This is a genomic window from Burkholderia sp. BCC1640, assembly GCF_902833125.1.
Classification (GTDB): domain Bacteria; phylum Pseudomonadota; class Gammaproteobacteria; order Burkholderiales; family Burkholderiaceae; genus Burkholderia; species Burkholderia diffusa.
Map to the genome: position 1 here is coordinate 1 of NZ_CADFEF010000008.1, position 56,204 is coordinate 56,204.

The window sequence follows — 56,204 nt, forward strand, 5'->3', positions numbered from 1 at the left end:
CGTTGCGACGACTGGGGTTCAACTTCGTGTGCGCTGAGGTTCTACAACCTGCCCTCGTCCGCACCGCTTCCCTTCTCCTCCCGCGCCGCGTTTCCGTTAGCGCGAAAGAGGCGTGATTCTAAGCAGCTCCCGGCGATCGCGCAAGGGGTTTCTCGAAAAATATAAGGCCCCGCACGCTGCCGCGTGCGGGGCCTTATATAGAGGCAGCCGAAGCGTCAGACCACACGCGCCTGACGCGCCACTATCTCCATATAGTGATCGAGACCAGGCGTCACCTTGCCCTCTTCCTTCGCGGTATCGTCCCAGCGGCGCAGGCGCAGTGCGTCCTCCGCGAACGGGCGCCGCAGGAACGCCGCCGTTTCCTCTTCACTGAAGATGCCCCCCTGCAGCGCGAGGCTGCGCACCGAATCCGGCGACAGGCTCCCGAAGTAGCCGGCGTCCGTGCGGCACAGGCAACGCTTGGCGTCGACGTGCAACCGGATCGGCTCCAGCACCGCCTCGTTGAACAGCGGCCGCAGAAACGGCAGCACGTAATACTGATGCAGGTCGTCGATCCCCCGCGCGCTCGGCGTCTCGCCCTGCCGATTCAGCAGATGCCCCAGGTCGTGCAGGAAGGCGGCCGCAACCAATGCGTCGTCAGCGCCCGCCTCCTCCGCCAGCAACCCGCTCTGCAATGCATGCTCCAGCTGCGTGACCGGTTCGCCGCTATACGCGACGTGGCCGTGCTCGCGATACAGCCCGTGAATCTCTTCCACCGTCAGTGCCATCCGCTCACTCCCAAGGCAGCGAAAACGTCTTCAGGTTCGTGAAGCTCTTCATCGCTTCCTGAACGCCTTCCTTATAGCCGAGCCCCGAATCCTTGATCCCGCCGAACGGCGACAGCTCGATCCGGTATCCAGGCACTTCCCAGACATTCACCGTCCCGACGTTCAGCTCGTTCACGAACCGCACGACCGCAGCCGTACTGTCCGTACAGACACCCGACGACAGCCCGAATGCCGTGCCGTTGCTGATCCGGATCGCGTCGTCGATCGTGTCGAACGCGATGACGGGCGAGACGGGGCCGAAGGTCTCCTCGCGCACGATCGTCATCGACGGATCGACGTTGTCGAGCACGGTCGGCGAATAGAGCGCCCCGCGACGCACGTTGCCGGTCAGCAGGCGCGCCCCCTGTGCGACCGCCTCGCCGACCCGTGCCTCGAACAGTCGCGCCGCCGCGTCGTCGATCACCGTGCCCATTTCATTCGCGGCATCGAATGGATCGCCATATTTCCATGCGCGTGTCTTCTCGACGAGCAACTCGGTGAACGCCGGCGCGATCGAGCGCTGTACCAGGATCCGCTTGACGGCCGTGCAGCGCTGCCCCGAATTCCGATACGAGCCGAGCACCGCCAGCGACGCCGCACGCTCCAGATCGGCATCGTCGAGCACGATCAGCGGATCGTTGCCGCCGAGTTCCAGCACGATGCGCCGGTAGCCGGCGCGCGCGGCGATCGCCTTGCCGATCGACACACCACCCGTAAAGGTGATCAGCGATGCGTGCGGATGCGTGACGAGTTCATCCGCGATTTCGCGCGGGTCGCCGGTCAGTACCTGCAGCATCGGCTCGGGCAAGCCGGCCTCGTAGAGCAGGTCCGCCAGATAGAACGCCGACAACGGCACCTTCTCCGACGGCTTTACGATCACGCGGTTGTTGGTCGCGATCGCCGGCGCGATCTTGTGTGCGACCTGATTCATCGGATGATTGAACGGCGTGATCGCGACGATCACGCCGTCGAGCGGCTGCCGCTGCGAAAACACGCGGCGCGCCTTGCCGTGGGGCGTCAGGTCGCACGAGAAGCTCTGCGCGTCGTCGCGCAGCGACTCGACCGACGCGAACTTCAGCACGTCGGAAACGCGGCCGATCTCGTAGCGCGAATCCCGTTTCGACAATCCCGATTCGAGCGTGATCAGGTCGGAGGCTTCCTCGGTCCGCTCGCGCAGCAGCGCCGCCGCGCGTTCGAGAATCTGCGAACGCTCGTAACGCGTGAGCGCCGGCCGGTACGCCATCGCGTAGTCGAACGCGGCGCGCACGTCGTCGACGCTCGCCAGCGGCACCGTGCCGACACGCGTGCCGGTATACGGATCGGTGACGTCGAGAACACGGTCGCGCGTCGCACGCGTGCCGCACCAGCGCAGCGCCTCGGCGCGAAAGGCGGGGTGATCCTGTCGGGGATGAGCCATCATGACGCGACCCGGTTCAGCACGAAATCGAAGACGTCGAAATTGCGCGGACGACGCACAGGATCGTCCTGCTCGAACCGACGGTTGAACAGCAACGGCACTTCCTGCTCGGACACGCCGCCGTGCGAACGCAGCGGCACGGTCAGGCCGGACAGGTCGTGTTCGCGCTCGCGCGTGCCGAGCGTCATGTCGCGCCGTGCGATCACGACGAGGTCGCCGATCCGGTCGGCCGGCAGCTCGAAGCGCGCGGCGGCTTCCGCGTTGTCGAGCACGAGCTCGACGCCGTCGATCCCGCCGACGCGCCACATCGCTTCGGTCCGGTCGACGCCGGGTGCCAGGTAGACGGTCGCGAACGAGCCAAGCGCGCCGTGGTGCACGACGTACGGATCGGTGATCGGCAGGATCACGCGAGCGGCCCGCGCGCCGAACCAGCCGTCGAACGCGTCCTGCAGATAGATCACGTTCGGGCGGCCCGTTGCCGGATCGTGCTTCGCGTTCATCCCGTGGTCGGCCGTGAGCCCGATCGCCCAGCCGAGCGCGTCGAGCTGCGCGAGATAGCCGTCCATCATTGCGTAGAACGCGTTCGCGCCGGCACTGCCGGGCTCGCACTTGTGCTGCACGTAATCGGTGGTCGACAGGTACATCAGGTCGACCTGGCGCGTCTGCGCAAGCCGCACGCCGGCCGCGAACACGAATTCGGAAAGCGCCGCGCTGTACACGTCGGGCGACGGCAGGCCAACCCAGTCGAGCACGTCGACGATCCCGTTTTCCGCGAGATTCGCCTGCGCGGCCTTCTCGGCGGAAAAACAGATGCCCTTCATCTGCCAGCCGAGCAGCCTGCGCAGCTTGTCCTTCGCCGTGACGACGGCCACCCGCGCGCCGGCGTCGGACGCCGCCGCGAGCAGCGTGCCGGCGCGCAGGTAGGCCGGGTCGTTCATCATCACTTCGGCACCGCGTCCGCCGTCCGCGGCCGGATCCCAGAAATAGTTGCCGCAGATCCCGTGAATCGCCGGCGGCACGCCGCAGACGATCGACAGATTGTTCGGGTTGGTGAAGGTCGGCACGACGCAGTCGGCGCGCCAGGCCGTGCCTTCCGCGATCATCCTGCCGATGAACGGCGCGACGCCCGCCGCCACCGCGCACTCGAGATAATCGTACTCGCAGCCGTCGACGCAAACGACGACGGTCGGTTCGACCGGCAGACGGTAGCGCCGGCCGTTGACGTCGAAGGAACGCCCCGCGAGATCCGCCGATACCTTGCCGGCGGCCGGTTGCTCGCCGGGCTGCCGCAATGCGAACGCGGCGTTCATGATGCCGCCCGCTTGCCGCGCGGCACCCGCGCGGCGATCAGCAGCAGCGCCGCGAGCGACGCGCCGAGCATCAGCAGCGACAGCGCCGATGCCGGAAGGTAGTAGCCGCGCTCGACCTGACCGATCACGACGATCGGCACGGTCGCGAAACCCGGCGGGTAGACGGTCAGCGTCGCGCCGAGTTCGCCGAGCGACAGCGCAAAGCCGAGCGCGAGGCTCGCGCGCAGCGCCGGCACGAGCTGCGGCAGCAGCACGCGGCGCAGCACCATCGCGGGCGGCGCACCGAGGCTCGCCGCGGCTTCGCGCAGCACGGTCAGCTCCGGGCGCAGCGCGGCGGCCGCGCAGCGATAGCAGAACGGCAGAATCAGCGCGAGTTGCACTAGCACGACGATCGCGGCGGAACTCGACAGGTCGAGCGGCTTCTGGTGATACGCGATCAGCACCGCAAGCCCGAGCACGACGCTCGGCACGCCGTTCGGCACCATCACGAGCGCATCGACCAGCGCGCCGAGGCCGCGCCGGTCGCGCCCTTCGAGCGCGAGTGCGAGCCACAGGCCGAGGATCGTGCCGATCGCCGACACGCCGAAGCCGATCTCGAGGCTCGTCAGCAGCGCGTCGTATTCCGGCGAACCGAGCCGCTCGAACCAGCGCAGGCTGTAGCCGGCCGGCAGGATCGTGCCCGACCACTGCGTCGACACGCTCGACAGCGCGACGACGATGACCGGCAGCACGAACAGCCAGAAGCAGGCGAACGCGGCCAGCGCAAGCGCCGCGCGCGACGCATGCTTGAGCAGCGTGTCGCCCCAGCCGATCCGATGGCGCGGCACGGCTTGCCCGATACGGAATTCAGCGGACATCGTTCCCTCCCGTCGCACGCCGGTTTACCCGGCGATCAACCGCATAAAGCGCCAGCGACAGCGCGAGCATCACGACCGCGCCGGCCGACGCGGTCGGCAGGTCGAGGTCGACGGTCGCGCTGCTGTAGATCGCGACCGGCAGCGTCACGAGCCGCGCGCTGCCGAGCACGAGCAGGATGCCGAACTCGTTCAGCGTCAGCAGGAAGCACAGCACGGTGCCGGCGGCGATGCCCGGCCACGCGATCGGCAGCACGACGCGGCGCGCGAGCATCCAGCCGGACGCGCCGAGGCTGCGTGCCGCCTCGATCAGGCGCAGGTCGAGCGTCGCGAACGACGCGAGCGTCGGCCGCACGACGAACGGCGTATAGAACACGGTCTGCGCGAGAATCACGCCGCCGATGCCGAACAGGAAGTCGAGCGGCGGGGTCTCGAGATGGAACAGGTGCTGCAGCGCGATGCTGATCGAGCCTTGCGAGCCGTACAGGAAGATCAGCGTGAACGCGACGAGGAACGACGGGAAGGCGACGTACAGTTCCAGGAAGCGCGTGACGAGCGATGCGCCCGGAAACGGCTTGAAGAACAGCAGCGCGGCCAGCAGCACGCCGAGCACCGACGCGGTGCCGGCGCTCGCGAACAGCACGCCGACGGTTGTCAGCAGCACGTTGCGCGTATCGGGGTTGCTGAAGAACGTCCGGTACGCGGCAAAGCTCAGCCCGTGATCGCCGGACACGCTCAGCAGCACGAGCCGCACCAGCGGATAGACGACGAGCGGGCCGAGCACGACGATCGCGAGCGCGGCGAGGTGCAGATCGCCCATGCGCTTGCGGCGCCGCGCGGCGGCGGCATGCGCGGCGGCCGACGCGAGCACGTGCGGCGGCAGGCCGGCTTCAGGGCTCGATAAGGACGACATCGTCTGCCTCGCAATGCAGGGAAACGCGCGCCCCGCGCTCGGGAGCCGCGCCGCGACCGCGTTGCATCGTGACGCGCACGGGTTCGTCGGGCGCCGCGTCGATCACGACCGCGATCGACAGGTCGGCGCCCTGCCATTCGACCGACGACACCGTGCCGTGCAGGCCGCCCGCCGCGAGCGGCATCACGGTCAGGCGCTCGGGACGCACGCAGGCGACCTTGCCGCGCACGTCGTGACGCGGGTCGCCGAGCGGGAAGATCACGTGCGGCGGCAGCAGGTTGGCCGGGCCGAGATAGCGCGCGACGTAGCCGTCCTGCGGCGCGTCGTACAGCTGCTGCGGCGTGCCGAGCTGCGCGATGCGGCCGTCGCGCATCAGCAGCGCGCGGTCGGACAGCACGAGCGCGTCGTCGCGGTCGTGCGTCACGCACACGACGGTAAGGTTCGGCAGGCGCTCGTGCAGCGCCTTCAGCTCGCTGCGCACCGACGCGCGCAGGTTGGCGTCGAGCGCCGACAGCGGTTCGTCGAGCAGCAGCACGTCCGGCTCGATCACGAGCGCGCGGGCCAGCGCGACGCGCTGCTGCATCCCGCCCGACAGTTGCGCGGGCAGGTGGTGGCCGGCCTCGCCGAGCTGCACGAGCTTCAGCGCGTCGGCGACGCGGCGCGTCACTTCCGACGAGGCCATCCCGCGCGCGCGCAGCCCGAATGCGACGTTCTCGAACACCGACAGGTGCGGGAACAGCGCGTAATTCTGGAACAACAGACCGAGATTGCGCTTGTGCGGCGGCGCATGGGTCAGGTCGCGTCCGGCCACGGTCAGTGTGCCGGTCAGGCCATCGGCCTTCACGAACCCGGCGATGAAGCGCAGCAGCGTGGTCTTGCCGCAGCCGCTCTTGCCGAGCACGGTCAGAAATTCACCGGCGCCGATCGACAGCGACAGATCTTCCAGCACCGTGCGTGCGCCGTAGCGCACGCTCAGGTGTTCGATCTGCACGCCGCCCGGCGCGCCGGACCGCAGCGTGGCGCGCGGTTCGGCGGCGCCGAATGCGCCGGGATGGGTCAGGGTGGTTTCCACCGGGTTCATCCTCTTGCTCACTAATACAGGCGGCGTGTGCCGATCACTTCGGCTTGACGACGTCGATCTGCTTGCCCGAGCTGCCGATCACGTCCTTCTTCCAGCGCTCGATCCACACCGGCTTCTTCGCCATCACCTGCGTCCAGTCGACCGGGATCAGCTTCACGCCCGCGATCGCCTTCTTGACCGCTTCGCCATTCTTGCCGGCCAGCGGCACGTCCGTGCGGCCCGGGATGCCGTACATGTCCGGCACCTTCGACTGCACGTCCGTCGACATCAGGTAGTCGATCAGCTTCTTGCCGGCGTCCTGGTTCGGGCCGCTCTTGATCAGGCCGATGCCGTACGGCAGCTGGAAGGTGGTCGGCTGGTCGCCGTCCTTCGCGGCCAGGAAGATCGGCTTGACGGCCAGCGCGCCGTGCTCGGCGTCGTCGAGATCCATCTGCAGGTCGCCGTTCGCGACGCTGATCTCGTTACGCGACAGCAGCACGTTCAGATAGCCGGTGCCCTTCGTGTGGAACTTCACGCTCTGCGACAGCTTCGCGAGGTAGTCGAACGCCTTGTCCTCGCCCATCAGCGACGTCGTCAGGATCAGCACGGCCATCCCGTCGCCGGCCGTGGCCGGGTTCGAGTACGCGACCTTGCCCGCGTAGGCCGGCGACAGCAGGTCCGCGAACGTCTTCGGCTGGTTCTTCACGACGTCCGGGTTGATCGCGAACGAGAAGTAGTTGTTCACGAACGTCGCCCACGTGCCGTCTTCCGCCTTCGCGATCGCCGGCACGTTCTTGTAGTTGACGCTCTGGTACGGCTGCAGCAGGCCCATCTGGCCGGCTTGCTGGATGAACGGCGGCAGCGTGACGATCACGTCCGCCTTCGGCGAGTTCTTTTCGATGTTCGCGCGGTTGACGACCTCGCCGCTGCCCGCCGTCACGATGTTCACCTTGACGCCTTCCTTCTTCTCGAACGCCGGCAGCACATCGCGATAGAGATTCTCGAGACCGTCCGCCGTATACAGCACGACCGCGTTCGCCGCATGCGCGGGCATCGCCGCGCCTTGCAGCAGACCGGCGGCGCAGGCGGCCAGCGCGAGCTTGCGGAACGCGCCGGCAGCGGCGCGCGAGGAATTCTGCAGTGTCATCTCACTTCTCCGTAGGCGGAACACCAAACGGCCGGGGCACGATCCGGCTCCTTTCAGTCGGACAGACCGACGACCGGCCTGCCTCGCTGCCGCGCTGCAGGTGGTCTCGCGCGGCAACCGAAGGATCACAGCGTTCGATGACAACGCCGTGACGCGTGCCACAATTTCCCAAAAATGACACATTTTGCCAATATCATGCAAGTCACACAGAAATGCCAACCCGGCGTTTCGTCCGATCTCTGCTGGAGAAAAAGCCATGCCCGCCCCGATTCTGCTCACGCCCGGCCCGCTCACCACGTCCGCCACAACACGCCACGCAATGCAACATGACTGGGGCTCGTGGGACGCCGCTTTCAATCAATTGACGGCCAGCGTCTGCGCGGATCTCGTCACGATCGCGCGCGGCGGCGACGAATACGTGTGCGTGCCGATGCAAGGCAGCGGCACGTTTTCGGTCGAGGCCGCGCTGGGCACGCTGGTGCCGCGCGACGGCGTCGTGCTGGTGCCGGACAACGGCGCGTATTGCGCGCGCATCCTGAAGATCCTCGGCCGACTCGGCATCGAGGCGATCGCGCTGCCGTTCGGCGAGGACGCCGCGGTCGCCCCAGCGGCAATCGAAGCCGCGTTCGCGCGCGAGCCGCGCATCACGCACGTCGCGCTCGTGCATCTGGAAACGAGCGCCGGCATCCTGAATCCGCTCGACGCGATCGCGGCCGCGTGCCGGCGGCACGGCAAGCGGCTGATCGTCGACGCAATGAGTTCGTTCGGCGCGTTGCCGATCGCGCTGGCGGACAGCGGGATCGACGCGCTGATCTCGGCGAGCGGCAAATGCCTGGAAGGCGTGCCGGGGATGGGATTCGCGATCGTGCGGCGCGATACGCTCGACGCGAGCGAAGGCAACTCGCCGTCGCTCGCGCTCGATCTCCATGATCAGTACGCATACCTGCGCAAGACGGGCCAGTGGCGCTTCACGCCGCCGACCCACGTGATCGCCGCGCTGCGCGCCGCGCTCGACCAGTACCTGGCCGAAGGCGGCCAGCCCGCACGCGGCGCGCGCTATGCGGAGAACTGCCGGACCTTGATCGAATCGATGCGCGCGCTCGGTTTCACGCCGTTCCTCGACGCCAGCGTGCAGGCGCCGGTGATCGTCACGTTCCATGCGCCCGACCATCCGGCCTACGATTTCCGCCGCTTCTACGACGCGGTGCGCGACGCGGGCTTCATCCTGTATCCGGGCAAACTGACGCAACTCGAGACGTTCCGCGTCGGCTGCATCGGCGCGATCGATGCCGGCGACATCCGACGTGCGGTCGCGGCGATTGCGCTCGCGGTCGAATCGCTCGGGATTGCCGTGCAGCGCGCGTGAGCGCTGACGCATGCCACGGCCCGCAAGCAGGGAACGCAGAAACAAAAAAGCCCGGCGACCCACAGGTCGCCGGGCGAACGCACCGAGAGTGCGTGAAGCCGGTACTTACAGTTCGATCCGCTTGATGTCGCCGACGACGAAGATGTACGACAGCGCACCGATCAGCGCGATCACGCCGATAAACACGAGCGCGCCGACGAACGACCCGGTCGTTGCGACGATGAAGCCGACGACGAGCGGCGTGATGATGCCCGCGAGGTTCGCCGCGAAGTTGAAGATGCCGCCGGTCACGCCGAGCAGGCCGTCCGGCGCGATGTCGGACACGAGCGTCCAGCCGAGCGCGGCCATCCCCTGCGCGAAGAATGCGACCGACATGATCGCGATCACGGCTTCGTTGCTTTGCACGTAGTTCGCGAGAATGATCGTCGACGCGAGCAGCAGGCCGGCGATGATCGGCAGCTTGCGCGCGAGGTTCGCGGACTTGCCGCGGCGCAGCAGCCAGTCGGAGAAGATCCCGCCGAACATCACGCCGACCGACGCGGCGATGAACGGCATGATCGCGAAGAAGCCGATCTTCAGCCAGCCCATATGACGCTCGGTCGCGAGATAGGTCGGGAACCAGGTGAGGAAGAACACGAGCGTCGAGTTGCCGGCGAACTGGCCGAGGCAGATACCCGCGAGCTGGCGCTTCTTCAGCAGCCGGCCGGCCATCGACCAGCTGAATTTGGCCTGTGCGGGCTTGCCGCTCTTGTCGCCGTCCTTGCGCGCGCCGTGCACGAGACCGCCGCCCGCTTCGATGTACGCGAGTTCTTCCGAATTAGCGGCCGGATGGTTGCGCGGCTCGTGATAGAACTTCCACCAGACCAGACCGAACACGATGCCGACCGCGCCGACGACCCAGAACAGCGAGCGCCAGCCGAACGCACCCATCAGCGCGAACAGAACGGGGCTGAAGAACGCGAGGCCGATGTACTCGCCGACGGTGTAGGTGCCGGTCGCCATCGCGCGCTCGTTCTGCGGGAACCACGTCGCGACGACCCGGCTGTTGGTCGGGAAACACGGCGCTTCCGTCACGCCGAGGCCGAGCCGGCATGCGAGCAGCGTCCCGACACCGGGCACGAAACCCTGCAGCAGCGTGCACAGCGACCACAGCGTCATCGACCAGTAATAAGTGATCTTGCTGCCGAAACGGTCGAGGAACAGGCCGCCGGGCACCTGCATCGCGACGTACGTCCACGAGAATGCGGAGAACATGATGCCCATCACCGCCGCGTTGATGCCGAGCTCCTTGGTAAGCTGCGGCGCAGCCACCCCCAGCACGGTACGGTCGAGATAGTTGATCATCGTGCCGATCGCGAGCAGCGCGAGGATCTTGTAGCGCGCCGAGGTCCGCCGGACCGTACCGGCCGCCGCGGACGCGGCGTTCGTGTGGGTGGTGTGCTGCATGGTTGTCTCCTGGTCTATTTTTCAGCTAGTCGGTAGAAGGGTCAGCGTGCGACGAGCGACTGAAAGTGTTCGAACATCCGCTCGTCGTCCGGCGTTCGTCCGGTGAAGATCTCGAACGCATCGACGGCCTGGTACACGGCCATCCCGCCACCCGGCAGCGTCGCGCAGCCGGCCGCGCGCGCGGCGCGGATCAGTTCGGTTTCGAGCGGGAAATACACGATGTCGGCGACCCACATTCCCGCGCGGAGCAACTCGGCCGGCAGCGGCAGGCCCGGATGCTTGGCCATGCCGGTCGGCGTGCAATGAATCAGGCCGGTCGCGGCCTGCATCGCGGCCGCAAGATCGCTGCCCGGCGTGACCCGGGCGGCTGGGAAGCGCTGCTGCAGCTCACCCGCGAGCGCGACGGCACGCGTGCCGTCGACGTCGAAGATCGTCAGCTCGGCGGCGCCCATCTGCAGCGCAGCATGCGCGACGGCCGCACCCGCGCCGCCCGCGCCCAGCTGCACGACACGCTCGAGCGACGCGTCGGGCAACCCGCGGCGGAACGACTTCGCGAAACCCGACCAGTCGGTGTTGTGGCCGATCCGCTTGCCGTCCTTGAACAGCACGGTGTTCACCGCGCCGAGCGCGCGCGCGTCGTCCGACAGCGCGTCGAGGTGCTCGATCACGCGCTGCTTGCACGGATGCGTGATGTTGAGCCCGTTGTAGCCCATCCGCTGCGCGGCATCGAGCAGCTCCGGCAGCGCGTCGGCGGTCACGCCGAGCACATCGAGATCGATGCGCCGGTACACGTAGCCGAATCCCTGGCGGAAACCTTCTTCCTCATGCATTGCGGGCGACAGCGAACCGCCGATGCCCTGGCCGATCAGGCCGATCAGAAAAGACGGGCGGCTCATCGTGCGGCTCCCTGCGCAAAAAGGGTCGACAGGCGCTGCAGCGCGAATACGTAGCCTTCGGTGCCGCAGCCGCAGATCACGGCTTCGGCCACCGCCGACACATACGAGTGGTGACGGAATGCCTCGCGACGATGCACGTTCGAGATATGCACCTCGATCACGGGTTTCGCGATCGCGGACAGCGCGTCGGCCAGCGCGACCGACGTGTGCGTATACGCGGCGGGGTTGATCACGATGCCGTGCGTATCGTGACGCGCGGCGTGCAGCCAGTCGATCAGCTGGTGCTCGGCGTTCGACTGGCGAAAGTCGATCTCCAGTCCGAGCCCCTCGGCCGCCGTGCGGCAGCGCTGCTCGACGTCGGCAAGGGTTTCCGCGCCGTAGATGTGGGGCTCGCGGGTCCCCAACAGATTCAGGTTCGGGCCGTTCAGCACCAGCACCTTGTGCTTGCTCATGGTGTTTCTGCTCCTAAAACGGGGACGCATCGCTAGCCGACTTCGCCCCTTGACGTCAAGATTTGGCGCTAGTGTGCGCTTGCGCAAGCGCAATGTCTTTTCGGGTTTTCGCTAATTTGTACCATCTAGTTAGTTTGTATAATTCGCCATACTCCCCTAGTAAATTCGGGATGTGGCGCCCGCAGGTCATTCAACGACTGGTTCATTCCGGCCCGATCCGGCCGACGCCACGCCCCGCTCACCCGCAGGATTCGCCCATGCAGCGCTCGATCGCCACCGTGTCACTGTCCGGCACGCTCGCCGAGAAGCTCACCGCCATCCAGGCCGCCGGCTTCGACGGCGTCGAAATCTTCGAGAACGACCTCGTCTACTTCGATGGATCGCCCGCCGACGTGCGGCGCATGGCCGCCGATCTGGGCCTCGACATCGTGCTGTTCCAACCGTTTCGCGACTTCGAGGGCGTGAGCCCGGCCCAGCTCGCCCGCAATCTCGACCGCATCCGCCGCAAGTTCGACGTGATGCACGCGCTCGGCACCGACCGCATCCTGGTGTGCAGCAGCGTGGCGCCCGACACGATCGCGGACGACGCGCTGCTGGTCGACCAGCTCGGCGCGCTCGCCGAAGCCGCGCGGCAGGCCGGCGTGGTCGCCGCGTACGAGGCACTCGCGTGGGGCCGCGTCGTGAACCGGTACAGCCACGCATGGAAGCTCGTGAACGCGGTGAACAGCCCGCATCTCGGCCTCGCGCTCGACAGCTTCCATACGCTGTCGCTCGACGATTCGCCGGACGCGATCGCCGACATCCCCGGCGACCGGATCGCGTTCGTGCAGATCGCCGACGCGCCGAAGCTCGTGATGGACGTGATCGAATGGAGCCGCCACTTCCGCTCGTTCCCCGGCCAGGGCGACTTCGACCTCGCGCGCTTCACGGCGCGCGTGATCGAGTCCGGCTATACGGGGCCGCTGTCGCTCGAGATCTTCAACGACGGCTTCCGCGCCGCGCCGACCGCGATCACGGCCGCCGACGGCCACCGCTCGCTGCTTTATCTGGAAGAACTGACGCGCGCGCGGCTCGCGCAGGACGGCCGCGCGCCCGCCGCCGGCCAGCCGCTGTTCGCGCCGCCGGCGCCGCCCGCGCACGTCGGGTTCCAGTTCATCGAATTCGCGGTCGACGCGCAGGCGGCAGCCACCGTCGGCGAATGGCTCGGCCGGATGCGGTTCCGGCTCGCGGGCCGTCATCGATCGAAGGACGTGACGCTGTTCCAGCACGGCGCCGCGTCGATCGTGCTGAACGCCGAGCGCGACTCGTTCGCCGACGCGTTCTTCCAGCAGCACGGGTTGTCGCTGTGCGCGTCGGCGTTCCGCGTCGACGATGCGAAAGTGGCATTCGAACGCGCGGCCGGCTTCGGCTACGCGCCGTTTTCCGGGCGCGTCGGCCCGAACGAGCGCGTGCTGCCGGGCGTGCAGGCGCCGGACGGCAGCCTCGAATACTTCGTCGACGAGACGCCGAACGCGCCAACGCTGTATGAATCGGACTTCGTGCTGACCGACATCGACGGCCCCAGCGAGGTCGGCCCGCTGACGGGCATCGATCACGTCTGCCTCGCGCTGCCGGCCGACGCGCTCGATACGTGGATCCTGTTCTTCAAGACCGCCTTCGGCTTCGAGGCCGAGCGCAGCTGGCTCGTGCCCGATCCGTACGGCCTGATGCGCAGCCGTGCGGTGCGCAGCGCGGACGGCTCGGTGCGGATCGCGCTGAATGCGTCGGTCGACCGCCACACGGCCGTCGCCGAATCGCTCGACCGCTATCACGGCACAGGGCTGAACCACGTCGCGTTCCGGACCGACGACATCGTGAAGACGGTCGCCGCGTTCGCGGCCGACGGCGTGCCATTCCTGCGGATTCCGCCGAACTATTACGACGATCTCGCCGCGCGCTACGCGCTGCCAGACGAACTGATCGAGACGCTCAGCGCCCACCATCTGCTGTACGACCGCGATGAAAACGGCGGCGAATTCCTGCATGCGTATACGGAACTGGTCGACAACCGCTTCTCGCTCGAAATCGTCGAGCGGCGCGGCGGCTACGACGGCTACGGCGCGGCCAACGCAGCCGTGCGGCTCGCCGCGCAGGCCCAGCGCAGGAAATAAGGGAGCAAGCGAATTTCGCGCAGGGGGCGAATCAAACGAGAAAACTACGTCGACCCTGCGACGTGCGACGCGCGGACGCACCGTCGTGGTGAATACCGCGGCGGCGCCCCGCCCGGCAAGGCCGTCCGCTCGGGGCCGAAAACCGCCGCCGGGCGGAGGTTACATCCGGTAACGCACGCCGCACTGCAGCATCGGCCTGGCCACCGCGCTTTTAAGAATCGCTTAAGTCTTCGACGGCACCATCCGCAACCAGTACCCGATGGATATCTCGAAAAGGAGGACAGCGATGAGCGCCGTAGATGCACCCGCGGGCCGCCCGGCCGCCCCCCCTGTGAAAAAGACGATGCTGCGCCGTTTGCTCAGCCATCATGAAATCGCGACGCTGCTCGTGCTGCTGCACGCACCGATCGGCGCGAACGCCAAACCCGAATTGCCCGCGCTGCAGGAAGCCGGCCTCGTCGAGATGATCAAGCTCGACGCCGACACGGCACCGAGCTTCCGCCTGACCGAAGACGGCACGGCCGTCCTGAAAGGCCTCGGCTACCGCTGAGCCGCCGCTTTCCCGATTCCTTTCCCCGCTTCTTGCTCTCGCACCGCCCCGATCCTTCAGACCCGCCGGCCCGCCCGGCGCGTCACTTCACCCTGCCCGGTCCTGCAGCATCAGCCGGTATTCCGTCGGCGTCATGCCGACCGTCGCCTTGAACTGGCGCGTGAACGCGCTGTGATCCGTATAACCGCATAGCGCCGCGACGTCGGTCACCTTGTCGTGCGTGACGAGCAGCGCCGTGGCCGCGTCGAGCCGCGTTTTCAGCAGCACCTGGCGCGGCGTCAGGTGAAACACCTTGTGGAAGTAGCGTTCGAGCTGCGCAACAGACATCCCGGCCATCTGCGCAAGCTGCTTCAGGTTCAGCGGTTGCACGTAGTGATCCTGGATGTGCTGCACCACGTCGGCGAGCTTGCTGTAGGCCGGATGCGATCCCTCGTGCGCCTTCAGGTCGCGCGAGATGCCCGCGAGACCGACCACCTTGCCGGCCGCGTCGCGCAGCGGCTCCTTGCAGGTCAGGCACCAGCCCGGCTGGCGGCCCGGATACAGATGCAGCTCGAGCTGGTCCATCAGCTGCTGGCCGGCGGTGATCGTCGCCATGTCCTGTTCGAAGTAGGTCCGGCCGAAGCGGCGCGGAAACACCTCGTCGGTCGTCTTGCCGAGCAGGTCGCGCTTGTCCTTGTAGCCGCAGCGCATCGCCAGCGTGCGGTTGACGAGCGCGTAGCGGCCGTTCGCGTCCTTCACGAAGAACGCGACGTCGGGCAGTGCGTCGAACACCGGCTCAAGCAGGCGGAAGTGCGCGAGCATCGCGCCAAGATCGGCGTTGTCGGGCTGGTAGCGCAGCGTATCGGACAGGCTCATGGGCGGTGCGGCAAGAAAGGTCGTCATCCCGGCATTGGCGAAGGGAGTGGCTGATGGCGTCGATTATAGGAGCGCGCTCAAGAACACGTCGTGGCGATCTCGGACAAGCGATCGGGCGGCGCGATGAACGGCGGTCCGCGCAACGCGCCGCCGATCGGCGACGATCGGGTGGCCGCATACGTCGGCGCATCGTACGCCGTGCGGTTGTGCGCGCAACCACTGCGGCGCGCTTGTCGGGCGGCGCCGATTTCGCATCGGCCCGCTGCATGGCGCCGGGCATCCGTCGGCAACGTCGGCGATATCGATGCACCCCGCCGGTACCGAAACAACGCTCGCGAAGCCGCCATCCTAGAAATGCCGGCATGTCGCGTCTTGGCGCGATTGCGCATTCCACATGACGATTTCGGCATATATCAGGGTTATCGACGATATGCCGAAATCGTCGCCGGCCGCGCATCGAACGCGCAAGACGCGCGCATTTTCGCTACCTAGACTTCGATCAACGGTTACGAGACGACATCCCGCCGCCGCCGCACACGCCGATTCCGGCACAACCCGCGCGGCGCACGGCACACACCGCACGGCTGTCGCAAACGCCTGCGGACCGATACGTCTCGCCCGGTTTACCGCACCGGCCCGCTGGCCGGCGGCGGCCCAACCACGCCATCAAGGGGAAGTGAAAGTGAAGCTGAAGGTATCGCACGTCGCGCTGGCCGCTGCCTGCGCACTGTCGGGCGCACACGCCATCGCCGCCGACGTCGTCAAGATCGGTTTCGCCGCACCGCTGACGGGGCCGCAGTCGAACTACGGCACGGACATGCAGAAGGGCGTGCAGCTCGCGATCGCCGATTTCAACGCGACGCATCCGACGATCGGCGGTCAGCCGGTCACGTTCCAGCTCGACTCGCAGGACGACCAGGCCGACCCGCGCACCGGCACGACGGTCGCGCAGCGGCTGATCGACGACAATGTCCGCGGCGTCATCGGCCACTTCAACTCGGGCACGAGCATTCCGGCGTCCGACCTGTACGATCGCACGGGGCTGCCGCAAATCTCGATGGCGACGTCGCCGCAATACACGGCGCGCGGCTACAAGACGACCTACCGGCTGCTGACGAGCGACGCGCAAGCGGGCCGCATCGTCGGCACGTACGCGGTGAAGACGCTGCGCTTCAAGCGCATCGCGATCATCGACGACCGCACGGCCTACGGCCAGGGCATCGCCGACGAATTCGCGAAGGCCGTGCAGGCCGCCGGCGGCACGATCGTCAAGCGTGATTTCACGAACGACAAGGCGCTCGACTTCTCTGCAATCCTGACCAACCTGAAGGGCATCAACCCCGACGCGATCTTCTACGGCGGCGGCGACGCGCAGTCGTCGCCGATGATCCGCAAGATGCGCCAGCTCGGGATGAAGGCCGCCTTCGTGACCGGCGAGATGTCGCGCTCGCCGACGTTCCTGAAGGTCGGCGGCGAAGCGGCCGAAGGCGCGATCGTCTACATGGGCGGGCTGCCGAAGGAAAAGATGCCGGGCTTCGCCGGCTACGCATCGCGCTACAAGGCACGCTTCAATGAAGACGTGATCACCTATTCGCCCTACTCGTACGACGGCACGATCGCGCTGCTCACCGCGATGAAGGACGCGAACTCGACCGACCCGAAGGTTTACACACCGTATCTCGGCAAGGTGTCGATCAAGGGCGTGTCGGCGCCGAGCATCGCGTACGACGCGAAGGGCGACCTGAAGGATGCGCCGGTGACGATCTACAAGGTCGAGCACGGCGCGTTCAAGCCGGTCGACACGATCGCCGGCAACTGATCGAGCAGACCCTGTCACGCGCGCGGCGCGGCAAGCGGTTCACCCGCCTGCCGCGCCGCGTGCGTTTCGTCCCGACGAAGTCCGAAGCATTCCTCGGCGCGGCCCCGCGCGCACGCATTTCGCGCTCCTGTAGAATCCCCCCACCCGCTTTGACGCTTCGTCTGCGTCGTGCCCCATCCCGGTGCGACGGTGCGTGTCGCGTGCCCATCCGGCGCTCGGCACACGCTCGACGACGCAAGCCGCGCCTTGCCAGTCCATGCCGATAGCGGGTTCTGGAGACGCAGCACCGACAACAACATTCGAAAACCGATCGTCCTGACCATGCAAGCTTCCGAATTGAGCGGCGTGCCTCGCGCCGCCGAACGCGCGCTCACGCGCAGCGACTATAAAACTCTTGGCCTTGCCGCACTCGGCGGCGCTCTCGAGTTCTACGACTTCATCATCTTCGTGTTCTTCGCACCCGCGATCGGACAGCTGTTCTTCCCGCACGACATTCCCGACTGGCTGCGCCAGTTGCAAACGTTCGGCATCTTCGCGGCCGGTTATCTCGCGCGCCCGCTCGGCGGCGTGATCATGGCGCACTTCGGCGACCTGTTCGGCCGCAAGCGGATGTTCACGCTGAGCGTGCTGATGATGTCGGTGCCGACGCTGCTGATGGGCCTGCTGCCGACCTACGACTCGATCGGCATCCTCGCGCCGGTGTTGCTGCTGCTGTTCCGCGTGCTGCAGGGCGCGGCGGTCGGCGGCGAAGTGCCGGGCGCATGGGTGTTCGTGTCGGAGCACGTGCCGTCGCGCCACATCGGCTATGCGTGCGGCACGCTGACCGCGGGCCTCACGGCCGGCATCCTGCTCGGCTCGCTGGTCGCCGCCGGCATCAACAGCCGTTACTCGGGCGCCGAAGTCACCGCGTTCGCGTGGCGCATTCCGTTCCTGCTCGGCGGCGTGTTCGGCCTGTTCTCCGTGTACCTGCGCCGCTGGCTGCACGAGACGCCGGTGTTCGCCGAGATGAAGGCGAAGAAGGCGCTCGCGGCCGAGATTCCGCTGAAGGCCGTGCTGCGCGACCACGGCCGCGCGGTAATCGTGTCGATGCTGCTCACGTGGATGTTGTCGGCGGCGATCGTCGTCGTGATCCTGATGACGCCCGCGCTGCTGCAGAAGCAGTTTCACCTGACGCCCGCGACCACGCTGTTCGCGAACAGCATCGCGACGCTGTGCCTGACGGCCGGCTGCATCACCGCCGGCTCGCTCGCGGGCTGGATCGGCGCGAAGCGTGTGCTGGGCATCGGCGGCCTCGTGCTGGCCGCGTGCTACTACCTGCTGTTCGCGCAGGTCGCGGCCGACGCGTCGACGCTGCCGCTGTACTACGGGATCGCCGGCTTCGCGGTCGGCACGATCGGCGCGGTGCCGTTCGTGATGGTGAAAAGCTTCCCGGCCGTCGTGCGCTTTTCGGGCATCTCGTTCTCGTACAACGTCGCGTATGCGATCTTCGGCGGCCTGACGCCGGTGATCGTGTCGCTGATGATGAAGTCGAACCCGCTCGCGCCGGTCGTGTATGTCGCGACGATCTGCGTGCTCGGCGCGATCGCCGTGCAGTTCTCGAAGGATGCGAAGGACCTGAAGGACGCACGCTGAACCCCGGCGCGCATGCGCCCGCTGGATGAACAAAGGGCCGAATCCCGCGGCGTGCGGGATTCGGCCCTTTTGATTTGGTTCAGCGCGGCGCGCGACGTGCGTGCGTCGCGCCGTTCAGCCCGGTTCGACTCAGCGCAGCGCGCCGTACGACGAACTCGGCCGGCGCAGCGCGTCGATGCTCGCGCCGCCCGCGCCGGTCACGAACAGCAGCAGGAAGCCGCCGGCGATCGCGATGTTCTTCCAGAAGTGGATCACCATGTCGTGCTGGACCGCGGCGTCGGTCGCGTCCCAGAAATTGTGTCCGACCATCGCGGTCGCGACCGTATAGAACGCCATCAGCAATGCAAGCGGCTTCACCTTGTAGCCGACGATCAGCAGCAGGCCGCCGAGCGCTTCGATCGTGACGACGACCGGGCCCATCACCTGCGGATAGGGCACGTTCAGCCCATGCAGATAGCCGATGAAATCGCTGTAGCCGAGCAGCTTCATCACGCCGCCCCACAAGAACAACGCCGCCAGCGCCAGGCGTGCGAAAAAAATGACGCCGGAATCGACGGAACGCGTCATGCCACTCTCCTCGTATGCAATTCGGCCGTCCGCGCGAGGCATGCCCGCGCGGTTCGGAGCCGCGCGGCCCTGTCGGGCCCGCGGCAAATGGGCCAGCATAGAGGGTCTTTTCGCGGTGTCCAAGAAAAAGGTTGTAGCAAATCTTTACACCGCGGCGGCGACGCACGCATGACGGCACCACGAAGAACGACGCCCCACCGCCGCCGCGAATAAAGGGAACGAGCCTTAACCGGCGTCGCTCAACAGCACGCCTTTCTTGAACAGGAAGCAGCCGTAGCCGCGCAGCTCGCCGGTGACGATCACCGCATACGCCTGCTGCGCACGCTCGTAGAACGCGAATCGATCGACGCCCACGAGCGGCACGGCGCGCCCTTCCGCGCGATCGATTTCCGCCTGCACTTCGCGCTGCACGGGCGGCACCGCGGCCGGATCGCCGACCACTTCCATCCGCCACGCGGGCGTCTCGACGAACGTGTCGAGCGGCAACACGGACAGCACCGCGCGCGCGACGCGCGCCGAGTCGGCGCCGTCGATGCGCAGCGCGCGGCCGACTACCGTGTGCTCGGCGACGGATTCCGCCGGAAAATTCGCATCGCAAATCGCCACTTCATCTCCGTGGCCCATCGCGCGCAGCGTGTGCAGGATGTCGGCGTGCAGCAGAGGATCGAGATTCTTCAGCATGTGGGCAAGTCTCCGGGATCGGGAACGAATGGCATAAGTTACCCGATCCCGGCGGCCGCAGGGCATGCATCGCTCACGTCACGACGCCGCTGCCGGCATTTCGTCGATGAAACCCGTGACCGACTTCAGGCGGCCCGACGCATCGACGGTGCCGAAATCGGAACCCTTCACGATCGCCACGCCGTCGGGCGACACGAGCGCCCACGAGAAGCGCAGATGCTGGCCGAACCCGTCGACGTCGGTCGTGCGGCGGAATCGGAACGCGGGGAAGCGCGCCTGCACCGCGGCGATCATCGTGTCGATGCCCGCGTGGCCGTCGCCGGCCATCAGCGGATCGCGATAGGCCGCATCGCTCGCGTAGGTCGCATCGATCAGCGCGCGCCGGCGTGCGACGTCGGGCTCGTTCCACGCGTCGAAATAGCGGTCGATCAGGTCGGCGTGTGCGGACTGGACGGTTTGGGCGGTGTTCATGCGAGGCTCCTGGTCTGGATGAAGGAAGGACAGCGCCGCGGACGTTTCGTGTTCGCGTGCCGCCATCGTCGCCGGCCTCGCATGGGCGGTCGATTACGTTCGAGGTAAGGAAATCGCGTCGCCGCAATCAAAAACGGGCGCCCGACGGCGCCCGCATCGTCTGCCGTTGCCATCGCGCGCGTCAGGTCACCGGCGCCGGATTGAACAGCGTCAGCGCATTCGCGAGCTTCCATTGCTCGGCCCACGTGCGGCGCTTGCCGCTCGCGACGTCGAGCATCAACCGGAACAGCTCCCAGCCCACGTCCTCGATCGAGGCCGCGCCGGTCGCGATCTGCCCCGCGTCGAGATCCATCAGGTCGTGCCAGCGCCGCGCGAGATCGCTGCGCGTCGCGACCTTGATCACCGGCACCTGCGCGAGGCCGTACGGCGTGCCGCGGCCGGTCGTGAAAACGTGCAGGTTCATCCCCGCCGCGAGCTGCAGCGTGCCGCAGATGAAATCGCTCGCGGGCGTCGCCGCGTACAGCAGCCCCTTCTGCCGCGCCCGATCGCCGGGACGCACGACGCCGGCGATCGGCGCGCTGCCCGACTTCACGATCGAACCCATTGCCTTCTCGACGATGTTCGACAGGCCGCCCTTCTTGTTGCCGGGCGTCGTGTTCGCACTGCGATCGACGCGGCCGCGCTGCAGGTAGCGGTCGTACCAGTCCATCTCGCGGATGATCTCGCGGGCGACCGTCTCGTTCGCCGCGCGCGACGTGAGCTGCGCGACACCGTCGCGCACTTCGGTCACTTCCGAGAACATGATCGTCGCGCCCGCGCGCACGAGCAGGTCGGCCGCGAAGCCGACCGCCGGGTTCGCGGTCAGCCCCGAGAACGCGTCGCTGCCGCCGCACTGCACGCCGACGACGAGATCGGACGCCGGACAGGTTTCGCGACGGCGGCGGTTCAGCCGCTCGAGATGCGATTCGGCCATCTTCATGATCGAGTCGATCATCGAGTTGAAGCCGACGTGCGCGGCGTCCTGCAGGCACACGACGCCGCCGTTGTCCGTCGCGCCGTCGGCCGCCAGCGGAATCGCGCCGGGCGGCAGCAGGCGCTCCGGCTGCAGCTTCTCGCAGCCGAGGCTCACCGTCATCACCTCGCCGCCGAAGTTCGGGTTCAGGCTGATGTTGCGCAGCGTGCGGATCGGGATGTCGGCATCGGGCGCATCGATCGCGACGCCGCAGCCATACGTGTGCTCGAGCCCGACCACGTCGTCGACATTCGGGTAACGCGGCAGCAGTTCGTCCTTGATCCGCTTCACCGCATGCTCGACGACGCCCGACACGCACTGCACGGTCGTCGTGATCGCGAGGATGTTGCGCGTGCCGACCGAACCGTCGGGATTGCGAAAGCCCTCGAACGTATAGCCTTCGAGCGGCGCCAGCGGCGGCGCGGCGCGCGTGGCGAGCGGCAGGTCGTCGAGCCCCGGCGGCTCGGGCATGCGCATCGTGCGCTCGTTGACCCAGCTGCCGCGGCGCAGCTCGGCGAGCGCGTAGCCGATCACGACGTTGTAGCGGACGATCGGGTCGCCGGCCGCGAGGTCGACCAACGCAACCTTGTGCCCTTGCGGCACGCCTTCGCGCAGCGTCAGGCCGTCGGCGAAGGTCGCGCCCTCGGGCAGGCCGCCGTCGTTGACGACGATCGCGACGTTGTCGTCCGGGTGCACGCGGATATAAAGCGGGGAAGCAGTCATTGGAATTCCTGGAAGGCTACCAGCCAAATCGTTAGTCATCATACGACATTCGACATCAACCCGCGATGCTGCGTAAACCCTTATCCGGAAAGACCCTACCCTTTACCCGCCGGCAAACCGCTTGCGCTGCGCTTTCCTGCGTTGTACGATGACATACAACGACATCGCCAATATGGCTCGGATGGCGTACCCGACGAACCCAGCCCTCGCGCTAGACGGACGACCCAACCATGACCTCACCGCAAGAACTCAAACAGATCATCTCCCACGGCCTGCTGTCGTTTCCGCTGACGGACTTCGACGCGGACGGCAGCTTCCGCCCGACCACCTATGCCGAGCGTCTGGAATGGCTGGCGCCGTATGGCGCGACCGCGCTGTTCGCGGCCGGCGGCACCGGTGAATTCTTCTCGCTCACGCAGCGCGAGTATTCGGACGTGATCCGCGTCGCGACGGAAACCTGCAAGGGCAAGGTGCCGATCCTGGCCGGCGCCGGCGGCGGCACGCGCGTCGCGATCGAATATGCGCAGGAAGCCGAGCGCCTCGGCGCGAGCGGCGTGCTGCTGATGCCGCACTACCTGACCGAAGCCAGCCAGGAAGGCATCGCCGAACACGTCGAGCAGGTGTGCCGCGCGCTGAAGATCGGCGTCGTGGTGTACAACCGCGCGAATTCGAAGCTGAACGCCGACATGCTCGAGCGCCTCGCCGACCGCTGCCCGAACCTGATCGGCTTCAAGGACGGCGTCGGCGAAATCGAGAGCATGGTCACGATCCGCCGCCGCCTCGGCGACCGCTTCGCGTACCTCGGCGGCCTGCCGACGGCCGAAGTCTATGCGGCCGCGTACAAGGCGCTCGGCGTGCCGGTGTACTCGTCGGCCGTATTCAACTTCATCCCGAAGACGGCGATGGCGTTCTACGAAGCGATCGCGAAGGACGACCACGCAACGGTCGGCCGCCTGATCGACGAATTCTTCCTGCCGTACCTGAAGATCCGCAACCGTCGCGCGGGCTACGCGGTCAGCATCGTGAAGGCAGGCGCGAAGCTCGTCGGCCACGACGCGGGCCCGGTACGCGCGCCGCTCGTCGACCTGACCGACGCCGAAATGGCCGAACTGGACGTGCTGATCAGGAAGATGGGCCCGCAGTAAGCGGAAATGGCCGGCGCGGCGCCTTCGACGGCACCGCGGCCGGCTTGTTGCCTGTGTTGCATCGCGGCCGGCGCCTGCCGGCCGCGGTCGTTTGCAGAGGCGGCCATGCGACGCATCCCGCCGCGATGCGCGCGGTCACATCTGCGCGATGACGCCGATGATCCGGTGACGCACGTTGCCGAGCTTGATCCGGGTCGCCTCGATCTGCCCTTGCGCGCCCGTACGCACGCGTTCGCTCGACCCGTCGCCGAGAATCTGCCCCAGCACGTCGCGATCGACGACCGCGTCGAAGAACCGGCCGACCGTGATCGTCGCCGACTGCTTCGCGGTCAGAAGCGCGCTGTTGGCCTGCATCAGCGCTTCGGTGCGCAGGCTCTGGTCGCGGTCGTCGATGTTGCGGCGATGCTCGAGCGCGAACACCAGCGCTTCCATGTCCTGCCGGAAACGGCGCACGGCGAGGCCGAACATGAGCGAATGCGCATCGGAGCCCGTGACGGGCCGCCCCTGGTTGATGGTCACGTCGAATTCGCTGCCGCCCAGGTCGCGCTGGAATTCCAGCAGCGCATTCGCGAGCACGCGCCCTTCGCTGTACTGGCCGATCCGGCTGCGCACCGAATGCGCGACGTCACCGATCGCCTTCCACAAGCCGGCGGCGAACAGGTGGTCGCCGCGCTTGCTGATGTTCATCGGATGGTTCCCTCTTGGAATTTTGTGGTCTCTCAGGCTCGCCTGCGGGCCGGGCGGCCCGAGGCCCCGCTACTGTAGGAGAAATTCCGGCGACGCGGAAGCCATCATGAAAAAAGCGGAGGCAGCCCGCCGGCCGCCCCCGCTTTCATTCCTTCGGCAAGCGGCCCGGCTTCGCGCCGCGCCGCCGCACCGTCACTCCGCCTTTCCGTCCCGCAGCCGCGGAACGCCGAGCGGATTGCTTTCCTGCAGCCCTTCGGGCAGCAGGTCGTCCGGGAAATCCTGATAGCACACGGGCCGCAGGAAACGGTCGATCGCGGTCGCGCCGACCGACGTGACCGCCGGGTTCGACGTCGCCGGGAACGGCCCGCCGTGCACCATCGCGTCGCACACTTCGACGCCGGTCGGGTAGCCGTTGACGAGCAGGCGCCCGGCCTTGCGTTCGAGGATCGGCAGCAGGCGGCGCGCGAGCGGCTTGTCGTCGGCGTCCATCTGCAGCGTGGCCGTCAGCTGGCCCTCGAGTGCGTCGAGCACGTGTGCGACTTCGTCGAGATCACGGCAACGCACGATCAGCGATGCCGGCCCGAACACTTCGTGGCCGAACGCCGGCTCGGCCAGGAACGCCGGCGCGGCGACTTCGTACAGCGCGCCGCCTGCCTGGCATTCGGTCTGCGCCGCCTCGCCCACGCCGACTTCGCGCACGCCCGGCAGTTCGGCCAGCTTGCCGCGGCCATTGCGATACGCATCGGCGATGCCGCTCGTCAGCATCACGCCGGCCGGTTTCTTCGCGAGCGCCTGTGCCGCGACGGACTCGAAGCGGTCGAGATCGGGGCCATCGACCGCCAGCACGAGGCCCGGATTCGTGCAGAACTGGCCGGTGCCGAGCGTCAGCGAATCGACGAAGCCGGTCGCGATCGCGTCGCCGCGCGCGGCCAGCGCGGCCGGGAACAGCACGACCGGGTTGATGCTGCTCATTTCCGCATAGACGGGAATCGGCTGCGGGCGCGCGTTCGCGAGCTGCACGAGCGCCATGCCGCCCTGCCGCGACCCGGTAAAGCCGACGGCCTGCACTGCCGGATGGCTGACGAGCGCCGCGCCGGTCACGCGGCCGGGGCCGATCAGCAGCGAGAAAACGCCGGCCGGCATCCCGCATTTCGCCACCGCGGCGCGGATCGCGCGGCCGACCAGCTCGGACGTGCCGAGGTGCGCCTCATGGGCCTTCACGATCACCGGGCAGCCGGCCGCGAGTGCCGACGCCGTATCGCCGCCGGCCACCGAGAACGCGAGCGGGAAGTTGCTCGCGCCGAACACCGCGACGGGCCCGAGCCCGACCTTCTGCAGCCGCAAGTCCGAGCGCGGCAGCGGCGTGCGCGCGGGCTGCGCGGGATCGATCGACGCGGCGAGGAAGCGTCCGTCGCGCACGACGCGCGCGAACAGCCGGAGCTGGCCGACGGTGCGGCCGCGCTCGCCCTGCAGCCGCGCGACGGGCAGGCCCGTTTCGGCGTGTGCGCGCTCGATCAGCGCGTCGCCGAGCGCGACGATTTCGTCGGCGATCGTTTCGAGAAACGCCGCGCGGGCCGCCAGCGGCTGCGCGCGGTACGCGTCGAACGCGTCGCGCGCAAGCTCGCACGCGCGGTCGACGTCCGCCTGCGTCGCGACGCCGAAGGCCGGCGCATCGATCGGCGCGCCCTTCGTCGGGTCGAACGCGTGCAGGGTACCGGCCGAGCCGGCCACCGCATCGGCGCCGATCAGCATCTCTCCAGTCAGTTGCATGGGGGGTGCTCCGTGTTTCGGGAATGATTGGTTCATTGTAGCTCAACAGATACGATGTCTGCCGACACGATTTCACGATTCGCGCCGATCGTCGATCCTGCCATACTCTGCGCGAAACCCTTATCCCTTCGGGCTTTGCCCAAATGTTGACCATTTCACGCCGCTCTGCAAAGGGAAAACCCGAGGTTTCGGGTTCGGCCAGGCCTTATGAACTTATGGTTATGTCATACGACGACGCATGTCAAAGTACCCAATCAAACCTCCCCTCGCGATCTTCCGATCGATCTTGCACGCACCGCCCGCCGCACCGCCGTGCGCTACTGGATTCTGGCGATGCTGTTCGCCGTCTCGGCGTTCGGCTGGGCATACGTGCTCGCACAATGGCGGAGCGGCTGGCAAAGACGACGGCGGCCGCGCATGAGCGGCCGCCGTTTTTTACATCGCTCAGGCCGCCGAATGCGCGACGCGCAGCATGTCGTGCACGCCGGACGTCATCAGCGCGAGAAACGCGAGCAGGCCGACGTAGAAAAGCGCGTAAGTCGTTTTCGTCTCGACCGAAGTCGTGTAGTACGCGCGGTTCTCCGGCGCGTCGGGATCGTAGCGCCATGCGCGCTTCAACTGCGGCAACGCGAGGATCGCCATCACGATCAAGAGCGGGCTCGGCCGGTACGCGAACAGCGCGATCAGCACGGGCACGCCCGCAAACCAGATGCGCGGGGACAGCACCGCCGTGATGCGCCCGCCGTCGAACGGCGACAGCGGAATCATGTTGAACAGGTTCAGGAAGAAGCCCGTATAGGCGAGCGCGAGCAGCAGGTTGCTGTCGTAGTGCCGCGCGGCCGCGTAGCAGGCCAGCGCGCCGAGCGTGCCGACGAACGGCCCGGCCAACCCGACGTACGCTTCGGTTTCAGCGTCGTGCGGCATCTCCTTCAGCTGGATCCACGCGCCGACGAACGGAATGAACGTCGGCAGCCCGACGTCGAGCCCGCGCCGCTGCGCGGCCACGTAGTGGCCGGCTTCGTGAACCAGCAGCAGCGCGACGAATCCGGCCGCGAAGCGCCATCCGTAGAACAGCGCGTAGACCGCGATCGACGCCAGCATGGTGCCCGCCGACATGAGCACCTTGCCGAGCTTCAGGCCACCGAAGATCAGCAGCAGCAGCTTCGTCATTCCTTGCGCTCCGTGCCGGACACGGCGGCTGCGTCGGTTGCATCGGCGACGACCGGCACGGCCGCCGGCTTCGGCTTGCGCCCGAAGAAGCGCTTCAGCGCCGCGCCGCCCGCCAGCAACGCGACCGCGCCGATCTTGAAGAACTTCACGGCAAACGCGCCGATCAGCGCGAGCAGCCCGAGCTTCTTCGCGCCGACGCCGACGATCAGCGCCGCGAGCCCGTACTCGGCGACGTGGTCGGTCGATTTGTTGAAATCGGCATAGCGCTTGCCGTCGTTGAAGCGGATGTTCGCGAGGAGATCGTCGGCCGAGCCCTTGTACTTCGGCAGATCGGCGAGCGTCGACGCCATCGTCAGCGACAGGTAGCCGTCACGGCCGAGCACGAGCGTCCGGTAGTTCACTCCGTCGCTCTCCGCGTTCGCGGCCGCACCCTTGTCGCGGATGATCGCGGACCACACGAGCCGGTGCGTGGCGGCGTCGTACGCGGGCGCCTGCGCCCAGCCGACCACCTCGGTCTCGGGCAGCCCGCGCTCCTTGCGCGCCGGGTTGTTTTCCTCGGTGCCGGCCTGCAGGTTCTTCAGCAATTCGTCGGGTTTCCAGTCCTTCGCGTCGTCGTCGCGAATGTAGCCGCTCGGCTCGAACGACACGACGGAGATCCAGTCGGCGTTCGGGTCCTCGGGCAGCACGAGGCCGACCAGCTTCGATTCGTCGATCGAGTTGCCCATCGAGCGCAGGTAGCGGCCGGCTTCGGCGGCCGGCACGAACGATTCGCCTTCCTTCAGCTTCAGCACGGCTTCGTGCTTGACGTCGATATCGGCCGGCCCGTTCACGACGACCTTGTTGGCGGCCGCGGCGGCGGCCCTCATTTCGACCTGCGCGGCTTCGGTCTGCGCATGGCCGCTGGTTGCGGCGAGCGCGAGCATCGCCACGCAGGCGACGCGGACGGCGAGTTTTTTCATTGTTGGATTCCCCTGGAATGCCTTGTTGTGAATGTGCGCGGCATCCGGCCCGGGCGTTGTGGTCGCGGGTCCGGTGCCGCCTCTCAGGTGGCACGAGGGCTATGGTAACGCAGCGTCGGCGCGCATCCGGGATCGAAATGCGGGGGCGGAGGAGCGCATCGGGCGGCAGCGGGCGGAGTCGCGATGCACACCCGATGCACATCGATCCGGAATGCTTACCTCGCAGGTAATGCCCGATGCGCGCGGGATTGCCTATCATCCTCGTCATGAACTCGACCGCTGCCCTTCAATCGCTCCCCCCGTCCGCCGGCCGCGCGTCCGGCATCGGCTCGCTGCTGCGCACCTGGCGTCAACGCCGGCGCCTGAGCCAGATGGCCCTCGCGCTGGAGGCCGAAGTGTCCGCGCGGCACCTGAGCTTCGTCGAATCGGGACGCGCGCAGCCGAGCCGGGAGATGGTGCTGCATCTCGCGGAGCGCCTCGACGTGCCGCTGCGCGAGCGCAACGCGCTGCTCGTCGCGGCCGGCTATGCGCCGCTGTTTCGCGAGCGGCCCTTCTCCGATCCGCAGCTCGATGCGGCGCGCCACGCGGTCGAAGCCGTGCTGCGCGGCCACGAGCCCTACCCGGCACTCGCGGTGGATCGCCACTGGACGCTGCTCGCCGCGAACCGGATGCTGGGCGCGCTGGTCGCGCAGGCCGATCCGGCGCTCCTGCGGCCGCCCGTCAACGTGCTGCGCCTGAGTTTGCATCCTGACGGCCTCGCGCCGCAGATCGTCAACTGGCACGAATGGCGCGCGCATATCCTGCACCGGCTGCAACGGCAGATCGACGCGAGCGGCGACCGCGCGCTCCATGCGCTGCGCGACGAACTCGCCGCGTATCCGGCACCGGCCGGCCAGCCCGACGACACGCATGCGCGCGCCGACTACGCGGACATCGCGGTGCCGCTGCGGCTGCGCACGGCCGCCGGCGAACTGACGTTCTTCAGCACGACGACGGTGTTCGGCACGCCGGTCGACGTCACGCTGTCGGAACTCGCGATCGAGGCGTTTTTCCCGGCGAATCCGGAAACGGTGGACGCGATGCGCGCGCTGGCGGATGCGCTGCCGGCTTAGTGAGCATCGTCAACGACGCTCGAACGCCAGCTTCACGCCCAGCCCGAGGAGGACCACACCGCTCACCCGGTGCATGCGGGTCAGGATGCGCGGATTGCGCCGGATCGACGTCGACAGCAGGCCGGCGAACAGCGCGACCGGCCCCTTGACGAGAAACGTCAGGCCGGCAAACGTCGTGCCGAGCACGAACAGCGACACCATCGGATGCGCGGCGCCCGCGGGCACGAACTGCGGCAGAAACGCAAGATAGAACAGCGCGATCTTCGGATTCGACACGTTGGACAGCGCGCCCTGCGCGAACGTGCGCAACCCGGACGCCGTCGCGTCGCGACCGCTCGCGAGCGTCAGCTCGCCGGACGAACGCAGCAGCGTGATGCCGAGGTACAGCAGGTACAGCGCGCCGATCATCTTCAATGCAGTGAACAGCCATTCGGATGCCTGAAGAAGCGCGCCCAGCCCGAGCGTCGCGAGCATCGTATGCACGAGCAGCCCGACGCTGACGCCCGCAGCGGTCACGAGGCCCGCCCGCGTGCCGCCGGATAGCGTGCGCGACATCACGAGCACCATGTCCTGGCCCGGTGTCAGAATGATCAGAAGGGAGGTGGCCATGAACGGCAACCAGGCTACGTGCGGCATCGGGATTCTCCTGAAAGCGGCACCGGGAGCGACGGACGGGAATCGCACATGCCTCCGGGGCCGGGCAGTCATCGGATTATCGGCAACTTGCCGTGGAGAATGGCTGCGAAATTGGCTACTTTCGATTTGCAAATTGGCGTTATTCTCCATCATCGACATCATTGGTAGCCAAAAATGCCAATCAAGCTGGACGCCATCGACCGGCGCATTTTGCGTGCGCTGCAACGAAACTCGAACCAGACGAATGCCGAGCTCGCGCAGCAGGCCGGCCTCTCGCCCACGCCCTGCCTGCGCCGCGTTCACCTGCTCGAGGAACAGGGCGTCATCGACGCATACGTCGCCCTGCTGAACCCGGCAGCCGTCGAGCTGCGATTCACGGCATTCGTGCGCGTCACGCTGGAACGCCAGGACAAGACCACCGTCGAACGCTTCGCGCGCGAGATGGAGCAGGCGCCCGAGGTGCTCGAATGCCACCTGATGGCCGGCAGCTACGACTATCTGCTGCGCGTCATCGCGAGGGATCTGGACGATTACCAGCGCTTTCAGATGGAGACGCTCACCCAGATCGAAGGCGTACGCAACGTCGAAACCGAGATTCCGCTGAAGCGCATCAAGCAGACGGTGCGTCTGCCGATCTAGGCATGTGGAAAGGCGACGACGTGCGTGCTGCCGTCATCGGATCGATGCGGCAGAACACTGCAATGACGTCCGTTCATACAAGATCCTGAAATGCCGTTCGCCACCCGGGGCCACACCGGTGGCTGCACCCGATTTTCTCCGGCACCTTCTTCATCGTTCTCGGCATTTCGTTCCTGGCGGCCGTCTCAGTCCTGCTTGGGATCGTTGCACTGGCGTTGCTTCCGCCTGTACGACGATCGTTTCGTGTACATCGGCGACGCTCCACCGTCGTCCTCACCGCGCTGTGCGTGATGAGCAGCTTCGTCGTCTTGATGGCGGCGATCGGGCGGCGGGCCGAGGCGAACATCAGAAAGGAAGAAGCCGCAAAGCATCCGGCGCTCGAGAAGAGCGCGCGTCTGCTGCGCATCGATATGCCACCCGGTACGCGGCTGTCGCTCTCGCGCGCCGGCGACACGAAATCGATCGAGAAAGCCGAGTTCCCGCACGCGGTCGATGTCTACGGCATTCCCGCCGTCGCAATGACGGTCGGGACGGAATTCGACGATGAAGCGCCGCACGACGAGACGCCTACCCGCATGAGCGAGCCACACCGCCTGCCCGCCGCCGCATCACGCCCTTCACCGACCGAATTTCTCCCGAAACATAGCGTTCAGACGCCGCGGCAAACATAGGCTCGGCTGAGGCCCATCAAAATGCGTCGTCGCGGCTCGAGCTTCGAGCCCCCGAAGCCCGGAAGTGGCCGCGGCCGAAGCACGTAGCTGCGATCCGTGCGCGGTTCTTGTCTCTTCAATACCGGCGAATGTCGAATTTGATTAGCAGAACTTTTGTTTTCCGGATGGACGGGCAGCACCTGTCATGAAAGAGACGCGAACGATTCGATGCGAACGTGAAATCGTGCGCAGACCGTGCAAAACACAACACGACTTTTACATTGAGCCTGGGAACACGAAATGAACAAGCATCAACGAGGGTTGGAACTTTCCGCACGACGCGCACCGAAGAAGTCGAAGGCCACGCTTGCCGTCGCGGTCGGTGCCGCCATGGTCGCATTCGCCGCTTCCGCGCCCGCGCGGGCCGACTACGTGCAGAACGGCACGTCGACAGAAACGTCGGGCGGCTGCGTCGGCAACATCGCGATCTCGGGAAGCGGCACGTATCCGGCGACCGCAACGGGTTGCGACAACGTGGCAATCGGCACCGCGGCGGTGGCGAACTCCGGTTCGTCGACCGGCGCCTATAGCGAAACCGTCGCGATCGGCCGCATGGCCGGCGCGACCGGCACGCAGGCAACTGCGGTCGGCGGCAATTCCACCGCCACCGGAGACCACGCAACGGCGCTCGGCGCGCTTACCCGCGCAACCGGTATCCAGGCGACGGCGGTCGGCGACGGCGCGATCGCCAACGGCGCCACCGCGTCGGCATTCGGTCAGGGTGCCTCGGCCGTCGACCAGGCAACGGCGGTCGGACAAGGCGCGAGCGCGACCGCGACGTTCTCGACGGCGGTCGGCAAAGGCAGCGTGGCGGCCGGCGGGACGGCCCTCGGCTTCCAGGCGAACGCCGGCGCCAACGATGCGGTCGCGCTCGGCATCGACAGCTCGGCGTCCGCAACCGGCAGCGTGGCCATCGCCCGCGCGACGGCATCCGCCGTGAACGCGGTCGCCATCGGCGAAGGCGCGAACGCCGCCGACGCGAACTCCGTCGCATTGGGCTCGAACGCAGCGACGCGCGCGTTCACGACCGTGAGCAGCGTAACGCTCGACGGCGTCAGCTACAGCGGCTTCGCGGGCACGCCGGTCGGTGTGGTCAGCGTCGGCAGCGCCGGCGCCGAGCGGCAGATCGTGAACGTCGCGGCCGGTGCAATCAGCGCAACCAGCACGGACGCCGTCAACGGTTCGCAGCTGTTCTCGATCGCAAGCCAAGTTTCGACGTTGACGACGGATCTCGCGGCGCTGACGACCACCGTCGGCAAGATCTCGTCGAGCGTCCCGAGCGGCACGGTGACGGACCCGACGGACACCGCGATTGGCACGAATACGTCGGTCACGGCGACGAACGGAACGGCGGTCGGCAACGGCTCGAACGTCTCGGGCGACAACGGTACGGCGGTCGGCGTGAATTCGACCGTCACCGCGACGAACGGCACGGCCATCGGCACGAATTCGAAGGTCACCGCCACGAACGGCACGGCCGTCGGCACCGGCTCGAATGTTTCCGGCACGGACTCCACCGCGATCGGCACGAACAGCCGCGCGAGCGCCAACAATGCCGTGGCGTTGGGCGCGAACTCGGTCGCGGATCGCGACAACACGGTCTCGATCGGCGCGCCGGGTGCAGAACGCCAGTTGACCAACGTGGCCGACGGCACTGCACCGACGGACGGTGTCAACGTGCGCCAGTTGAACGGCGCGATCAATTCGGTTCGCGAAGAAATGTCGAAGTACCGCAAGGACGCGAACGCTGGCACAGCGAGCGCGATCGCGATGGCCAACGTGCCGCAGGCCGTGCTGCCCGGCGAGAAGGTCGTTGCGCTCGGCGGCGGCACGTACGGCGGTCAAAGCGCGATGGCGGTCGGCCTGTCGGTCGCGACGACGAAATGGCTCGTCAAAGGCTCGATCACGACGGCGGTGTCGGGCCACGGCTCGTTCGGCGCCGGCGCGGGCGTCGGCTATCGCTGGTAGGCGACACCGAGCTGCGTAGCGCCGGCGGACGGTTCGCCGACGCTACGTATACAGCGACGCCTGCGGCAATTCCCCCGTCAACGCGAACCGGCCGACGTCGCGCAGCCGGTAGTCGAGCGGATCGTGCAGCGTATGCGTGCGCGCGTTGCGCCAGAAGCGGTCGAGGCCGAGCGATGCGGCCGTCGCGCGCGCGCCGCACGCATCGAACAGCGCCTCGCCGTTGTCGAGCGCCGCGCGCTGCGCGACGATCTTCGCGTCCGACACCGCGAGCGCCACTTCGGCACGTTCGTCGGCCGTCAGCGCGCCGCGCCGCGTCCATGCGCGCTGCAACGCGACGGCCGCGCGATCGGCCAGCGACGCCGCCGCAACCGCCTGCACACGCATGTCGCCGAAGCGCTGCAGCGTATAGGGATCGTCGCTCGCCTGCGCGACGCCCGAGTTAATCCACGGCCGGCCGTGCGCCAGCACGTATTCGCGCGCCTCGGCCAGCGCGCCTTCCGCAAGCCCGACGAACAGGTTCGTCAACACGAGCTGCGACACCAGCGTGCGCAGCGTCGCGCGCGGCGTCGGCGGCGTCTCGGACCGGTGCAGCACGTCGTCCGGCGCGAGCGTCACGCCGTCGAAGCGCACGCTGCCGCTGTCGGTCTGGCGCTGACCGACGGGATCCCAGTCTTCGTTGACCGTGATCCCGTCGCGATCGGTCGGCACGACGCCGAACACGGCTCGGCCCGTTTCCGGATCGTGCGCGGACACGGTCATCCGCTGCGAGCCGCGCGTGCCCGAGCAGAATCCCTTCACGCCGTCGAGCCGGTAGCCGCCGTCCGGCGTCGCGGTCGCCACCAGCCGCGTGTCGAGCGGGTTCACGGCATTGCCCCACCACCAGCGATGCGCGACCGTGCCGCGCAGATAGCGTTCGCGCTGCGCCGCACTGCCCCACACGTCGACGCTCACCACCTGCAGGACCTGGAACCCGACCAAATGCGCGAGCGCGCTGTCGACGCGCGCGATCCGCCGGATCGTGTCGTAGATCGCGGGCCACTCGGCTTCCTGTCCGCCGAATTCGCGCGGCACCGCGAGCGTCAGCAGGCCCGCGTCGGCGAGCCGCTGCTTCTCGTCGGCCGCATGACCGCCCGCGCGGTCGCGCGCCGCGGCCGTCGCACGCAGCGCGTCGATCGCACGCGCCAGCGCGTCGGCGTCGATCGCGCGTGCGTCGGAGTCCGGCGCCAGCGTCGCCGGGCCGCGAGGGTCGTTCATGCGACGGCTTCCTGTGCTACGGTTGCGTGCGCAACTATATCGCTCGACAGCGGAACCAGCGCGCCGAGTCGACGGCCGGTCAGCCGCGACAGGATCTCGCGCCGCCAGTCGTCGTAGATCGCGCGGTATTCGGCGATGTCCGCACCGAACACGTGCGCGGTATGCGCGTATTCATCGTGCAGATAGCCGTCGAGCCGTTCCTGCATTTCCTCGTCGGCGGCGATCACGCGATCGATCAGCGCGTCGCGCTCGGCGGCCGGCAGCGCCTTCAACGTGTCGAACCACCACTGGACGATCTGCACGCGATGCCACTCCTCGTCCGGTCGAATCCGGTTCTCGCCGTGCTCGCGCATCGCACCGTCGGCGATGCGGCCGGTCTTGCGCTGGATCCACAGCTTCGCGAGGATGTGCAGTTCGTAATGCCATTCGAACGCGAGAAAACCCGCGACGTCGCGCACCGCGATGTCTCCAATGCGTTCCCAGTGCGCGGCGACGAGCCGCTCGACTTCCGGCAGCGGATCGCGGCCCGTCAGTTCGGTCACGCGTTCGCGACCGATCACGGCGTGCGCGCCGTCGTCGCCGAGCTGACGCGACAGGATCAGCTGGAAATGCGGGTCGTCGCGGAACAGCGTGTCGATCGCCTTCGCGACGACCTGCACGATGAACAGGTCGTGCGACGCCATCTTCGTGTAGTAGTCGGCGACGGCGGCCCGTTCATCTTCATCGCGAGGCTCGCGCGGCGGTGTCGCCAGCTTGTCCGGGAAGTCGGGGCGATGGCGTCGCGCGACATCCAGAAACAGCGCTTCCTCGAATTGTCCGTTCCATTCGCGCGGCGCGCCGATAGGTAGGGTCATGGGTATCGTTCTCTCAGGGTCTTCAATGAAAAGAGCCGGCGCTCGTGGCGCCGCTCAGGTACGCCGGGTCACGCGTCGGACCAGGCGGTCGCCCGTGATTTGCACGGCCGAAACGAGTGCGATCAGGATCACGATCACGGTCACCATCACGGTGGTGTCGAAGCGCTGGTAGCCGTAGCGGATCGCGAGATCGCCGAGCCCGCCCGCGCCGACGGCGCCGGCCATCGCGGTCGAGCCGATCAGCGCGACGACGGTGATCGTGAAGCCGCCGAGCATGCCGGGCAGCGCTTCCGGCAGCAGCACGTGCCACACGATGTGGCGACGTTTCGCGCCCATCGCGAGCGCGGCCTCGATCAGCCCGCGATCGACTTCGCGCAGGCTCACCTCGGCAATCCGCGCGAAGAACGGAATCGCGGCGATCGACAGCGGCACGACGGCCGCCCACACGCCGATGGTCGTGCCGATCAGCACGCGCGTGAACGGCAGCAGCGCGACGAGCAGGATGATGAACGGCGTCGAGCGGAACACGTTGACGAGCGCGCCGAGCACCGCGTTCACGCCGCGCCGCGCGTAGATGCCGCCCGACGCGGTCGTCACGAGGATCACCGCGAGCGGGATGCCGATCAGCGCAGCGATCGCGGCCGACGCGGCGACCATCGACAGCGTGTCGCGGATCGCGTCGAGCAGTTCGGGCCACCAGAGTTCAAACATAGCCGAGCACCTCCGCGTGGTTCGCATGGCGGCGTGCGCGTTCGAGCAGTGCCGCGACCGCGCCGCCGCGTGCCGGCGACTGCCCCGCGTCGTCCGCGCGCGGCGATGCCGCGATCACGAGACGCCCCTGCGCATGGCCCTGGATCCGCTCGATCCCGCCATGCAGAAAGCGCACCGAACCACCGAGCGCCGCCGCGAGCGCGCCGACGTCCGGCTCGCCGTCGCTCTCGCCCGTATAGCGAACGTCGAGCACCACCTGCGCGCCGTCGGGCAGCGCGGCCTGCTCGGGCAACGGCCGCACGCGCGCGGCCAGTTCGGCCGGCAGGTCGTGCACGAGCGTGCTGAGCAGCGCCCGCGTCGCGCCGTGGCGCGGATCGCCGAACACGCGCCACACCGGGCCCGTTTCGACGACCTCGCCCTGCTCGATCACCGCGACCGTGTCGCAGACCGCGCGGATCACTTCCATCTCGTGCGTGATCAGCACGATCGTCAACCCGAGGCGGCGGTTGATGTCGGCGAGCAGCGAGAGGATCGATTGCGTCGTCTCGGGATCGAGCGCCGACGTCGCCTCGTCGCACAGCAGCACCTCGGGGTCGTGCACCAGCGCCCGCGCGATGCCGACGCGCTGCTTCTGGCCGCCCGACAGGCTCGCCGGATACGCGTCGCGCTTCGCGGCGAGCCCGACGAGGTCGAGCAGCGCCTCGGCCTTGCGCGTGCGCTCTGCCTTCGGCACGCCGGCGATCTTCAGCGGCAGCGCGACGTTCTCGAACACCGTCTTCGCCGACAGCAGGTTGAAATGCTGGAACACCATGCCGGTGCGACGCCGCAGCGCGACGAGCCCGTCCTCGTCGAGCGCGCCGACGTCGACGCCCTGCACGCGCACGCTGCCCGAACTCGGCCGCTCGAGGCCGTTCACGAGCCGCAGCAGCGTCGACTTGCCGGCGCCGCTGCGGCCGATGATCCCGAACACCTCGCCGCGCCGCACGTCGAGCGTCACGTCGCGCAGCGCCGCGGCCTGGCCGCGCGGCGTCGAGAACACCTTGCCGACGTGCGCGAGCGACACGGCGGCGCCGTCGGCGCGTGCGGCCGCTTCGTCAAGCGCCCCTTGTGCGTGCGCGCCTGCGCCGGCCCGCGCGGCCGAAGCCTCGATGAAACCCAGCGTATCGAACAATTGCGTCATCGCTTCGCTCCGTCACGTTCATGCATGCGCGGGATGCGCGGGTTCCGTCGCCGGCGCGGTGGGCCGGTGCCGCGCGCCCGTGTGCCAGGCCGGCAGCCGTGCGCCGGCGCCGAACAGTTTCTCGCGCAGCGTCGGGGCGGAATCGTAGTCTTCCTTGTAGACGCCGCGGTTCTGCAATTCCGGCACGACCCAGTCGACGAAATCCTCGAACGACTCGGGCATCACGGTGCGCGTCAGGTTGAAACCGTCGATGCCCGTCTCGTCGATCCACGACTGCAGTTCGTCCGCGACCTGCGACGGCGAACCGACGATCGGCGCATAGCGGCCACCCAGCGACATCTGTTCGAGCATCCGGCGCACGGTCCAAGTGCCGGTCGTGCTCTTGCGCGAGATCGCGTCGACGGCCGACTGGATCGAGTCGGTCTTCACGTACGAGATCGGCTCGTCGAGGCCGTACTTCGCGAAGTCGATGCCGGTCGAGCTCGCGAAATGCGCGAGGCCGGCTTCCGGGCTCGCGTAGCGCCGGTATTCGTCGAACTTCTCGCGCGCGAGACGTTCGGTCTCGGCGGTCACGACGCTCACGCCGGCGAAAATCCGGATCGATGCCGGGTCGCGCCCCTGCCGTGCGGCGGCCGCGCGAATGTCGAGCACGGCCGCGCGCGCGGCGGCCTTGCTCTGCCCGTTCACGAACACGCATTCCGCATGCCGCCCCGCGAATTCGACGCCGCGCGCCGACGAACCGGCCTGGTACAGCACCGGCGTGCGCTGCAGCGACGGCTCGCTCAGGTGGATCGCGTCGACCGAATAGAACGGCCCGTCGTGCTTCACGCGCCGCACCTTGCCCGGCTGCGCGAACACGCGCGCGTGCGCATCGCGGATCACCGCGTCGTCGTCCCAGCTCTGTTCCCACAGCTTGTAGACGACGTCCATGTAATCGTCCGCGCGTTCGTAGCGGTCGTCGTGGCCGATCTGCTGCGCGAGGCCCATCCCGCGCGCGGCGCTGTCGAGATAGCCGGTCACGATGTTCCAGCCGACGCGCCCCTTCGTCAGGTGGTCGAGCGTCGACATGCGGCGCGCGAACAGGTAAGGCGGCTCGTAGGTCAGGTTCGCGGTCACGCCGAAGCCGAGATGTTGCGTGACCTGCGCCATCGCGGGCACGAGCAGCAGCGGATCGTTGACGGGCACCTGGACCGATTCGCGCAGCGCGGCGTCCGGGCCGCCGCCGAACACGTCGTACACGCCGACGATGTCCGCGAGAAAGATCCCGTCGAACTTGCCGCGTTCGAGCGTCCGCGCGAGATCGGCCCAGTAGTCGAGATCGGTGTAGTGCGCGGAGCGGTCGCGCGGATGCGTCCACAGCCCGTGGTTGATGTGCCCGACGCAGTTCATGTTGAACGCGTTGAGCAGGATCTTCTTGCGGTTCGCCGTCGTCATGTCGCCTCCGTCACCACGCGATCGCGTACAGCGAGCCGAACGCGTTGTCGAGCGCCCGGCGCACCGCCGGCGAGTGCTGGTAGATCGCGATGAACTTGCGGATGCGCGCATCGTTCACGCTCTCCGGCCGCACGACCCACTGGATCGCGAAGTTCTTGTTCTCGGTGCCGTCGAACAGCAGCGCGCTGTTCGGGTCGGTCGTGCCGGCGAGCTTGATGAAGCTCGGGTAGCCCTGCGCGAGATCGACGTCGTCGAGCGAGCGCGCGAGCTGCGACGCTTCGAGCGGGATGATCTTCAGGTGTTTCGGATTCGACACGATGTCGTGCGTCGTCGCGCGGTAGTCGGCGCCCGGCTTCAGCGTGATGAGGCCCGCGCGCTGCAGCAGCAACAGCCCGCGCCCGCCGTTTACCGGATCGTTCGCGATCGCGACGCGCGCGCCGTCCTTCAGCTCGTCGAAGCGCTTCACCTTCTTCGAATAGAGACCGATCTTCATGATCGTGCCGGGCGCGATCGATACGAAGTTGTAGCCGCCCTGCTTCTTCGCGTTCTCGAGAAACGGGATGTGCTGGAAGTAATTGACGTCGATGTCCTTGTTCGCGAGCGCCGCGTTCGGCGTATTCCAGTCGGTGAACTCGACGATCCGCACGTCGAGGCCCTGCTCCTTCGCCTCCTTCGCGGCGATCTTCAGCGCATCGATCTGCGGGCTCGTCGAGATGCCGACCTTCAACGGCGCGGTATCGGCACGCGCGCCGTTCAGCATCACGACGCCGAGCAGCGCGGCGGCCAGCAGGCGGGTCACGCGGCCGGGGGAAAAACGGGTGGAAAAAACGGCATGCAGCATGGGAACCACTCTCCTGTCCAAAGACGGTATCGACGGATGAGCGACGCCGCGGCGAACGCGCGGGCGTTCTCCGGACGGTCGTCGTCGCATCGGAAAAGGATCAGCCGATGATAGAGAGCGTCGGGAAGGCGGTCTACGAAGCGATTGTGCGAAGAAAATCGCGTGCGGCGATATGGCGCGCAATCCGCCGCGCTGGCGGGCGCCCGGATGGCCAGTTGGCCGAAATCTCGGCCTGGCCGGCGGGCGAATTCCGAAATCTCGGCCAGCCTGCGGCTGAATCCTTTCCGCAGACGAAACAAATTCCTTATGAATCAATGCATTGCAAATATTTCGGCAGGCCGGATTTCTGGCACGGGGGTTGCGTAATAGAAGGCACACGATGCCGCGAAGCCATGCAGGCATTCCAACATCAGGAGACACGTCTTGCAGACCTCAATCCCTACCCCCACCCGTGCCGAGCCGATTGCCGAAGCCGGTCCCGCCGCGCGCGAGCGCTTCTGGCCTGAAGGCTGGTGGAAGCTGATGGAAATCCGCATCGGCATCATCCCGCTGCCGGTCTACGTGATCCTGTTCGGGCTGATCGTCGGCTTCGCGGTGACGGGCAAGGTGCCCGGCGAGATCTCGATGGCGATCGCCGTGCTCGCGTTCTTCGGCTTCACCTGCGCGGAACTCGGCAAGCGCCTGCCGCTCTTGCGCAACATCGGCGCGGCCGCGATCTTCGCGACCTTCGTGCCGTCGGCGCTCACCTATTACCACGTGCTGCCGAAGCCGGTGCTGAACCTCACCGTCGAGTTCACGAAGTCGACGAACTTCCTGTACCTGTTCATCGCGTCGATCATCGTCGGCAGCATCCTGAGCATGGACCGGCGCGTGCTGATCCAGGGCTTCGTGAAGATCTTCATTCCGCTCGCCGCCGGCTCGGTCGCGGCCGCGATCGTCGGCACGGCGGTCGGCACCGCGCTCGGCCTCGGCGCGCGCCACACGCTGCTGTACATCGTCGTGCCGATCATGGCGGGCGGCGTCGGCGAAGGCGCGATTCCGCTGTCGATCGGCTATTCGGAACTGATGCACCTGCCGCAGGGCGAGATGTTCGCGATGGTGCTGCCGCCGGTGATGCTCGGCAGCCTGACCGCGATCATCCTGTCGGGCGCGCTCGACATGCTCGGCAAGCGCCTGCCGCACCTGACCGGCAACGGCCGCCTCCAGGTCGGCGAAAGCGGCGACATGACGCCGGAAAGCGAGGAAATCCGCGGCCACGTCGACGTCACGCACATCGCGGGCGCCGGCATCACGGCGATCACGCTGTACCTCGTCGGCCTGATGGCGCACAAGCTGTTCGGCCTGCCCGCGCCGGTTGCGATGCTGTTCCTCGCGGTGCTGGTGAAGCTCGCGCGCGCGGTGTCGCCGCCGCTGCAGGAAGGCGCGTTCGTCGTCTACAAGTTCTTCTCGACCGCCGTGACGTATCCGCTGCTGTTCGCGATCGGCGTCGCGATGACGCCGTGGGACAAGCTGACCGCCGCCTTCACGATCGTCAACGTCGTCACGATCGTGTCGACCGTCGCGACGCTGATGGGCACCGGTTTCGTGGTCGGCCGCCTGCTGAAGATGTACCCTATCGACACCGCAATCGTGAACGCCTGCCACAGCGGGCAAGGCGGCACCGGCGACGTCGCGATCCTGACCGCCGCGAACCGGATGCAGCTGATGCCGTTCGCGCAGATCGCGACGCGCATCGGCGGCGCAATCGTCGTCACGGTGACGCTGATCCTGGTCGCGCACTTCGGATGACGCGCCGCTGCGCGCACCGTCGCGCAGGCTGCTTCGCTCGCGCCGCCGCCGGCCCTGCCGGCGCGCGGCGCGCGTCGTTCGGGGCGTCGCTCCGGGGGCCGGTTGCGGACGACCGGTTGCGGGCTTCGATGAGGGCGAACGTGCAGAAGAGCTTCAAGGGAATCCCGTGGTGGGGGTGGGCGTCGGCCGCCGTGCTGTATGTCGGCGTGGCGGGCGCGGCCGTCGATTTTGCGTGGGAACGCGCGATCGACGCGCTCGAGGAAACCGGCGCGCATCGGCTCGACCTGTACGCGTCGAGCCTGAAGAGCGAACTCGGCCGCTTCGAGATCCTGCCCGGCCTGGTCGCCCGCCAGGACGGAGTGCGCGCGCTGCTGCGGGCCGCGCCGCAAGACCGGCCCGCGCTCACGCACACCGTGAACACGTATCTCGAAGCCGTGAACCGCGACGCGGGCAGCGGTGCCGTCGACGTGATCGACCTGCAGGGCGAAGTGATCGCCGCCAGCAACTGGAACGAGACGATCAGCTTCGTCGGCACCAACGTGTCGTACCGGCCGTACTTCAAGGATGCCTTGGCACACGGCAGCGGCCGCTTCTTCGGGATCGGCACCAACACCGGCGTGCCGGGCGTCTACTTCGCGAGCGCGGTGCGCGACGACGGCGTGCCGATCGGTGCGGCGGCCGTGAAGATCAGCGTCGACCCGCTCGAATCCGCGTGGCGCGCGCCGGGCGTCGCCGCGATGGTGGTCGACGGCAACGGCGTGGTCGTGATCTCGACCGAGCCGGCGTGGAAATTCACCGCGTTGCGCCCGATCACCGCGCAGCAGCAGCGCGACATCCAGGCGTCGCGGCAATACGCGGGCCGTACGGTCGACGTGCTGCCGTATCGCCACATCGGCGACCGCAGCGCCGCCGCATGGTTCGGCACGTTCCCGGATCCGCGTCACGCCGGCCGCAGCACACGCTATCTCGTGATGTCGCGGCCCGCGCCGCAGGCCGGCGACTCGCTGATGGCGCTGCTCGACATCGCCGGCGCGCGGCGCCAGCAGCAAACCGCGTTCGTGTTCGTCACCGGCGCGTTCCTGATCGCCGCGCTGCTGGTCGGCTACGCGATCCAGCGCCGCCGGGCGATCGTCGCGCGGCTGAACGCGCAGGACGCGCTGCGCCGCGCGAACGACCGGCTCGAGTTGACCGTCGCGCAGCGCACGGCCGCGCTGACGGCCGCGAACGAGCGGATGCAGCGCGAGATCGTCGAACGCGAACGCACCGAGCAGCGGCTGCGCGATTCGCAGCAGGAAGTCGTGCACGCGGGCAAGCTCGCGGTGCTCGGGCAGATGGCCGCGGGCCTCACGCACGAGCTGAACCAGCCGCTCGTCGCGATCCGCACGCTGTGCGACAACGCACGCACGTTCTTCGAGCGCGGCCAGCCGGCGCCGGCATACGCCAATCTCGAACGGATCGGCAAGCTGGTCGACGGCATGGCCGTGCTCACCGGCGAGCTGAAGACCTTCGCGCGCAAGCCCGATGTCGAGCGCGTCGCCGTGTCGCTGAACGAGGCCGTCGCGCACGCGCGGCTCATCTACGATGCGCGGATCCGCGACGAAGGCGTGCAGCTCGACGTGAACATCGCGCCCGGCACGACGGTATCCGCGGAATCAAGCCAGTTGCAGCAGGTGATCGTGAACCTGCTCGGCAACGCGCTCGACGCGGTGCATGACGCGCCGGTGCGGCGCATCGTCATCGAAGCCGACGATGCGGACGCAGCCGGCCGCGTGCGCCTCACCGTCGCAGACAGCGGCGCCGGCATCGCGCCCGAGGTGCTTCCGCACCTGTTCGAGCCGTTCGTCACCACCAAGCCGCGCGGCCAGGGCCTCGGGCTCGGCCTCGCGATCACGTCGCGCATCGTCGAGGCGTTCGGCGCGAAGATCGCCGCGACGAACCGCGACGCCGGCGGCGCGCAGTTCACCATCGAATTCGCGGCGGTCACGCCGCAACAAAGGACAGAGCATGGAAGATGAGATTCGCGTGCTGGTCGTCGAGGACGATGAAAACGTCCGGATCGGCGTCGAGCAGGCCGTCGCGCTCGCGGGGTTCCCGGTCGACGCGTTCGCGTCGGCCGCCGACGCGCTCGCGCACGTCGCGCCCGGCGCGCCCGTCGTGATCGTGTCGGACGTGCGGATGCCGGGCATCGACGGGCTGCAGCTGCTCGAACGCGTGATGGCCGTCGATACGCAGATTCCGGTCGTGCTGATCAGCGGCCACGCCGACATTTCGACGGCCGTCGGCGCGATGCAGGACGGCGCATACGACTTCATCGAGAAGCCGTTCTCGTCGGACGTGATCGCCGGCCGCGTCGCGCGCGCGGTCGAGAAGCGCAGGCTCACGCTCGAGGTGCAGGGGCTGCGCGCGGCGCTCAACAACTGGCAGGGCATCGAGGCGTTCGTGCTCGGCAAGTCGCCCGCAATGGCCGAGGTGCGCAAGAAGATCCTGCGCCTCGCCGATACGTCGGTGTCGGTGCTCATCACCGGCGAGACGGGCACTGGCAAGGAACTGATCGCGCGCAGCCTGCACGACTTCGGCGGCCGGCGCGATGCGCATTTCGTCGCGCTGAATTGCGGCGGCCTGCCCGAGCAGGTGTTCGAGAGCGAGCTGTTCGGCCACGAGGCCGGCGCATTCACCGGCGCGATCAAGAAGCGCATCGGCAAGATCGAATGGGCGCACGGCGGCACGCTGTTCCTCGACGAGATCGAGACGATGCCGATTCCGCTGCAGATCAAGATGCTGCGCGTGCTGCAGGAACGCGTGGTGGAGCGGCTCGGCGCGAACGAGCTGATTCCGGTCGATTGCCGCGTCGTCGCCGCGTCGAAGGCCGATCTCGCCGAACTCGCGGCCGACGGGCGCTTCCGCGCGGACTTGCTGTATCGGCTCAACGTCGCGCAGATCGAGCTGCCGCCGCTGCGCGAGCGGCGCGAGGACGTGCCGCTGCTGTTCGAGCATTTCGTGCTCGCAGCCGCGCGGCGCTTCGGGCAGCCGGCGCCGGTCGTCACCGCTGCGCAGGTATCCGAACTGATGACCCATGCATGGCCCGGCAACGTGCGCGAACTGCAGAACGTGGCCGATCGCTTCGTGCTCGGGCTGACCGGCGACAGCCTGCTGTCGTCCGGCGGTGCGCCCGTCGCGGGCGACACGCTCGCGGAGCAGCTCGCATATTTCGAGCGGATGCTGATCGAGGACGCGCTGCAGCGTCACAACGGCAACGTGGCGGATGCGAGCGTCGCGCTCGGCATGCCGAAGAAGACGCTTTATCACAAGCTGCGCAACCTGCGGATTCCCGCGCGCGGCGACGCGGCGGCCGACGGCGGCGAATGACGCGAAAGGATACGCACGGCATGGATCGCATCGACATCACCGCACGCGGCCGCATCGACGGCCACCTGATCCGCGGTGTCACCCGCGCACACAAGACGTTCCGCCCGAGCGACTGGCCCGAACGACTCGCGGGCGTCATCACGCTGTTCGTCGGCGAGCGGCGGCCCGGCTATCCGTGCGCGCTGTCGCGGCTTGCGATGCCGGTCGTCGACGGCGGCGTCAAATGCCTGTTCGTGTCGGACGAATTGCGCGACGTATGCGCCGACGCGTTCGACTTCGCGATGCAGTTCGCCGCCGACAACGATCTTCCCGTCGAGCTTCAGACCGCGCCCGCGCTGGTGGTGCGGTAATGCGCGGGCCGCGTTCGGCGGCCTTCGCCGCGCTTTCATCCGCGCAATCAATCATCAGATGATTGAAAGCTTCGCCACATCCCCACGCTGCGACAAGGGTTTTCAGCCGAACCATCAATAAAATTGATCGTGACGATGAAAATTATGCGTTTTCCTTGCAGCTTGCCGTGAGGCATAGTTGCGACGTGATGACGCACCCATTGAGTTTTCAGTCATGAACATGCGAATCGAGCCGTCGGTGCTCGCGAACCCGGACCTGCAATTTGCGACGCTTTCGTCGGGCATCAGCCTGCCGTATGTCGAGCGGGGGAGCGGCGCGCCGATGGTGTTCGTGCACGGATCGTTGTGCGACTACCGTTACTGGGAGCCGCAACTCGCGTCGCTGTCGGCGCACTACCGCTGCATCGCTCCTAGCCTGAGCCACTACTGGCCGGCCGTCGAAGCCGGCATCCAGGACGAATTCAGCTGGCAGAACCATGTCGACGAACTCGCCGAATTCATCGACGCACTCGATCTCGGCCCCGTGCATCTCGTCGGCCACTCGCGTGGCGGCAGCGTCGCGTTCAACGTCGCCCGCCAGCATCCGCAACTCGTCGACACGCTGACGCTCGCCGATCCGGGCGGCCCGCTGCAGCAGCCGGGCGTGCGCGAAGCCGCGTTGCCGGCCGCCGCGATCGCACTGCGCACGAAGGCCGTGAACCTGATCGGGGAAGGCGAAGTGGAAGCCGGCCTCGAGATGTTCGTCGATTCGGTGAGCCTGCCCGGCGCCTGGAAGAAGAGCACGTCGCGCTTTCGCACGATGGCGATCGACAACGCGAGCACGCTGCCGAAGCAGCTTCAGGATCCGCTGCCCGCGTATTCGCAGCACTCGGCGTCGGACATCGCGTGCCGCACGCTGCTGATCGACGGCCAGCGCAGCCCGAAGATGTTCCGCAACAACGTCGACACGCTGTCGCAATGGATCGGCGATGCGCAACGGCAGACCGTCGCCGGTGCGTCGCACGGGATGAACGCGGCGAGCCCCGCAGTGTTCAACCGTTACGTGCACGAGTTCGTCGCCGCGTAACGCTCGCGGGCGGCATTCGCGCCGCCCGTTGCTTAATCCCCTTTTCTCATTCGAAGCGCTGCGATGCGGGTTGCCTGCATCGCAGCGCTTCGTTCGCGTTCGCGTCACATGATCGGTTCGGGCTTGCGCGTCACCGCATCCGGCAACCCGAACACGCTGTCGAACGACCAGTTGTACGCGAACGTGAAGATCGGGAAGAACACGATCAGCACTGCGTCGTACAGGAACGCCTGCACCAGCGACACGTCGAGCCACCACGCGATCAGCGGGATCAGGAACGTCACGAGCGCGACCTGAAAACCGATCGCATGCACGACGCGCCGCGCGACGGTGCGCGTCGTTTCCGCGCGGCGCCGCTCCCACGCCTCGAACCCGAGGTTGTACAGAAAATTGACGATGACGCCCGTCGTCGAGATCATCACGCCGAGCAGGCCGCTCGTCGTCGCGCTCGCGCCGCTCAGCATGCCGAGTACCGACGATGCGACGAGGATGCCGAGCACCTCGAACATCACGACGTAGACTATGCGTCTCTTCCATCCTTGCATGACCCACCACCTTCATATCGAACGAGGTGGCGAGACTACAGCGGGCACTTCGCCCGCAAAAGTCAGGTCCTTTCAATTTTTCTGACAGGAGGCCGCCGATGCTGACCAGCGACCACATCGACATGCTGCTGACCGTCATCGACAAAGGCTCGTTCTCGGCGGCCGCGCGCGCGCTCGGCCGCACGCCGTCGGCGGTCAGCATGGCGATCGCGAACCTCGAGGCCGAGCTGGACCTCGTGCTGTTCGATCGCGGCACGCGCGAGCCCACGCCGACCGCCGCGATGGCCGCGCTGCTGCCCGATGCGCGGTCGATCGCCGAACGGTTGCAGGCGTTGCGCGCGCATGCGCAGCACTTGTCGGAAGGCGTCGAGGACACGCTGCGGCTCGGCCTCGCGGCGGAGCTCGACGGCGCGCCCGTTGCGCGCGCACTGACCGCCGTCGCCGCGAAATATCCGGCGCTCGCGATCAGCATCGTCACCGCGCCGCAGGACGCGATCGTCGACGCATTGCATCGCGGCGCGATCGATCTCTGCGTCGCGTACGGCGGGCTCGATCTTCATCCGCAGGAGCAGATCCACGCGCTGTGGACCGAGACGCTGATCGCCGTCGCCGCGCCCGGTCATCCGTCGATTGCCGAAGCCGCGCATCCCGAGGCGATCGAACGGCTGTCGGGGTTTCGGCAGATCGTTATCGCGGACCCAGAACGGCCGCTCACCGACGTGCGTCCCGTGATCGGCAACCGCACGTGGAAGGTGACCGACATGGCCACCGCGATCGCGCTCGTGAAGGCCGGACACGGCTGGGCGAACCTGCCCGAATCGCTGATCGGCCGGTATGTCGAAGACGGCGAACTGGCGCCGCTCGTGTTCGCAAACATCCGCAACGGGCTGCCGCTGCCCGTGTACCTGCGCCGGCCGAAGTACACGGGGCTCGGCAAGGCGGCCAGCGAACTGGTGCGGGCGCTGCGGGCGGAAAGCGACAGCAGGTAAGCGGTGCGGCGGCGAATGCCGCCGCAGCGTTGGTCAACGCCCGACGGCTCGACCGTTAGTTGCAGTTGCTTCGCGTCTTCCGGCAATCCCCCAATCCGACGTGGGACCTGCAACCGGAGCGACGCACCTGCGGCACCGCGACAAAAGGCCAACAAAAAAACCCGATCCGCGTTACCACGGATCGGGTTCTTCGATCGACCGCCCGTTACGGCAGCCCGTCGCCGGCCGGCATATCAACGCACGGCGACTTCCTGCTTGCCCGTCGCCGCATCGCCGACCGCCGTCGTCGCCGCGCCCCACCCGCCGCCCAGCGCGCGGATCAGGTTGACGGTCGACACGGCCTGCGCACCGGTCAGCTGGTTCGCCTGCAATTGCGACTGCAGCACCGACCGCTCGCTGTCGATCACGTCGAGATAGGCGACCTCACCTTCCTGATACTGCGTACGCGACAGCGTCGCCGCACGGCGCGACGCATTGACGGCCGCATCCTGCGCGCGAATCTGGTCGTCGAGCAGACGCAGATCGGCGAGATTGTCCTCGACCTCGCGGAACGCGACGAGCACCTGCTGCCGGTAGTTCGCGACCTGCTCGTCATACTGCGCGCGCGCCTGCTGCACGCCGGCCGCACGGCGCCCGCCGTCGAACAGCGGCAGCGTCAGCGCGGTGCCGGCGAACGGCCCGAGCAGGAACGTGCGGCTCGACCACAGGAACAGGTTGCCGAGCGTCGACGCTTCATAACCGAACGCACCCGTGATATCGAGCTTCGGGAAATACGCCGACTTCGCGAGGCCGATCCGCGCGTTCGCGGCCGCCATCGCGCGCTCGGCCGCCGACACGTCCGGGCGGCGTTCGAGCAGCGCGGACGGCAGGCCGGCGGGCACCTTCACCGCGACCGGCACGATCGGCGTCTCCTTGAACGCGAAGTCCGCGGGCGCCTTGCCGAGCAGGATCGCGAGCGCATGCTCGGACGCCGCGCGCCGGCGCGCGACGCCGACCGCATCGGCCTGCGCGGTCGCCAGTTCGTTCTTCGCGCGCGACACGTCGAGCTCGCTGATGTCGCCCTCGTTGAAGCGGCGCTGCACGAGCTTGAGCGCCTGGTCGCGCAGTTCGACCGTGCGACGGTACAGGTCCTGATCCGAGTCGAGCTGGCGCAGTTCGAAGTAGTTCTGCGCGACGTCCGCCTGCAGCGCGAGCTGCACCGAACGGAACAGCGCTTCGCTCTGCGCCTGGTCGGCGCGCGACGCCTCGACGTTGCGGCTCACGCGGCCGAACAGGTCTGCCTCGTACGACACCGTGCCCTGCGCGCGCCACAGCGTCGCCGTGGTCGGGCCCGTGCCCTGCGGCTGGAACTGCGACGCCGACGACAGCCCTTCGCGCGTCGGCCCGAATCCGGCGCCGACCTGCGGGAACCACTGCGAGCGCGCGGTGCGGGTCGCCGCACGCGCTTCCTCGACGCGCGCCGCCGCGGCCTTCAGGTTCTGGTTCGCGGCGAGCGCCTGCGATTCGAGCGAGTCGAGCACCGGATCGCCGAACACCTTCCACCATTCGCCGCGATGCTCGCCGTCCGCCGGTTCGGCGGTCTTCCACGTGCCGGCCTGTTCGCCGGCCGCGAGCGTCGGCGCTTCCTTGAACGCCGCGGGCGTCGACACGTCCGGGCGCTTGTAGTCGGGCCCCACCGCGCACGCGGCGAGCAGCGTCGCGAGCAAGGTGCTCGCGGCCGCCACCTTCGCGAAGCGCATCAGGCCATTCGAGTTGTGCATGTTGTCCATCTTTTTATCCTCAAGCATCCGAAGCCGGCACGCCTTGGCCCGGCACGCCATAGCCGGCGGAGTCCTTGCCGGCGACGTGGATCTTGCCGCCCGCCAGCGTGCGCAGCACGACGTAGAACACCGGCGTCAACATCAGCCCGAACAGCGTCACGCCGAGCATCCCGAAGAACACCGCGATACCCATCGCATGTCGCATCTCGGAGCCCGCGCCCGTCGACATGACGAGCGGCACGACGCCCATGATGAACGCGATCGACGTCATCAGGATCGGGCGCAGCCGCAGCCGGCTCGCCTCGATCGCGGCCTCGAGCGGCGTCCTGCCGTCGTGCTCCAGTTCGCGTGCGAATTCGACGATCAGGATCGCGTTCTTCGCCGACAACCCCACCAGCACCATCAAGCCGATCTGCGTGAAGATGTTGTTGTCGCCCTGCGTGAGCCACACGCCCGTCAGCGCCGACAGAATGCTCATCGGCACGATCAGGATCACCGCGAGCGGCAGCGTCAGGCTTTCATACAGCGCGGCGAGCACGAGGAACACGAGCAGCACGCTGATCGGGAACACCCACATCGCCGAATCGCCCGCGAGGATCTGCTGGTACGTGAGGTCGGTCCATTCGAACCGCACGCCGCGCGGCAGCGTTTCATGCGCGATGCGCTCGATCGCGGCCTGCGCCTGGCCCGACGAGAAGCCCGGCGCCGGGCCGCCGTTGATGTCGGCCGCCGTGTAGCCGTTGTAGCGCACGACCATTTCCGGGCCGAACGTCGGCGTTACCGTGACGAGCGACGACAGCGGCACCATCTCGCCACGGTCGTTGCGTGTCTTCAGCTGCAGGATGTCGTCCGCGCGCTGACGGAACGGCGCATCGGCCTGCACGCGCACCTGGTACACGCGTCCGAAGCGGTTGAAGTCGTTCACGTACAGCGAGCCGAGATACACCTGCATCGTGTTGAACACGTCGGTGACCGGCACGCCGAGCTGCTTCGCCTTCACGCGATCGAGGTCGACGTTGAGCTGCGGCACGTTGATCTGGTAGCTCGTGAACAACGGGCCGAGTTCCGGTGCCTGCTGCGCGCGCTTGATGAAGTCGTTGGTCGCATCCGACAGCTTCGCGTAGCCGACCGCGCCGCGATCCTCGATCTGCATCTTGAACCCGCCGAGCGTGCCGAGGCCGAGCACCGGCGGCGGCGGAAACACCGCGACGAACGAGTCCTTGATCGCGCCGTACTGCTGGTTCAGCGCACCGGCGATCGCGCCGGCGGACAACGCCTTGCCGTGCCGCTCCGAGAACGGCTTCAGCGTGACGAACACGATGCCCGCGCTCGAGCTGTTGGTGAAGCCGTTCACCGACAGCCCCGGGAACGCGACCGCGCTTTCGACGCCCGGCTGCTTCAGCGCGATCGAGCCCATGTCGCGAATCACCTTCTCGGTGCGATCGAGCGACGCGCCGTTCGGCAACTGCGCGAACGCGATCAGGTATTCCTTGTCCTGCGCGGGCACGAAGCCGCCCGGCACGATCTTCGACACGAGCACGGTCGCGCCGACCAGCACGAGGTACACGCCGAGCATCAGCGTCTTGCGCGACAGCACGCCGCGCACGCCGCGGCCGTAGTTCTCCGCGCCGCGATGGAACACCTTGTTGAAGCGCCTGAAGAAGCCGCCGAGCACGCGGTTCATCGCGCGCGTGAGCCAGTCCTCCTTGTCGCCGTGGCCCTTCAGCAGGATCGCGGACAGCGCCGGCGACAGCGTCAGCGAGTTGAACGCCGAGATCACCGTCGAGATCGCGATCGTCATCGCGAACTGCTTGTAGAACTGGCCGGTCAGGCCCGACATGAACGCGAGCGGCACGAACACGGCGACGAGCGTCAGCGCGATCGCGATGATCGGCCCGCTCACTTCCTGCATCGCCTTGTAGGTCGCCTGCCGCGCGTTCATCCCGCTTTCGATGTTGCGCTCGACGTTCTCGACGACCACGATCGCATCGTCGACCACGATACCGATCGCGAGCACCATCCCGAACAGCGACAGCGCGTTGATCGAATAACCGAAGCCGAGCAGCAGCGAGAACGTGCCGATGATCGACACCGGCACCGCGATCAGCGGAATCAGCGATGCGCGCCAGGTCTGCAGGAACACGATCACGACGATCACGACCAGCGCGATCGCTTCGAGCAGCGTGTGCACCACGGCCTTGATCGACGAGCGCACGAACTGCGTCGGGTCATAGACGATCTTGTAGTCGACGCCGGCCGGCATGTCCTGCTTCAGCTCGGCCATCGTCTTGCGCACTTCGTCGGAGATCTGCAGCGAGTTCGCGCCCGGCGACTGGTTGATCGCCATCGCAACGGCCGGCTTGTTGTCGAGCAGCGAGCGCAGCCCGTATTCGGACGCATCCAGTTCGATGCGCGCGATGTCGCGCAGGTGCGTGACGCCGCCGTCCGGCGTCGTCTTCACGACGATGTCGCCGAACTCGTCTTCCGTCTGCAGACGGCCGCGCGCGTTCACCGACAACTGCAGCGGCGTGCCGGGCAGCGACGGCGACGCGCCGATCACGCCGGCCGCGACCTGCACGTTCTGCTCGCGGATCGCCTGCACGACGTCCTCGGCGGACAGCCCGCGCTGCGCGACCTTCTGCGGATCGAGCCACACGCGCATCGCATAGTCGCCCGAGCCCCACAGCTGCACCTGACCGACGCCCTGGATCCGCGACAGGCGATCCTTCACGTTGATCAGCGCGTAGTTGCGCAGGTAGGTCATGTCGTAGCGGTTGTCCGGCGAGATCAGGTGGACCACCATCGTCAGCGTCGGCGAGCTCTTCACCGTGGTGATGCCGAGCCGCTGCACGTCTTCCGGCAAACGCGGCAGCGCCTGGTTCACGCGGTTCTGCACGAGCTGCGTGGCCTTGTCCGGATCGGTGCCCAGCTTGAACGTGACGGTGATCGTCATGTTGCCGTCGCTGTTCGCCTGCGACTGCATGTAGAGCATGTCCTCGACGCCGTTGATCTGCTCCTCGAGCGGCGACGCGACCGTCTCGGCGATCACTTTCGGGTTGGCGCCGGGGTACTGCGCCTTCACGATCACGGAAGGCGGCACGACTTCCGGATACTCCGAAATCGGCAGCAGGAACATCGCGATCACCCCGCCGAGCAGGATGATCACCGATAGGACTCCTGCAAAGATCGGCCGGTCGATAAAGAATTTTGAAATGTTCATGTCTGGCTCTGTCTGGTTGAACGCGTAAACCGTAGCGGCGGGCCGCTTACGATTCCGCCTTCGCCGGTGCGGCCGGCTTCGCGTTATCCGCGAGCGGCGCGGACGGCGCATCGCCGCCCGTCATCGGGACCATGTGCGGCTTCACCTGCTCGCCCGGGCGCACGCGCTGCGTGCCGTTCACGATCACGCGATCGCCGGCGGACAGGCCGCTCACGATCACGCGCCGGTTGCCGTGCTGCAGGCCCTGCTGCACTTCGCGATACGACACGCGGCCCTGCTGGTCGACGACGAACACGAACTTCTTGTCCTGGTCGGTGTTGATCGCCGCGTCGTCGACGAGCAGCGCCTGGTGCGGCGCGCTGCCGCCCACCTTCACGCGTGCGTAGAGACCCGGGACGAGCGCGCCGTCCGCGTTGTCGAAACGCGCGCGCACGCGGATCGTGCCGGACGACGTGTCGAGCCGGTTGTCGACCGAGTCGATCTCGCCGCTGCGCGAGTAGCCGGTTTCATTCGCGAGACCCAGCTCGACCGGCACCTTGCGGCCGTTGCGCGCGCCGTTGATGTATTGCAGGTAGGTCTGCTCGTCCGCGTCGAACGATGCGTAGATCGGCGACACCGATACCAGCGTCGTCAGCGGCGCGGCCGACGCACCGGCCGACACGACGTTGCCGAGCGTGATTTCCGCGCGCGACACGCGGCCCGACACGGGGGCGGTGATGCGCGTGTAGCCGAGATTGATGCGCGCCGTTTCCAGCGCGGCTTCGGCGGCCTTCAGGTTCGCGCTCGCCTCGCGCGCGGCGTTCTGCTTCTCGTCGTAGTCGCGCTTCGCGATCGCGTTGTCGCCGATCAGCCGCTGCGCGCGCTGCCAGTCGCTCTGCGCGTAGCCGTTGCGGGCCTGCGCGGCGGCGAGCTGCGCGGCCGCGCGGTCGGTTTCGGCCTGATACGGGCGCGGGTCGATCACGAACAGCACGTCGCCCTTCTTCACGAGCGCACCGTCCTTGAAGTTCACCGCGACGATCGTGCCCGACACCTGCGGGCGCACGTCGACTTTCTCGACCGCCTCGAGGCGGCCCGAATAGCTTTGCCAATCGGTGACGGTCTGCGGCACGACAGTCGCGACGTCGACTTCCGGCAGCGGCGCCGCCGCTTTCTCGGGTGCGTTCGCGTTCACGCGCATCGCGCCGAACGTGCCGAGGCCGACGACGGCAAGCGTCACGATCGCCGCGGTCGCGATTCGGGAGCGGGAGGTGCGTAGGATGGCCATGTGGATCTCCAATAAGCGTGGATTGGTCTGGTTATTCGGAACGGTTCGGCTGGCGCGCCTGGAAGCGGCACTGGAAGAAGCGCACGGCCTCCTCGAGCGCGGCTTCGTGCGTCGCGAGCGACGCGTGCGTGACGTCCGGGTAGCGGATCACCTGCGTGAGCACGCCCGATGAAATCAGGCAGCCCGCATATTTCTCCGCTTCGACGTGCAGCACGTCGTTCTGCGCGGTGACGACGAGCGTCGGCGGCAGGCCCGCGAGGCGCACCGATTCGAGCGGCGCGGCATACGGGTGCATGCGCTGCGCCGCCTGCGGCAGATAGGCGCGATAACAGGCCGCGCATTCGCGCGCGGTGATGTCCGATGAAAGGCGTTCGGCGTCGCCGATGCGCGTCATGCTCGGGTCGAGCATCGGCCCGAACAGCGCCTGCGCGGCGATCGACACTTCACCGCGATCGCGCGCGATGAACGCGAGACAGTTCGCGAGCTGGCCGCCCGCGTCGTGCCCCGCGACGCCGATCTTCTTCGGATTGCCGCCGAACGCGCGGGCGCGCGTCGCGGCCCATACGGCGGCGCGATACGCATCCTCCGGCGCGGCCGGAAAAGGAAAGGCCGGCGCGAGCGAATAATCGACCGACACTACGAGAGCTGGTAAGCGTTCTGCTAAAAAGCGCGCGGCGAAGTCGGCGTCGTCGAGCGTGCCGCGCACGAAACCGCCGCCGTGGAAATAAAGCACTACCGGCAGTCCGGTCTTGTCCGCACGCCGATAGAGGCGCAGCACGATGTCCTGCGCGTAGCCGGGGATTTCCACCTCCGCGACCGTCAATGCCGCGCCGGCTCTGGCTTCGGCGGGCAATGCGGCTTTCAGGAATTTGCTGAATTCAGAAGCGTCCATGACGATGCAGCATCCATTTCGAGATGGAACGAATTCTGGGTCCGGCAGACATTGGGATAAATGCCTATAATCCGGCAACACAATTCAACACCCCCGAACAATCCCAGGCTGCGCCGCCTACAAAGCGGCGCAGCCTTCTTGTTCCGGCGGCAAATTAGATTGCGGAGGTTGTGATGGACCGGCTTCAGGCCATGCAGGTGTTTACTCGCGTCGTCGATACAAGCAGCTTCACCAAGGCAGCAGAAACACTCAGCCTGCCGCGGGCATCCGTCACGACGATCATCCAGAATCTCGAAGCATTTCTCGGCGTGCGCCTGATGCACCGGACCACGCGCCGCTTGTCGCTGACGCCTGACGGCGCCGCGTACTACGAACGCTGCGTGCGGATCCTCGCCGATGTCGAGGAAACCGAAGCAAGCTTCCAGAACAACAACCGGAAGCCGCACGGAAAGTTGCGTATCGACATGCCGGGCTCGATCGGGCGGCTGCTCGTGATTCCGTCGCTGTGCGAATTCCACACGCGCTATCCGGACATCGACCTGCAACTCGGCCTGTCCGACCGACCGGTCGACCTGCTGCAGGAAGGCGTCGACTGCGTGATCCGCGTCGGTGCGCTGCAGGACTCGTCGCTCGTCGCGCGCCGCGTCGGCCTGTTCGAATGCGTGTCGGTGGCGTCGCCCGCGTATCTCGAGAAGCACGGCGAGCCGCACGCGATCGAGGACCTGGGCGACCACCGGGCCGTCAACTACTTCTCGAGCCGCACGGGCCGCACGATCGACTGGACCTTCCTCACGGACGGCAAGGAAGTCGAGGTCAAGATGAACGCGATCGTGTCGGTCAACGACGCCGATGCGTACGTGACCTGCGGGCTCGAAGGTTTCGGCCTGATCCAGCCGCCGTTGTTCATGGTGCTGCCGCACCTGCGCGACGGCCGGCTCAAGGAAGTGCTGCCCGGCCTGAAACCGCTGCCGATGCCGATCTCGGTCGTGTATCCGCACAGCCGGCACCTGTCGCCAAAGGTGCGCGTGTTCGTCGACTGGATCGCCGAAGTGTTCGACCGCTGCCCGCTGCTGAGCGGCAAGGGCAGCCTCGACGCGACGTGCAGCAAGCGCACGTTCGAGGAAGCCGAGCGCGCGCCGGCGCTCGACACGCCGGTCATCAACGAGTGGGTCGCGTAATCGTCTGAACCGCGGCGCGCGGGCTGTCCGGCCCGCGCGCCGTCCCGCCTTCGTGCCGCTGCGGTGTCGCCTTCGTGCCACCTTCCTCGCCGCGCACCTCGCCTTTTCCGAATCCGCATCACACCTTTTCGCCGCGTGCGGCAATGGTCCGCGCACGTCACTGCGCGAGCAGTGGCATACCGCCGCGAGGCCCGCTGCAGGCGGCTGCGGGCGATTTCGACATCCCCCTGACGACGTTGCGAATCGCGATTGTTCCTCGATCACGACAAATCAATTCGCGTCTGCCGCATTTATCGCGTCGGGACAGATACCTAGAGTAAACCCTGTCGCGCACCTCGTTGCGCATCGAACAGCCCCGTTTGACGGGACCGGAGCGAGCGCTCAGGCGCCAACTCCGACTAACACAGGAGTTACGTCATGAACCGCCGCCATCTTCTCTCCGCCGTCGCCCTCGCACTCGCCGTGTCCGCACCGGCCTTCGCCGATACGACCACCGCGCACGCCGGCGACTACGGCAACACGTCGTGGTACACGCAGCACAACGGCCCGCGCACGCGCGCCGAAGTCAGCGCCGAAGTCGAACAGGCAC

Annotated in this window: 50 protein-coding genes and 1 pseudogene (1 of these 51 running past the window's edge); 20 read left to right on the forward strand and 31 right to left on the reverse strand. The window is 67.5% G+C overall.

All coding sequences use genetic code 11. The features are described 5' to 3' along the window. Window positions 1-215 precede the first annotated feature (215 nt). The 7 genes from HWX25_RS10855 to phnS are packed head-to-tail and all read right to left on the reverse strand — an operon-like array spanning window position 216 to window position 7,507. Entirely contained in the window at window positions 216-767 is a 552-nt protein-coding gene (locus HWX25_RS10855) for a phosphonate degradation HD-domain oxygenase (RefSeq protein ID WP_059814810.1), read from the reverse strand. 4 nt (window positions 768-771) lie between these two features. Continuing rightward, the gene (gene phnY, locus HWX25_RS10860) at window positions 772-2,226 is read right to left on the reverse strand and encodes a phosphonoacetaldehyde dehydrogenase (RefSeq protein ID WP_175908480.1); all 1,455 of its coding nucleotides are present in this window, start codon (window positions 2,224-2,226) and stop codon (window positions 772-774) included. Next, a complete protein-coding gene (phnA, locus tag HWX25_RS10865) occupies window positions 2,223-3,533 on the reverse strand; it encodes a phosphonoacetate hydrolase (protein ID WP_175908481.1) in 1,311 nt (436 codons plus the stop codon). Before phnA ends, phnY begins: the two co-directional genes overlap by 4 nt. After that, window positions 3,530-4,390, reverse strand: coding sequence for a 2-aminoethylphosphonate ABC transport system, membrane component PhnV (gene phnV / locus HWX25_RS10870; RefSeq protein WP_175908482.1), 861 nt, complete (start codon window positions 4,388-4,390; stop codon window positions 3,530-3,532). Before phnV ends, phnA begins: the two co-directional genes overlap by 4 nt. Next, the gene (gene phnU, locus HWX25_RS10875) at window positions 4,380-5,300 is read right to left on the reverse strand and encodes a 2-aminoethylphosphonate ABC transporter permease subunit (protein WP_175908483.1); all 921 of its coding nucleotides are present in this window, start codon (window positions 5,298-5,300) and stop codon (window positions 4,380-4,382) included. Before phnU ends, phnV begins: the two co-directional genes overlap by 11 nt. Next, on the reverse strand, window positions 5,278-6,381 hold the full coding sequence (gene phnT, locus HWX25_RS10880) for a 2-aminoethylphosphonate ABC transport system ATP-binding subunit PhnT (RefSeq protein ID WP_059814829.1): 1,104 nt from the start codon (window positions 6,379-6,381) through the stop codon (window positions 5,278-5,280). The genes phnU and phnT overlap by 23 nt, the downstream gene beginning before the upstream one ends. Before the next feature lie 34 nt (window positions 6,382-6,415). Further along, window positions 6,416-7,507 (reverse strand): 2-aminoethylphosphonate ABC transporter substrate-binding protein, encoded by a 1,092-nt coding sequence (gene phnS, locus HWX25_RS10885; protein ID WP_175908484.1) that lies wholly within the window; start codon window positions 7,505-7,507, stop codon window positions 6,416-6,418. Window positions 7,508-7,763: 256 nt separating this feature from the next. Between phnS and HWX25_RS10890 the strand changes: the two genes are divergently transcribed. Beyond that, entirely contained in the window at window positions 7,764-8,873 is a 1,110-nt protein-coding gene (locus tag HWX25_RS10890; RefSeq protein ID WP_175908485.1) for a 2-aminoethylphosphonate--pyruvate transaminase, read from the forward strand. Between the two features lie 105 nt (window positions 8,874-8,978). On the opposite strand, the gene HWX25_RS10895 is transcribed toward HWX25_RS10890, so the two are convergent. From HWX25_RS10895 to aroQ, 3 genes are read right to left on the reverse strand one after another with little or no spacing between them, the layout of a single operon-like run. Further along, a complete protein-coding gene (locus HWX25_RS10895) occupies window positions 8,979-10,319 on the reverse strand; it encodes an MFS transporter (protein ID WP_175908486.1) in 1,341 nt (446 codons plus the stop codon). 41 nt (window positions 10,320-10,360) lie between these two features. Beyond that, complete coding sequence (locus HWX25_RS10900) at window positions 10,361-11,215, reverse strand: shikimate dehydrogenase (protein ID WP_059528372.1); 855 nt, start codon at window positions 11,213-11,215, stop codon at window positions 10,361-10,363. Beyond that, window positions 11,212-11,667 (reverse strand): type II 3-dehydroquinate dehydratase, encoded by a 456-nt coding sequence (aroQ, locus tag HWX25_RS10905; RefSeq protein WP_059528374.1) that lies wholly within the window; start codon window positions 11,665-11,667, stop codon window positions 11,212-11,214. The genes HWX25_RS10900 and aroQ overlap by 4 nt, the downstream gene beginning before the upstream one ends. 257 nt (window positions 11,668-11,924) lie before the next feature. Here aroQ and HWX25_RS10910 point away from each other — a divergent pair, with 257 nt between their 5' ends. Next, window positions 11,925-13,817, forward strand: coding sequence for a sugar phosphate isomerase/epimerase and 4-hydroxyphenylpyruvate domain-containing protein (locus HWX25_RS10910; RefSeq protein WP_175908487.1), 1,893 nt, complete (start codon window positions 11,925-11,927; stop codon window positions 13,815-13,817). A gap of 286 nt (window positions 13,818-14,103) precedes the next feature. After that, window positions 14,104-14,367 (forward strand): hypothetical protein, encoded by a 264-nt coding sequence (locus tag HWX25_RS10915; protein WP_059528378.1) that lies wholly within the window; start codon window positions 14,104-14,106, stop codon window positions 14,365-14,367. 87 nt (window positions 14,368-14,454) lie between these two features. On the opposite strand, the gene HWX25_RS10920 is transcribed toward HWX25_RS10915, so the two are convergent. Next, the gene (locus tag HWX25_RS10920; protein WP_059528381.1) at window positions 14,455-15,249 is read right to left on the reverse strand and encodes an AraC family transcriptional regulator; all 795 of its coding nucleotides are present in this window, start codon (window positions 15,247-15,249) and stop codon (window positions 14,455-14,457) included. Window positions 15,250-15,312: 63 nt separating this feature from the next. Between HWX25_RS10920 and HWX25_RS10925 the strand changes: the two genes are divergently transcribed. The 3 genes from HWX25_RS10925 (at window position 15,313) to HWX25_RS10935 (ending at window position 18,673) form a co-directional block, all read left to right on the forward strand. Next, a complete protein-coding gene (locus HWX25_RS10925; RefSeq protein ID WP_175908477.1) occupies window positions 15,313-15,714 on the forward strand; it encodes a hypothetical protein in 402 nt (133 codons plus the stop codon). A gap of 190 nt (window positions 15,715-15,904) precedes the next feature. Then, on the forward strand, window positions 15,905-17,041 hold the full coding sequence (locus HWX25_RS10930; RefSeq protein ID WP_175908488.1) for a branched-chain amino acid ABC transporter substrate-binding protein: 1,137 nt from the start codon (window positions 15,905-15,907) through the stop codon (window positions 17,039-17,041). A 321-nt stretch (window positions 17,042-17,362) separates the two neighbouring features. Then, on the forward strand, window positions 17,363-18,673 hold the full coding sequence (locus HWX25_RS10935) for an MFS transporter (RefSeq protein WP_059528387.1): 1,311 nt from the start codon (window positions 17,363-17,365) through the stop codon (window positions 18,671-18,673). A 129-nt stretch (window positions 18,674-18,802) separates the two neighbouring features. Here the strand turns inward: HWX25_RS10935 and HWX25_RS10940 are convergent, their stop codons facing one another. The 4 genes from HWX25_RS10940 to garD form a co-directional block, all read right to left on the reverse strand. Continuing rightward, entirely contained in the window at window positions 18,803-19,240 is a 438-nt protein-coding gene (locus tag HWX25_RS10940) for a DoxX family protein (RefSeq protein WP_059814845.1), read from the reverse strand. 225 nt (window positions 19,241-19,465) lie between these two features. Then, window positions 19,466-19,921 carry an RbsD/FucU family protein gene (locus HWX25_RS10945; RefSeq protein WP_059528393.1) on the reverse strand — a complete coding sequence of 152 codons (456 nt, stop codon included), beginning with the start codon at window positions 19,919-19,921 and terminating at the stop codon, window positions 19,466-19,468. 78 nt (window positions 19,922-19,999) lie between these two features. Next, window positions 20,000-20,392, reverse strand: a complete 393-nt coding sequence (locus tag HWX25_RS10950) for a nuclear transport factor 2 family protein (RefSeq protein WP_175908489.1) — start codon at window positions 20,390-20,392, stop codon at window positions 20,000-20,002. A 181-nt stretch (window positions 20,393-20,573) separates the two neighbouring features. Then, a complete protein-coding gene (gene garD, locus HWX25_RS10955) occupies window positions 20,574-22,127 on the reverse strand; it encodes a galactarate dehydratase (protein WP_175908490.1) in 1,554 nt (517 codons plus the stop codon). A 230-nt stretch (window positions 22,128-22,357) separates the two neighbouring features. Here garD and kdgD point away from each other — a divergent pair, with 230 nt between their 5' ends. Then, window positions 22,358-23,272: a 5-dehydro-4-deoxyglucarate dehydratase gene (gene kdgD / locus HWX25_RS10960; RefSeq protein WP_059528402.1), complete on the forward strand. Its 915-nt coding sequence runs from the start codon at window positions 22,358-22,360 to the stop codon at window positions 23,270-23,272. A 135-nt stretch (window positions 23,273-23,407) separates the two neighbouring features. Here kdgD and HWX25_RS10965 read toward each other — a convergent pair whose 3' ends face one another. Both HWX25_RS10965 and HWX25_RS10970 read right to left on the reverse strand, forming a co-directional pair. Beyond that, window positions 23,408-23,959: a hypothetical protein gene (locus HWX25_RS10965; protein WP_175908491.1), complete on the reverse strand. Its 552-nt coding sequence runs from the start codon at window positions 23,957-23,959 to the stop codon at window positions 23,408-23,410. Between the two features lie 192 nt (window positions 23,960-24,151). Then, entirely contained in the window at window positions 24,152-25,729 is a 1,578-nt protein-coding gene (locus HWX25_RS10970) for an aldehyde dehydrogenase (NADP(+)) (RefSeq protein WP_175908492.1), read from the reverse strand. Between the two features lie 207 nt (window positions 25,730-25,936). Here HWX25_RS10970 and HWX25_RS33425 point away from each other — a divergent pair. After that, window positions 25,937-26,125 (forward strand): annotated as a pseudogene (locus tag HWX25_RS33425) (MFS transporter); the annotation flags it as partial. A gap of 48 nt (window positions 26,126-26,173) precedes the next feature. Here HWX25_RS33425 and HWX25_RS10975 read toward each other — a convergent pair. Together HWX25_RS10975 and HWX25_RS10980 are read right to left on the reverse strand one after the other, a co-directional pair. Then, complete coding sequence (locus tag HWX25_RS10975; RefSeq protein WP_059508586.1) at window positions 26,174-26,899, reverse strand: site-2 protease family protein; 726 nt, start codon at window positions 26,897-26,899, stop codon at window positions 26,174-26,176. Continuing rightward, window positions 26,896-27,858, reverse strand: a complete 963-nt coding sequence (locus HWX25_RS10980; RefSeq protein ID WP_175908493.1) for a DUF2167 domain-containing protein — start codon at window positions 27,856-27,858, stop codon at window positions 26,896-26,898. Before HWX25_RS10980 ends, HWX25_RS10975 begins: the two co-directional genes overlap by 4 nt. Window positions 27,859-28,124: 266 nt before the next feature. Between HWX25_RS10980 and HWX25_RS10985 the strand changes: the two genes are divergently transcribed. Then, window positions 28,125-28,970, forward strand: coding sequence for a helix-turn-helix transcriptional regulator (locus tag HWX25_RS10985; RefSeq protein ID WP_175908494.1), 846 nt, complete (start codon window positions 28,125-28,127; stop codon window positions 28,968-28,970). Window positions 28,971-28,979: 9 nt separating this feature from the next. Here the strand turns inward: HWX25_RS10985 and HWX25_RS10990 are convergent, their stop codons facing one another. After that, window positions 28,980-29,606: a LysE family translocator gene (locus HWX25_RS10990; protein WP_175908495.1), complete on the reverse strand. Its 627-nt coding sequence runs from the start codon at window positions 29,604-29,606 to the stop codon at window positions 28,980-28,982. 174 nt (window positions 29,607-29,780) lie between these two features. Here HWX25_RS10990 and HWX25_RS10995 point away from each other — a divergent pair, with 174 nt between their 5' ends. The 3 genes from HWX25_RS10995 (at window position 29,781) to HWX25_RS11005 (ending at window position 32,923) form a co-directional block, all read left to right on the forward strand. Continuing rightward, window positions 29,781-30,245, forward strand: a complete 465-nt coding sequence (locus HWX25_RS10995) for an Lrp/AsnC family transcriptional regulator (RefSeq protein WP_175908496.1) — start codon at window positions 29,781-29,783, stop codon at window positions 30,243-30,245. Between the two features lie 290 nt (window positions 30,246-30,535). Next, window positions 30,536-30,916: a hypothetical protein gene (locus HWX25_RS11000; protein ID WP_175908497.1), complete on the forward strand. Its 381-nt coding sequence runs from the start codon at window positions 30,536-30,538 to the stop codon at window positions 30,914-30,916. Window positions 30,917-31,195: 279 nt separating this feature from the next. Beyond that, window positions 31,196-32,923, forward strand: coding sequence for a YadA family autotransporter adhesin (locus HWX25_RS11005; RefSeq protein ID WP_175908498.1), 1,728 nt, complete (start codon window positions 31,196-31,198; stop codon window positions 32,921-32,923). A 42-nt stretch (window positions 32,924-32,965) separates the two neighbouring features. Here the strand turns inward: HWX25_RS11005 and HWX25_RS11010 are convergent, their stop codons facing one another. Genes HWX25_RS11010 through HWX25_RS11035 form a run of 6 tightly spaced genes read right to left on the reverse strand, consistent with a single transcriptional unit; the run spans window position 32,966 to window position 39,197 of the window. Then, on the reverse strand, window positions 32,966-34,177 hold the full coding sequence (locus HWX25_RS11010; RefSeq protein WP_175908499.1) for an acyl-CoA dehydrogenase family protein: 1,212 nt from the start codon (window positions 34,175-34,177) through the stop codon (window positions 32,966-32,968). Next, window positions 34,174-35,031 (reverse strand): hypothetical protein, encoded by an 858-nt coding sequence (locus tag HWX25_RS11015; RefSeq protein WP_175908500.1) that lies wholly within the window; start codon window positions 35,029-35,031, stop codon window positions 34,174-34,176. Before HWX25_RS11015 ends, HWX25_RS11010 begins: the two co-directional genes overlap by 4 nt. Window positions 35,032-35,085: 54 nt before the next feature. Further along, on the reverse strand, window positions 35,086-35,742 hold the full coding sequence (locus HWX25_RS11020; protein WP_175908501.1) for a methionine ABC transporter permease: 657 nt from the start codon (window positions 35,740-35,742) through the stop codon (window positions 35,086-35,088). Beyond that, window positions 35,735-36,922 (reverse strand): ATP-binding cassette domain-containing protein, encoded by a 1,188-nt coding sequence (locus HWX25_RS11025; protein WP_175908502.1) that lies wholly within the window; start codon window positions 36,920-36,922, stop codon window positions 35,735-35,737. The genes HWX25_RS11020 and HWX25_RS11025 overlap by 8 nt, the downstream gene beginning before the upstream one ends. A gap of 18 nt (window positions 36,923-36,940) precedes the next feature. Then, window positions 36,941-38,356, reverse strand: a complete 1,416-nt coding sequence (locus tag HWX25_RS11030; protein WP_175908503.1) for an LLM class flavin-dependent oxidoreductase — start codon at window positions 38,354-38,356, stop codon at window positions 36,941-36,943. A gap of 10 nt (window positions 38,357-38,366) precedes the next feature. Continuing rightward, on the reverse strand, window positions 38,367-39,197 hold the full coding sequence (locus HWX25_RS11035; protein WP_059814903.1) for a MetQ/NlpA family ABC transporter substrate-binding protein: 831 nt from the start codon (window positions 39,195-39,197) through the stop codon (window positions 38,367-38,369). 423 nt (window positions 39,198-39,620) lie between these two features. On the opposite strand from HWX25_RS11035, the gene HWX25_RS11040 reads away from it, so the two are divergent. From HWX25_RS11040 to HWX25_RS11060, 5 genes are all read left to right on the forward strand, one after another. After that, a complete protein-coding gene (locus tag HWX25_RS11040; protein WP_059528443.1) occupies window positions 39,621-40,985 on the forward strand; it encodes a 2-hydroxycarboxylate transporter family protein in 1,365 nt (454 codons plus the stop codon). 128 nt (window positions 40,986-41,113) lie between these two features. Further along, window positions 41,114-43,000, forward strand: a complete 1,887-nt coding sequence (locus HWX25_RS11045) for an ATP-binding protein (RefSeq protein WP_175908504.1) — start codon at window positions 41,114-41,116, stop codon at window positions 42,998-43,000. Then, a complete protein-coding gene (locus tag HWX25_RS11050; protein WP_175908505.1) occupies window positions 42,990-44,351 on the forward strand; it encodes a sigma-54 dependent transcriptional regulator in 1,362 nt (453 codons plus the stop codon). The genes HWX25_RS11045 and HWX25_RS11050 overlap by 11 nt, the downstream gene beginning before the upstream one ends. A 20-nt stretch (window positions 44,352-44,371) precedes the next feature. Then, window positions 44,372-44,701 (forward strand): DUF3579 domain-containing protein, encoded by a 330-nt coding sequence (locus HWX25_RS11055; RefSeq protein WP_175908506.1) that lies wholly within the window; start codon window positions 44,372-44,374, stop codon window positions 44,699-44,701. Between the two features lie 214 nt (window positions 44,702-44,915). Next, a complete protein-coding gene (locus HWX25_RS11060; protein ID WP_059814915.1) occupies window positions 44,916-45,767 on the forward strand; it encodes an alpha/beta hydrolase in 852 nt (283 codons plus the stop codon). A gap of 104 nt (window positions 45,768-45,871) precedes the next feature. Here the strand turns inward: HWX25_RS11060 and HWX25_RS11065 are convergent, their stop codons facing one another. Next, entirely contained in the window at window positions 45,872-46,312 is a 441-nt protein-coding gene (locus HWX25_RS11065; RefSeq protein WP_059528471.1) for a PACE efflux transporter, read from the reverse strand. A gap of 98 nt (window positions 46,313-46,410) precedes the next feature. Here HWX25_RS11065 and HWX25_RS11070 point away from each other — a divergent pair, with 98 nt between their 5' ends. Next, complete coding sequence (locus HWX25_RS11070; protein ID WP_059814918.1) at window positions 46,411-47,301, forward strand: LysR family transcriptional regulator; 891 nt, start codon at window positions 46,411-46,413, stop codon at window positions 47,299-47,301. Window positions 47,302-47,534: 233 nt separating this feature from the next. Here the strand turns inward: HWX25_RS11070 and opcM are convergent, their stop codons facing one another. From opcM to HWX25_RS11090, 4 genes are read right to left on the reverse strand one after another with little or no spacing between them, the layout of a single operon-like run. After that, entirely contained in the window at window positions 47,535-49,070 is a 1,536-nt protein-coding gene (opcM, locus tag HWX25_RS11075; RefSeq protein ID WP_175908507.1) for a multidrug efflux transporter outer membrane subunit OpcM, read from the reverse strand. Window positions 49,071-49,080: 10 nt separating this feature from the next. Then, a complete protein-coding gene (gene ceoB, locus HWX25_RS11080; protein WP_059528481.1) occupies window positions 49,081-52,281 on the reverse strand; it encodes a multidrug efflux RND transporter permease subunit CeoB in 3,201 nt (1,066 codons plus the stop codon). 46 nt (window positions 52,282-52,327) lie between these two features. Beyond that, the gene (gene ceoA / locus HWX25_RS11085; protein ID WP_059528484.1) at window positions 52,328-53,545 is read right to left on the reverse strand and encodes a multidrug efflux RND transporter periplasmic adaptor subunit CeoA; all 1,218 of its coding nucleotides are present in this window, start codon (window positions 53,543-53,545) and stop codon (window positions 52,328-52,330) included. 31 nt (window positions 53,546-53,576) lie between these two features. Further along, the gene (locus HWX25_RS11090) at window positions 53,577-54,437 is read right to left on the reverse strand and encodes an alpha/beta hydrolase (protein ID WP_059814924.1); all 861 of its coding nucleotides are present in this window, start codon (window positions 54,435-54,437) and stop codon (window positions 53,577-53,579) included. Window positions 54,438-54,610: 173 nt separating this feature from the next. On the opposite strand from HWX25_RS11090, the gene ceoR reads away from it, so the two are divergent. Continuing rightward, on the forward strand, window positions 54,611-55,615 hold the full coding sequence (gene ceoR / locus HWX25_RS11095) for a putative multidrug efflux transcriptional regulator CeoR (RefSeq protein ID WP_059692278.1): 1,005 nt from the start codon (window positions 54,611-54,613) through the stop codon (window positions 55,613-55,615). A 417-nt stretch (window positions 55,616-56,032) separates the two neighbouring features. Beyond that, window positions 56,033-56,204 carry the 5' portion of a DUF4148 domain-containing protein gene (locus tag HWX25_RS11100; RefSeq protein WP_059528494.1) on the forward strand. It continues 122 nt past the right edge of the window, so only the first 172 of its 294 coding nucleotides appear in the window; its start codon is at window positions 56,033-56,035; its stop codon lies off the right edge, out of view.

What these genes read in the sequence shown, in the direction of transcription:
- HWX25_RS10855 (WP_059814810.1), bottom strand. Translation starts at nt 767, where the DNA reads ATGGCACTGACGGTGGAAGAGATTCACGGGCTGTATCGCGAGCACGGC.
- phnY (WP_175908480.1), bottom strand. Translation starts at nt 2,226, where the DNA reads ATGATGGCTCATCCCCGACAGGATCACCCCGCCTTTCGCGCCGAGGCG.
- phnA (WP_175908481.1), bottom strand. Translation starts at nt 3,533, where the DNA reads ATGAACGCCGCGTTCGCATTGCGGCAGCCCGGCGAGCAACCGGCCGCC.
- phnV (WP_175908482.1), bottom strand. Translation starts at nt 4,390, where the DNA reads ATGTCCGCTGAATTCCGTATCGGGCAAGCCGTGCCGCGCCATCGGATC.
- phnU (WP_175908483.1), bottom strand. Translation starts at nt 5,300, where the DNA reads ATGTCGTCCTTATCGAGCCCTGAAGCCGGCCTGCCGCCGCACGTGCTC.
- phnT (WP_059814829.1), bottom strand. Translation starts at nt 6,381, where the DNA reads ATGAACCCGGTGGAAACCACCCTGACCCATCCCGGCGCATTCGGCGCC.
- phnS (WP_175908484.1), bottom strand. Translation starts at nt 7,507, where the DNA reads ATGACACTGCAGAATTCCTCGCGCGCCGCTGCCGGCGCGTTCCGCAAG.
- HWX25_RS10890 (WP_175908485.1), top strand. Translation starts at nt 7,764, where the DNA reads ATGCCCGCCCCGATTCTGCTCACGCCCGGCCCGCTCACCACGTCCGCC.
- HWX25_RS10895 (WP_175908486.1), bottom strand. Translation starts at nt 10,319, where the DNA reads ATGCAGCACACCACCCACACGAACGCCGCGTCCGCGGCGGCCGGTACG.
- HWX25_RS10900 (WP_059528372.1), bottom strand. Translation starts at nt 11,215, where the DNA reads ATGAGCCGCCCGTCTTTTCTGATCGGCCTGATCGGCCAGGGCATCGGC.
- aroQ (WP_059528374.1), bottom strand. Translation starts at nt 11,667, where the DNA reads ATGAGCAAGCACAAGGTGCTGGTGCTGAACGGCCCGAACCTGAATCTG.
- HWX25_RS10910 (WP_175908487.1), top strand. Translation starts at nt 11,925, where the DNA reads ATGCAGCGCTCGATCGCCACCGTGTCACTGTCCGGCACGCTCGCCGAG.
- HWX25_RS10915 (WP_059528378.1), top strand. Translation starts at nt 14,104, where the DNA reads ATGAGCGCCGTAGATGCACCCGCGGGCCGCCCGGCCGCCCCCCCTGTG.
- HWX25_RS10920 (WP_059528381.1), bottom strand. Translation starts at nt 15,249, where the DNA reads ATGACGACCTTTCTTGCCGCACCGCCCATGAGCCTGTCCGATACGCTG.
- HWX25_RS10935 (WP_059528387.1), top strand. Translation starts at nt 17,363, where the DNA reads ATGCAAGCTTCCGAATTGAGCGGCGTGCCTCGCGCCGCCGAACGCGCG.
- HWX25_RS10940 (WP_059814845.1), bottom strand. Translation starts at nt 19,240, where the DNA reads ATGACGCGTTCCGTCGATTCCGGCGTCATTTTTTTCGCACGCCTGGCG.
- HWX25_RS10945 (WP_059528393.1), bottom strand. Translation starts at nt 19,921, where the DNA reads ATGCTGAAGAATCTCGATCCTCTGCTGCACGCCGACATCCTGCACACG.
- HWX25_RS10950 (WP_175908489.1), bottom strand. Translation starts at nt 20,392, where the DNA reads ATGAACACCGCCCAAACCGTCCAGTCCGCACACGCCGACCTGATCGAC.
- garD (WP_175908490.1), bottom strand. Translation starts at nt 22,127, where the DNA reads ATGACTGCTTCCCCGCTTTATATCCGCGTGCACCCGGACGACAACGTC.
- kdgD (WP_059528402.1), top strand. Translation starts at nt 22,358, where the DNA reads ATGACCTCACCGCAAGAACTCAAACAGATCATCTCCCACGGCCTGCTG.
- HWX25_RS10965 (WP_175908491.1), bottom strand. Translation starts at nt 23,959, where the DNA reads ATGAACATCAGCAAGCGCGGCGACCACCTGTTCGCCGCCGGCTTGTGG.
- HWX25_RS10970 (WP_175908492.1), bottom strand. Translation starts at nt 25,729, where the DNA reads ATGCAACTGACTGGAGAGATGCTGATCGGCGCCGATGCGGTGGCCGGC.
- HWX25_RS10975 (WP_059508586.1), bottom strand. Translation starts at nt 26,899, where the DNA reads ATGACGAAGCTGCTGCTGCTGATCTTCGGTGGCCTGAAGCTCGGCAAG.
- HWX25_RS10980 (WP_175908493.1), bottom strand. Translation starts at nt 27,858, where the DNA reads ATGAAAAAACTCGCCGTCCGCGTCGCCTGCGTGGCGATGCTCGCGCTC.
- HWX25_RS10985 (WP_175908494.1), top strand. Translation starts at nt 28,125, where the DNA reads ATGAACTCGACCGCTGCCCTTCAATCGCTCCCCCCGTCCGCCGGCCGC.
- HWX25_RS10990 (WP_175908495.1), bottom strand. Translation starts at nt 29,606, where the DNA reads ATGCCGCACGTAGCCTGGTTGCCGTTCATGGCCACCTCCCTTCTGATC.
- HWX25_RS10995 (WP_175908496.1), top strand. Translation starts at nt 29,781, where the DNA reads ATGCCAATCAAGCTGGACGCCATCGACCGGCGCATTTTGCGTGCGCTG.
- HWX25_RS11000 (WP_175908497.1), top strand. Translation starts at nt 30,536, where the DNA reads ATGAGCAGCTTCGTCGTCTTGATGGCGGCGATCGGGCGGCGGGCCGAG.
- HWX25_RS11005 (WP_175908498.1), top strand. Translation starts at nt 31,196, where the DNA reads ATGAACAAGCATCAACGAGGGTTGGAACTTTCCGCACGACGCGCACCG.
- HWX25_RS11010 (WP_175908499.1), bottom strand. Translation starts at nt 34,177, where the DNA reads ATGAACGACCCTCGCGGCCCGGCGACGCTGGCGCCGGACTCCGACGCA.
- HWX25_RS11015 (WP_175908500.1), bottom strand. Translation starts at nt 35,031, where the DNA reads ATGACCCTACCTATCGGCGCGCCGCGCGAATGGAACGGACAATTCGAG.
- HWX25_RS11020 (WP_175908501.1), bottom strand. Translation starts at nt 35,742, where the DNA reads ATGTTTGAACTCTGGTGGCCCGAACTGCTCGACGCGATCCGCGACACG.
- HWX25_RS11025 (WP_175908502.1), bottom strand. Translation starts at nt 36,922, where the DNA reads ATGACGCAATTGTTCGATACGCTGGGTTTCATCGAGGCTTCGGCCGCG.
- HWX25_RS11030 (WP_175908503.1), bottom strand. Translation starts at nt 38,356, where the DNA reads ATGACGACGGCGAACCGCAAGAAGATCCTGCTCAACGCGTTCAACATG.
- HWX25_RS11035 (WP_059814903.1), bottom strand. Translation starts at nt 39,197, where the DNA reads ATGCTGCATGCCGTTTTTTCCACCCGTTTTTCCCCCGGCCGCGTGACC.
- HWX25_RS11045 (WP_175908504.1), top strand. Translation starts at nt 41,114, where the DNA reads ATGAGGGCGAACGTGCAGAAGAGCTTCAAGGGAATCCCGTGGTGGGGG.
- HWX25_RS11050 (WP_175908505.1), top strand. Translation starts at nt 42,990, where the DNA reads ATGGAAGATGAGATTCGCGTGCTGGTCGTCGAGGACGATGAAAACGTC.
- HWX25_RS11055 (WP_175908506.1), top strand. Translation starts at nt 44,372, where the DNA reads ATGGATCGCATCGACATCACCGCACGCGGCCGCATCGACGGCCACCTG.
- HWX25_RS11060 (WP_059814915.1), top strand. Translation starts at nt 44,916, where the DNA reads ATGAACATGCGAATCGAGCCGTCGGTGCTCGCGAACCCGGACCTGCAA.
- HWX25_RS11065 (WP_059528471.1), bottom strand. Translation starts at nt 46,312, where the DNA reads ATGCAAGGATGGAAGAGACGCATAGTCTACGTCGTGATGTTCGAGGTG.
- HWX25_RS11070 (WP_059814918.1), top strand. Translation starts at nt 46,411, where the DNA reads ATGCTGACCAGCGACCACATCGACATGCTGCTGACCGTCATCGACAAA.
- opcM (WP_175908507.1), bottom strand. Translation starts at nt 49,070, where the DNA reads ATGGACAACATGCACAACTCGAATGGCCTGATGCGCTTCGCGAAGGTG.
- ceoB (WP_059528481.1), bottom strand. Translation starts at nt 52,281, where the DNA reads ATGAACATTTCAAAATTCTTTATCGACCGGCCGATCTTTGCAGGAGTC.
- ceoA (WP_059528484.1), bottom strand. Translation starts at nt 53,545, where the DNA reads ATGGCCATCCTACGCACCTCCCGCTCCCGAATCGCGACCGCGGCGATC.
- HWX25_RS11090 (WP_059814924.1), bottom strand. Translation starts at nt 54,437, where the DNA reads ATGGACGCTTCTGAATTCAGCAAATTCCTGAAAGCCGCATTGCCCGCC.
- ceoR (WP_059692278.1), top strand. Translation starts at nt 54,611, where the DNA reads ATGGACCGGCTTCAGGCCATGCAGGTGTTTACTCGCGTCGTCGATACA.